52 protein-coding genes (1 of these 52 only partly in view) are annotated in these 57,215 nt (G+C 68.8%); 27 read left to right on the forward strand and 25 right to left on the reverse strand.

The features are described 5' to 3' along the window. The 3 genes from ACFKCF_RS52760 to ACFKCF_RS52770 all read right to left on the reverse strand — a co-directional run. Positions 1–391: hypothetical protein (locus ACFKCF_RS52760; protein ID WP_394503861.1), on the reverse strand; the 391-nt coding region annotated here is incomplete at its 3' end. Between the two features lie 220 nt (positions 392–611). Beyond that, positions 612–1,184, reverse strand: coding sequence for a hypothetical protein (locus ACFKCF_RS52765; RefSeq protein ID WP_394503862.1), 573 nt, complete (start codon positions 1,182–1,184; stop codon positions 612–614). A 236-nt stretch (positions 1,185–1,420) separates the two neighbouring features. Further along, the gene (locus ACFKCF_RS52770) at positions 1,421–1,564 is read right to left on the reverse strand and encodes a hypothetical protein (protein WP_349458598.1); all 144 of its coding nucleotides are present in this window, start codon (positions 1,562–1,564) and stop codon (positions 1,421–1,423) included. Positions 1,565–1,823: 259 nt separating this feature from the next. On the opposite strand from ACFKCF_RS52770, the gene ACFKCF_RS52775 reads away from it, so the two are divergent. Then, positions 1,824–2,282 carry a hypothetical protein gene (locus ACFKCF_RS52775; RefSeq protein WP_394503863.1) on the forward strand — a complete coding sequence of 153 codons (459 nt, stop codon included), beginning with the start codon at positions 1,824–1,826 and terminating at the stop codon, positions 2,280–2,282. 49 nt (positions 2,283–2,331) lie between these two features. On the opposite strand, the gene ACFKCF_RS52780 is transcribed toward ACFKCF_RS52775, so the two are convergent. The 3 genes from ACFKCF_RS52780 to ACFKCF_RS52790 form a co-directional block, all read right to left on the reverse strand. After that, complete coding sequence (locus ACFKCF_RS52780) at positions 2,332–2,505, reverse strand: endonuclease/exonuclease/phosphatase family protein (protein ID WP_394503865.1); 174 nt, start codon at positions 2,503–2,505, stop codon at positions 2,332–2,334. Positions 2,506–3,502: 997 nt separating this feature from the next. Then, the gene (locus tag ACFKCF_RS52785; protein WP_394503968.1) at positions 3,503–4,120 is read right to left on the reverse strand and encodes a TetR family transcriptional regulator; all 618 of its coding nucleotides are present in this window, start codon (positions 4,118–4,120) and stop codon (positions 3,503–3,505) included. Positions 4,121–4,370: 250 nt separating this feature from the next. Further along, on the reverse strand, positions 4,371–5,006 hold the full coding sequence (locus ACFKCF_RS52790) for a sigma-70 family RNA polymerase sigma factor (RefSeq protein WP_394503867.1): 636 nt from the start codon (positions 5,004–5,006) through the stop codon (positions 4,371–4,373). Between the two features lie 1,015 nt (positions 5,007–6,021). Between ACFKCF_RS52790 and ACFKCF_RS52795 the strand changes: the two genes are divergently transcribed. After that, entirely contained in the window at positions 6,022–7,845 is a 1,824-nt protein-coding gene (locus ACFKCF_RS52795; RefSeq protein ID WP_394503869.1) for a DUF4158 domain-containing protein, read from the forward strand. On the opposite strand, the gene ACFKCF_RS52800 is transcribed toward ACFKCF_RS52795, so the two are convergent. The 5 genes from ACFKCF_RS52800 to ACFKCF_RS52820 all read right to left on the reverse strand — a co-directional run bounded on the left by ACFKCF_RS52800 (position 7,782) and on the right by ACFKCF_RS52820 (position 11,127). After that, a complete protein-coding gene (locus tag ACFKCF_RS52800) occupies positions 7,782–9,011 on the reverse strand; it encodes a Tn3 family transposase (RefSeq protein WP_394503871.1) in 1,230 nt (409 codons plus the stop codon). The genes ACFKCF_RS52795 and ACFKCF_RS52800 overlap by 64 nt on opposite strands. Next, the gene (locus ACFKCF_RS52805) at positions 8,930–9,448 is read right to left on the reverse strand and encodes a hypothetical protein (RefSeq protein ID WP_394503873.1); all 519 of its coding nucleotides are present in this window, start codon (positions 9,446–9,448) and stop codon (positions 8,930–8,932) included. Before ACFKCF_RS52805 ends, ACFKCF_RS52800 begins: the two co-directional genes overlap by 82 nt. Next, positions 9,408–10,043, reverse strand: a complete 636-nt coding sequence (locus ACFKCF_RS52810) for a DUF4158 domain-containing protein (protein ID WP_394503875.1) — start codon at positions 10,041–10,043, stop codon at positions 9,408–9,410. Before ACFKCF_RS52810 ends, ACFKCF_RS52805 begins: the two co-directional genes overlap by 41 nt. Then, a complete protein-coding gene (locus ACFKCF_RS52815) occupies positions 9,983–10,270 on the reverse strand; it encodes a DUF4158 domain-containing protein (protein WP_394503876.1) in 288 nt (95 codons plus the stop codon). The genes ACFKCF_RS52810 and ACFKCF_RS52815 overlap by 61 nt, the downstream gene beginning before the upstream one ends. 110 nt (positions 10,271–10,380) lie before the next feature. Then, the gene (locus tag ACFKCF_RS52820; protein ID WP_394503878.1) at positions 10,381–11,127 is read right to left on the reverse strand and encodes a TetR/AcrR family transcriptional regulator; all 747 of its coding nucleotides are present in this window, start codon (positions 11,125–11,127) and stop codon (positions 10,381–10,383) included. A gap of 128 nt (positions 11,128–11,255) precedes the next feature. On the opposite strand from ACFKCF_RS52820, the gene ACFKCF_RS52825 reads away from it, so the two are divergent. The 4 genes from ACFKCF_RS52825 to ACFKCF_RS52840 all read left to right on the forward strand — a co-directional run bounded on the left by ACFKCF_RS52825 (position 11,256) and on the right by ACFKCF_RS52840 (position 15,968). Further along, positions 11,256–11,819: a dihydrofolate reductase family protein gene (locus ACFKCF_RS52825; RefSeq protein WP_394503880.1), complete on the forward strand. Its 564-nt coding sequence runs from the start codon at positions 11,256–11,258 to the stop codon at positions 11,817–11,819. A 1,347-nt stretch (positions 11,820–13,166) separates the two neighbouring features. Beyond that, positions 13,167–13,385 carry a hypothetical protein gene (locus ACFKCF_RS52830; protein WP_394503882.1) on the forward strand — a complete coding sequence of 73 codons (219 nt, stop codon included), beginning with the start codon at positions 13,167–13,169 and terminating at the stop codon, positions 13,383–13,385. A gap of 165 nt (positions 13,386–13,550) precedes the next feature. Then, positions 13,551–14,132, forward strand: a complete 582-nt coding sequence (locus ACFKCF_RS52835; protein WP_394503884.1) for a hypothetical protein — start codon at positions 13,551–13,553, stop codon at positions 14,130–14,132. Positions 14,133–15,599: 1,467 nt separating this feature from the next. Then, a complete protein-coding gene (locus tag ACFKCF_RS52840; RefSeq protein WP_394503886.1) occupies positions 15,600–15,968 on the forward strand; it encodes a hypothetical protein in 369 nt (122 codons plus the stop codon). On the opposite strand, the gene ACFKCF_RS52845 is transcribed toward ACFKCF_RS52840, so the two are convergent. Then, a complete protein-coding gene (locus ACFKCF_RS52845; protein WP_394503887.1) occupies positions 15,959–18,916 on the reverse strand; it encodes a S8 family peptidase in 2,958 nt (985 codons plus the stop codon). The two genes, ACFKCF_RS52840 and ACFKCF_RS52845, sit on opposite strands and share 10 nt — an antisense overlap. A gap of 595 nt (positions 18,917–19,511) precedes the next feature. Between ACFKCF_RS52845 and ACFKCF_RS52850 the strand changes: the two genes are divergently transcribed. The 9 genes from ACFKCF_RS52850 (at position 19,512) to ACFKCF_RS52890 (ending at position 26,585) form a co-directional block, all read left to right on the forward strand. Further along, positions 19,512–19,679 (forward strand): hypothetical protein, encoded by a 168-nt coding sequence (locus ACFKCF_RS52850; protein WP_394503889.1) that lies wholly within the window; start codon positions 19,512–19,514, stop codon positions 19,677–19,679. 63 nt (positions 19,680–19,742) lie between these two features. Then, positions 19,743–20,450 carry a hypothetical protein gene (locus ACFKCF_RS52855; protein WP_394503891.1) on the forward strand — a complete coding sequence of 236 codons (708 nt, stop codon included), beginning with the start codon at positions 19,743–19,745 and terminating at the stop codon, positions 20,448–20,450. Positions 20,451–20,588: 138 nt separating this feature from the next. After that, positions 20,589–21,479 (forward strand): nitroreductase, encoded by an 891-nt coding sequence (locus tag ACFKCF_RS52860; protein ID WP_394503893.1) that lies wholly within the window; start codon positions 20,589–20,591, stop codon positions 21,477–21,479. Next, positions 21,476–22,324 carry an aldo/keto reductase gene (locus tag ACFKCF_RS52865; protein ID WP_394503895.1) on the forward strand — a complete coding sequence of 283 codons (849 nt, stop codon included), beginning with the start codon at positions 21,476–21,478 and terminating at the stop codon, positions 22,322–22,324. Before ACFKCF_RS52860 ends, ACFKCF_RS52865 begins: the two co-directional genes overlap by 4 nt. A gap of 71 nt (positions 22,325–22,395) precedes the next feature. Further along, positions 22,396–23,382: a patatin-like phospholipase family protein gene (locus ACFKCF_RS52870; protein ID WP_394503896.1), complete on the forward strand. Its 987-nt coding sequence runs from the start codon at positions 22,396–22,398 to the stop codon at positions 23,380–23,382. Further along, a complete protein-coding gene (locus ACFKCF_RS52875; protein WP_394503898.1) occupies positions 23,379–24,602 on the forward strand; it encodes a macrolide family glycosyltransferase in 1,224 nt (407 codons plus the stop codon). Before ACFKCF_RS52870 ends, ACFKCF_RS52875 begins: the two co-directional genes overlap by 4 nt. Positions 24,603–24,605: 3 nt before the next feature. Further along, positions 24,606–25,097: a hypothetical protein gene (locus ACFKCF_RS52880; protein ID WP_394503900.1), complete on the forward strand. Its 492-nt coding sequence runs from the start codon at positions 24,606–24,608 to the stop codon at positions 25,095–25,097. Then, complete coding sequence (locus ACFKCF_RS52885) at positions 25,094–26,038, forward strand: hypothetical protein (RefSeq protein ID WP_394503901.1); 945 nt, start codon at positions 25,094–25,096, stop codon at positions 26,036–26,038. Before ACFKCF_RS52880 ends, ACFKCF_RS52885 begins: the two co-directional genes overlap by 4 nt. A 163-nt stretch (positions 26,039–26,201) precedes the next feature. Then, positions 26,202–26,585 carry a hypothetical protein gene (locus tag ACFKCF_RS52890; protein WP_394503903.1) on the forward strand — a complete coding sequence of 128 codons (384 nt, stop codon included), beginning with the start codon at positions 26,202–26,204 and terminating at the stop codon, positions 26,583–26,585. A 61-nt stretch (positions 26,586–26,646) separates the two neighbouring features. Here ACFKCF_RS52890 and ACFKCF_RS52895 read toward each other — a convergent pair whose 3' ends face one another. Then, positions 26,647–31,860 carry a DNRLRE domain-containing protein gene (locus tag ACFKCF_RS52895; protein WP_394503905.1) on the reverse strand — a complete coding sequence of 1,738 codons (5,214 nt, stop codon included), beginning with the start codon at positions 31,858–31,860 and terminating at the stop codon, positions 26,647–26,649. Between the two features lie 70 nt (positions 31,861–31,930). Continuing rightward, the gene (locus ACFKCF_RS52900; RefSeq protein WP_394503907.1) at positions 31,931–32,884 is read right to left on the reverse strand and encodes a hypothetical protein; all 954 of its coding nucleotides are present in this window, start codon (positions 32,882–32,884) and stop codon (positions 31,931–31,933) included. 216 nt (positions 32,885–33,100) lie between these two features. Between ACFKCF_RS52900 and ACFKCF_RS52905 the strand changes: the two genes are divergently transcribed. After that, the gene (locus ACFKCF_RS52905) at positions 33,101–34,342 is read left to right on the forward strand and encodes a serine hydrolase domain-containing protein (RefSeq protein WP_394503909.1); all 1,242 of its coding nucleotides are present in this window, start codon (positions 33,101–33,103) and stop codon (positions 34,340–34,342) included. Positions 34,343–34,406: 64 nt separating this feature from the next. Beyond that, positions 34,407–35,036, forward strand: coding sequence for an FAD-dependent monooxygenase (locus ACFKCF_RS52910; RefSeq protein ID WP_394503970.1), 630 nt, complete (start codon positions 34,407–34,409; stop codon positions 35,034–35,036). Between the two features lie 90 nt (positions 35,037–35,126). On the opposite strand, the gene ACFKCF_RS52915 is transcribed toward ACFKCF_RS52910, so the two are convergent. Continuing rightward, the gene (locus tag ACFKCF_RS52915) at positions 35,127–35,447 is read right to left on the reverse strand and encodes a hypothetical protein (protein ID WP_394503911.1); all 321 of its coding nucleotides are present in this window, start codon (positions 35,445–35,447) and stop codon (positions 35,127–35,129) included. A gap of 258 nt (positions 35,448–35,705) precedes the next feature. Between ACFKCF_RS52915 and ACFKCF_RS52920 the strand changes: the two genes are divergently transcribed. The 6 genes from ACFKCF_RS52920 to ACFKCF_RS52945 all read left to right on the forward strand — a co-directional run bounded on the left by ACFKCF_RS52920 (position 35,706) and on the right by ACFKCF_RS52945 (position 43,283). After that, positions 35,706–35,966 (forward strand): ankyrin repeat domain-containing protein, encoded by a 261-nt coding sequence (locus ACFKCF_RS52920; RefSeq protein WP_394503913.1) that lies wholly within the window; start codon positions 35,706–35,708, stop codon positions 35,964–35,966. 544 nt (positions 35,967–36,510) lie between these two features. Continuing rightward, positions 36,511–37,524 (forward strand): LacI family DNA-binding transcriptional regulator, encoded by a 1,014-nt coding sequence (locus tag ACFKCF_RS52925; protein ID WP_394503915.1) that lies wholly within the window; start codon positions 36,511–36,513, stop codon positions 37,522–37,524. Between the two features lie 180 nt (positions 37,525–37,704). Next, positions 37,705–39,867, forward strand: a complete 2,163-nt coding sequence (locus tag ACFKCF_RS52930) for an alpha/beta hydrolase (RefSeq protein WP_394503917.1) — start codon at positions 37,705–37,707, stop codon at positions 39,865–39,867. 147 nt (positions 39,868–40,014) lie between these two features. Then, on the forward strand, positions 40,015–41,382 hold the full coding sequence (locus ACFKCF_RS52935; protein ID WP_394503918.1) for an ABC transporter substrate-binding protein: 1,368 nt from the start codon (positions 40,015–40,017) through the stop codon (positions 41,380–41,382). A gap of 165 nt (positions 41,383–41,547) precedes the next feature. Beyond that, on the forward strand, positions 41,548–42,402 hold the full coding sequence (locus ACFKCF_RS52940) for a carbohydrate ABC transporter permease (protein ID WP_394503920.1): 855 nt from the start codon (positions 41,548–41,550) through the stop codon (positions 42,400–42,402). Next, positions 42,402–43,283 carry a carbohydrate ABC transporter permease gene (locus ACFKCF_RS52945; protein ID WP_355212539.1) on the forward strand — a complete coding sequence of 294 codons (882 nt, stop codon included), beginning with the start codon at positions 42,402–42,404 and terminating at the stop codon, positions 43,281–43,283. Before ACFKCF_RS52940 ends, ACFKCF_RS52945 begins: the two co-directional genes overlap by 1 nt. 341 nt (positions 43,284–43,624) lie before the next feature. On the opposite strand, the gene ACFKCF_RS52950 is transcribed toward ACFKCF_RS52945, so the two are convergent. Next, complete coding sequence (locus ACFKCF_RS52950; RefSeq protein ID WP_394503922.1) at positions 43,625–43,861, reverse strand: hypothetical protein; 237 nt, start codon at positions 43,859–43,861, stop codon at positions 43,625–43,627. A gap of 319 nt (positions 43,862–44,180) precedes the next feature. Further along, positions 44,181–47,084, reverse strand: a complete 2,904-nt coding sequence (locus ACFKCF_RS52955) for a BTAD domain-containing putative transcriptional regulator (RefSeq protein ID WP_394503924.1) — start codon at positions 47,082–47,084, stop codon at positions 44,181–44,183. 518 nt (positions 47,085–47,602) lie between these two features. On the opposite strand from ACFKCF_RS52955, the gene ACFKCF_RS52960 reads away from it, so the two are divergent. Next, the gene (locus ACFKCF_RS52960) at positions 47,603–47,929 is read left to right on the forward strand and encodes a hypothetical protein (RefSeq protein WP_394503926.1); all 327 of its coding nucleotides are present in this window, start codon (positions 47,603–47,605) and stop codon (positions 47,927–47,929) included. Between the two features lie 123 nt (positions 47,930–48,052). Next, complete coding sequence (locus tag ACFKCF_RS52965; RefSeq protein WP_394503928.1) at positions 48,053–48,370, forward strand: hypothetical protein; 318 nt, start codon at positions 48,053–48,055, stop codon at positions 48,368–48,370. A 121-nt stretch (positions 48,371–48,491) separates the two neighbouring features. On the opposite strand, the gene ACFKCF_RS52970 is transcribed toward ACFKCF_RS52965, so the two are convergent. Together ACFKCF_RS52970 and ACFKCF_RS52975 are read right to left on the reverse strand one after the other, a co-directional pair. Continuing rightward, positions 48,492–49,085, reverse strand: coding sequence for a hypothetical protein (locus tag ACFKCF_RS52970; RefSeq protein WP_394503930.1), 594 nt, complete (start codon positions 49,083–49,085; stop codon positions 48,492–48,494). 914 nt (positions 49,086–49,999) lie between these two features. Then, positions 50,000–50,401 carry a hypothetical protein gene (locus tag ACFKCF_RS52975; protein ID WP_394503932.1) on the reverse strand — a complete coding sequence of 134 codons (402 nt, stop codon included), beginning with the start codon at positions 50,399–50,401 and terminating at the stop codon, positions 50,000–50,002. 1,007 nt (positions 50,402–51,408) lie between these two features. On the opposite strand from ACFKCF_RS52975, the gene ACFKCF_RS52980 reads away from it, so the two are divergent. Next, positions 51,409–51,708, forward strand: a complete 300-nt coding sequence (locus ACFKCF_RS52980; protein ID WP_394503934.1) for a hypothetical protein — start codon at positions 51,409–51,411, stop codon at positions 51,706–51,708. A gap of 313 nt (positions 51,709–52,021) precedes the next feature. On the opposite strand, the gene ACFKCF_RS52985 is transcribed toward ACFKCF_RS52980, so the two are convergent. After that, positions 52,022–52,687: a response regulator gene (locus tag ACFKCF_RS52985; protein ID WP_394503936.1), complete on the reverse strand. Its 666-nt coding sequence runs from the start codon at positions 52,685–52,687 to the stop codon at positions 52,022–52,024. Further along, entirely contained in the window at positions 52,684–53,589 is a 906-nt protein-coding gene (locus ACFKCF_RS52990) for a sensor histidine kinase (protein WP_394503938.1), read from the reverse strand. The genes ACFKCF_RS52985 and ACFKCF_RS52990 overlap by 4 nt, the downstream gene beginning before the upstream one ends. Here ACFKCF_RS52990 and ACFKCF_RS52995 point away from each other — a divergent pair. Continuing rightward, positions 53,588–53,740, forward strand: a complete 153-nt coding sequence (locus ACFKCF_RS52995; protein ID WP_394503940.1) for a hypothetical protein — start codon at positions 53,588–53,590, stop codon at positions 53,738–53,740. The two genes, ACFKCF_RS52990 and ACFKCF_RS52995, sit on opposite strands and share 2 nt — an antisense overlap. Before the next feature lie 84 nt (positions 53,741–53,824). Here ACFKCF_RS52995 and ACFKCF_RS53000 read toward each other — a convergent pair whose 3' ends face one another. The 4 genes from ACFKCF_RS53000 to ACFKCF_RS53015 all read right to left on the reverse strand — a co-directional run. Beyond that, the gene (locus ACFKCF_RS53000) at positions 53,825–54,967 is read right to left on the reverse strand and encodes a serine hydrolase domain-containing protein (protein ID WP_394503942.1); all 1,143 of its coding nucleotides are present in this window, start codon (positions 54,965–54,967) and stop codon (positions 53,825–53,827) included. Between the two features lie 390 nt (positions 54,968–55,357). Next, entirely contained in the window at positions 55,358–55,900 is a 543-nt protein-coding gene (locus ACFKCF_RS53005; RefSeq protein WP_394503943.1) for a recombinase family protein, read from the reverse strand. Positions 55,901–56,177: 277 nt separating this feature from the next. Further along, positions 56,178–56,306: a hypothetical protein gene (locus ACFKCF_RS53010; RefSeq protein WP_394503945.1), complete on the reverse strand. Its 129-nt coding sequence runs from the start codon at positions 56,304–56,306 to the stop codon at positions 56,178–56,180. A gap of 131 nt (positions 56,307–56,437) precedes the next feature. Further along, a protein-coding gene (locus ACFKCF_RS53015) for an MFS transporter (RefSeq protein ID WP_394503947.1) crosses the window boundary here: on the reverse strand, positions 56,438–57,215 show its 3' portion. Its footprint extends 692 nt past the window's final position; 778 of the gene's 1,470 nt are visible here — the last part of the coding sequence; the start codon falls outside the window, past its right edge; the stop codon is at positions 56,438–56,440.

Raw genomic sequence — 57,215 nt, forward strand, 5'->3', positions numbered from 1 at the left:
CCCCCCCCCCCCCCCCCCCCCCCCCCGACTCCACGTGAAGGGTAGGGCGAACGCCATCCAACTTGTTGAGCACGTCGGCCATGATGACTGCCTCCGCGAGGGAGAACTGGGTGGAGGGGAAGGTCCCGTCCGGTGCCTGACGTGTCCCATCCAACACATCGACATGCGGCGGGTGCAGCATGTCGATGCCGTAGTCGGTTTGTAGCAGCAGCACCAAGATGCCGGTGTGGCTGCCGATCTGTCTAGCCTGGCTCCGGTGGGTGCGGACCTCGGGCGGGTCATGATCGTGACTGGAGACGCACCACGCCGGACAGGGCCACATGACGGCGGCGGCCTGTATTTGGGCGATGGCGTCGGGGCCGATCGGCGGCTGATCGGACGGGCTCGTCACCGTTCGTTTCCTGATTCGGCAAGGCCGGCCATCTCCAGCAACGCGGCAGCGAGCCGGGCGGTAGGGCCGTCTGGGCTGAGGACGGGACTGCGGTTGCCCGCCCCGGGCCTCTTGGAGGTCGAGTGCTCGCCGATGGCGCCCCGGCCCACAGGCGCACGCAAACACACAGCAGACACCCGGAGCCCACGCCACCATAGAGCGCGCGACCCGAGCGAGCACATCATCGTGCAGGTACTGAAGCGGAAACCGCAGGCATCGACCGGCGTGAGGATGTTCCACTCTCCACCGGCTCGGAATGCCCGGAATCGCGCACTTCGGCGGGGGCATGGCCTTGGCAGTACCCATTGGCGACGATCAGCCGTCCACGGGCAGCAGTGTAGGCAGCGGGGTGCGTCGCGGGGATCACGCCTTGGCACGTCCGGCAGATGTCCGGCTGGTCGGCTGTCATGAGCGCCCTTTCAAGGACGTGGAGCGAGCGGTGTGGGACACGCTGTGGATCCACGGCTTCTGTCCAAGAAACGATAGCCGGATATAGATTCACGTCGATCAGACCCACGTCATTTGGGCACCAAATTTCAAGGGTGAACAGAACACCATCGGCATTGAAGCCTGCGTATACCGAAAACGAGTCGTCGATACCCTGCGCACGAATGCTGAGGGCGCCTCCAGGAGCCGTCACATCCACTACGTTTCCGTAGGCAGACAACTCGGCTCTGACCTGCGGTTCGTCCATGCCGAAGCGCAGGCTGTCCACCCCCGAGCCGACATGGACTTCGAGCGTCCGTTCAGTCATCACTGTGTGAACTCCTCACGGACATGTGGAACCGCCTGTGACTCGCTCCGGGATCGGTGGAGCCCTCCTCCGCCCAGGACCGAGGAGCCGCGGGTCGAGGTTAAACCCATTTCCTGCTGGGATTGAGGAGTTCACGGGGTTTGAGGTGAATCCGCTTTCCCCGCTCCGGGTCGCACGTCTGGCCGCGCGGGACAAAGCTGATGTCGGCGTTCACCCCGAGGTCCTTCAGATCCTGTTCAAGCCGCTCGGACTCTCTGAGCTCCTCGAACTCCGTCGCTGACGTTCCACGAAAGCGAGCTAGCCATTGCCGGCTGTGCCAGGGCGAAACTCGATGCGATCGCGATGGCGCCGATGGCGGCGGTCTTGAGCAGCTTCTTCATGAGGCTCCTTCTGTCGGGGCGGGTTCTGGTGCCCGCCGAGAAGGAGCATGGGTCAAGGGTTGAGTCAGGCGACAGATCCCTTGGACACAGTTCGGCCGGCAGCCGTGCGGACTTTGGTCGTCGGCTGCTTGGTCGTCGAAACCTAGCGTCTGACTAGCGTCCCACCAGCGCGCTCCGAGTGGTCTGATTGGGACATACCTCCGCCATACCGCGTCTCCGTATGGTCTCACCTCGACGGGAAATCAACGGAGGGAACCATATGAAGATCATGCGTACCGCGGTCGTCGTCGGGGCCATGGGGGCCGTGGCCATGATGGGCGCGCCCGCGCCCGCGCCCGCGTCGGCGTCGGTGACCGCGTCCGCCTCGGCGTCCGCGCCGGCGGCGTCGGTGACCACGTCGGCAGCCAAGGCCCTCGTCGCGACCTGTTCGAAGGGGTCCTACAGGCTGAAGGTGACCGTCACCTACATCGACACGACGTATGGGCACCGCTTCAGCCGTGTCCACTGGACGGCCTCCGGAGGCCCCACCACGGTCAAGGTCAGCCTCGTCCAGGATCGGGGCGGCCTTCCGGACGCCGAGTTCCTGGCGACCGTGATCACGGGCAACTCCGGCAGCAGGGCGATCTCGGCGACCCGGCCGATGGCGCATCGGGTCTTCGTGAAGCTGGCCGGTAGGAACGGTGTCACGAGCTGCGTCGGGCAGAGCGGCGTCATCTGATCCGGACCGCGCGGCGCCCGCCGTCGCGAGAGACGGCGGGCGCCGGAGGTCAGGGCGAGGGGTGGGGGAGTTCGAGGTCGGCCACGATGGGGAAGTGGTCGGAGGCCTCGGTGCCGATGACGGCCACCGAGGTCGTTTTGATGTCGCGAGAGGTCATGACGTAGTCGATGCGCTGGTACGGCCTGCTCACGCTGTAGATGACGCCGTCGCCCGCACCGGCCACGTCCCGGGCGTCAAGCAGCCCCCGCCAGCCCAGAGGTCTGACCGCGTCCTCGGCCGCCGCCCTGCAAATGCCCCTCGCTCGTGGCCTGTCCGGCAAGGGTGTACCCCAACGCCACGCCTGCCACCGCAGATGAACAGCGTCAAGATGGAGTCCGCATCCGAGTTTCTTGACGCCTGTCTGCTGGCCTCTTGGAGCTCATCCTGACAATTCGGGCTGATCAACATGATCGTCCCCGGCCAAATAGCGCTGGAGGTCCCCGGCCAGATAGCGCCAGACCTGACAGGCAAGTGCCCCGCGATGGCGGGCATGCGCGGGCGGGGTCGCCACGATGGGGTCACCATGATGTGGTGCGTGGGGCCTCGCCGCTGTTCACCATGAGCCCACCAGCATGTCGTGATCCGCCCTGTGGTCGGGTCTTCGGACCGTAGCTGTTTCCCGAGGACGGGCCCAGCCGGAGCTGTTTCCCGAGGACGGGCCCAGCCGGGGGACAGCGACCTGAGGAGCTGTGTCCTGGCTGGGCCTGCCGCCACCGGCACTGGCATGGGAGTTCGACACCGCGGCGGCTGCAACTGCCAGCGGATCTTGATCGCGGTCCACTCGGCGGGGCTTGAGAACGGGTTGAGCCTACCGCCAGCTTCTGGCTCCCATGGGGTAGGTGTCCCACTGGCCGGGGGTCGAGGGTCCCGAGGTAGACGGTGCAGTTCTGGCCGGCGAAGAAGTCCCAAGACTGGTCGTCGTTGTTGAAGACCGTCCGCGCGGGCGGGTTCGTCACCGTTTCGCAGTTGTGGTGAACGCAGGCGTCCCAGGAGATGGCAAGGACCATGACGCCCAGTGGTGTGAGCGTGCCCGAAGGTCGGGAATGGAGGCGCGGGCTCAGTGACCGCCGTCGTATAGGAACCTGGCCAGCAGGTCGCCGAGCACCTGTCGCGCCCCTTCCGATGCGCCCGCCGGTCCTGTGAGATACGCGCCAACTGCTGTGGAAGGTGAGCGCCGGCGCTCACCTTGGTGTCCAGCGGAGGCTGGAACCTGACGGGTCTGATTTTCGCTGGATGCCGGAGAGGAGGTGGGAAGCGGCCGTCTCGATGCGCCGCTGGATCTGGTCGTAGGTGCGTCGGCCGCGCAACATCTCCAGAAGTTCTTGCATCCAGACACTGGCCAGCGACCCGGCAAGGTCGAGCTGCTCCTCGCTGGCCTGCTCCAGGGTGAGCCCGTCGGCGGAGACGCGCAGCAGCAGCCCGGTCATGCGCTCGCCGAACGGCGTCTGCACCTCAGCCATGATCAGCGAGCGGATGAGGGCGTCGGCCAGCTCGGGCTCGCGCATCAGCCCCCGGGTGGCCCGCATCAGGATGTCGACCGCGCGCTCGGGCGGTGTGGACGCCTCGGGCGGACGGCGCTCGATACTGTTCTCCAGCAGGTCGATTTCCTCGCTGACCACTGCCACGACCAGGTCCAGCTTGGACGGGAAGTAGCGGTAGAGGGTGCCGAGCGCCACGCCGGCGCGCTCGGCCACGGTTCGCATCTGCATGGCCTCGACGCCGCCACGCGCGGCCAGTTCGGCAGCCGCTCGGACGATGCGCTTGCGGCGTTGGTGCTGGCTGCGGCTGCGGGTTGTCACGTCAGCCGGATTGGTCAAGACGGCCTGACGGGCTGAGTCTGCCCCTCCTGGTGTGGAGGTGAGCGTTTCTGGTCCTTGCGCTGACCTGCTGGAGACGGCGCCGATGGCGCGCTTGTACTCCGCCGGTTGAACGTATGCTTCCGCGACTTGAATGTATCGGAGTTGCTCGTTGGCTTGGCGAAGCCGGCGGATCTCGACTTCGACGTTAACGAGGTCGTCGTACTCGGATCTGAGCAGGGCTTCGAGTTCGTCACTCATCGATGTCCTCCTCCCGCTCATTCTTCGTCGTGGCGAGCAGCTCGAGGGTGCGCATGCGGACGTATTTCCTGGCTGTGGCGAGGTATGGCCTGATCGTTTCGGGCTTCTTTCCAAGAATGTCTGCTATCTGCCTGGGTTCGAGGTCGGCTTCCAGCCAGATCAGGAAGGGTTGCTTGAGATGGTCGGGCAGTTCGGCGATGGCTTCATTCGCCGCCTCCAAGGCCTGTTGGCGCGTGGAGGAGTTGAGGGCATCACCGAGCTGTTGATCGCTGACGTACGCAGGAGCGGGGAGTCCCTCGAGCTGAGGTGCTCCTTGGTCGCAGGACAGCTGTGCCGGGTCGGTGGCTACCAGCCGGTCGCGGCTTTGCCCGCGGCGGTACTGGGTGACCTGCCGCTGGAGGGCCTTGGTGAAGTAGGGCAGCAGGTCCTGTACGGGCCCGGTCTCGATGAGGGTTTTGCTGACCGCCTTGCTGGTCTCGTGAATGACCTCTCGGGCGGCGCTGTCGCTGAGGCCCTGCCTGACGACCAGGCCGTAGAAGCGGCCGTATCTCTTTCGCAGTAGTTCGGCCATCAGGTCGTTGACCTCGTCGATCCGGTCACGACGCGGATCAGACCGGTTCAGGGTCATTGTGGGCTTCCGTGGCGAGGGGGGCAGCAGTGCGAGGCAAGCGCGGCCGATGCCCGTTACCGCTGGCTTGCCAACGGGCGGTGGCTGATCTGCGTGCCTGGTCGTCGAGGGCGGTCGTACTGATGCCTTGATGGTGCATGGTGCTGCGAGGGCCGGCCATGGCCTGGAGCGCCACTGATTCGGCCCCTGGTTCGGCCACGCCTGACGGGGTTCTGTGGGGAGTGTCAGCGGATTGGGGTTGGTGAGCTGCGGCGAGCGCCAGATAGGTCAGGACCAGGATGCCCAGCGTGACCGTCGCGGTGAAGGCTCCGCCGGCCGCAGTCAGCGCCACGGCTGTCGACTTTCCTTCTCCCCGTAACAAGAAGAAGATCATTAGAACTGCGGCCAGCCCGAGAGCGGCAAGCAGTAGGACCGCCATGACAGAAATGGCCAAGACGCACTCCCAAAGCAGGAAAGGTGGAGGTCTTCCTGTGGGCTTTCATGCCAGGGCGTTGGGTGCCAGGTCAGGACGGACGGCTGCGCGGCACGGCGCGGACGTCCCGCCGGTTCCGGATCCTTCAGCGCCTAACGCAACGTCTCATGCCGCGCCTGGCGAAGGCGTTCCCGGGCGGGGAAGGCGGCGGCGAAGCTGGCCAGCAGCGTGCTCGCCTCCCGGTCGGGCTGCCAGCGCGGCAGGACGAAGGGGCGAAGCGATTCTCCAGCTAGTCGTCGGAGCGGATCGCCAGGTATGCCTCCCGGGCGGCCTCGGCCCTCCGCTCCCGACCATGTCCCCAGCCGCCAGGTAGCGGAATGAGAGATCACGATTGCGGTTCGTGATCGTTTCGGAGCGGTGAACGTGGCTGGTCGGGTGGGTTTCAGCTTGATCGTGTTCGTGTCGGAGACGGTCGGGTGGAGGGCGGGTGCGGGTGCGTCGGGAGTGGGAGCCGGAAGAGCTGATCGCGGCGTGGACGCTGCTGGACGACGACTGGGAGCTGGTGGGGAACAAGACGGGGCGACCCGTCTGGGGTTCGGCCTGATGCTGAAGTTCTTCGAGCAAGAGGGCCGGTTCCCGCGGCACGTGGGCGAGCTGCCCAAGGCTGCGGTGGACTACGTGGCCGGCCAGGTGAAGGTTGAGCCGGCGCTGCTGGCGGAGTACGACTGGTCGGGCCGGTCGATCGAGCGGCACCGGGCCCAGGTGCGGGACGCGCTGGGGTTTCGGGAGTCGACCCGGCCGGATGAGGATGTGCCGGCCAAGTGGCTGGCGGACAAGATCTGCCCGATGGTGTTCACGGACGAAGGGCTGCGGGCCGCGCTGCTGAGGCGTTGCCGGACGTTGAAGATCGAGCCGCCGGGGCGGGTGGACCGGATCGTGGGCGCGGGCCGGGCTCGGTTCGAGCGGGAGTTCTGCCTGCATGTGCTGGACGGGTTGTCAGCGGACTCGGCGCGGTCGCTGTGGGAGCTGGCCACGGGTGCGGACGGGTTCCTGCTGGAGCTGAAGTCCGACCCCGGACGACTGGGGCTGGAGACGCTGCTGGAGGAGATCGTCAAGCTGCGGCGGGCCAAGGCGCTGGGTCTGTCGGCGGATCTGTTCGGCGGGCACTCCGACCGGCTGGTGGCCTCCTGGCGGGCGCGGGCGATGGCCTCGCATCCGTCGGACTTCGCGGCGAACCAGCCGCCGGTCCGGTTGACGTTGGTGGCCGCATTGGCGTGGTCACGGACGACGGAGATCACCGACGTGCTGGTCGATCTGTTCATCGGCCTGGTGTCGAAGATCAACACGCGGGCGGAGCGGAAGGTCGAGAAGGCGATCGAGGCCGAGGCCAAGAAGGTGCATCGCAAGACCGAGAAGCTGTTCTCGATCGCCGAGGCGTCGCTGCGGGCGCCGGAGGGCACGGTCCGGCAGGTGGTGTTCCCGGCGGTGCCAGGCGGGGAGGCGACGCTGCAGGCGCTGGTGGCCGAGGCAAAAGCGGACGCCAAGGCCTACAAGGCCCGGGTGCGGACGGTGGTGACCAGTTCCTACACCTCCTACTACCGGCGGATGCCGCCCAAGCTGCTGGCCGCGATCGAGTTCAAGTGCAACAACACCGCCTACCGGCCGGTGATGGACGCCTTGGACCTGCTGCAGCGCCACGCCGACTTCCCGAACACCACCCGCCACTACGACGCCTCCGAGAACGTCCCGATCCAAGGGGTGGTGCCGGACGGCTGGCTGGAAGCGGTGGTCGACGAGAACGGGGTCATCGAGCGGGCCTCCTACGAGTTGTGCGTGATCGTGTCGTTGAAGGATGCGCTGCGCCGCCGCGAGATCTACGTCGCCGGTGCCCGCCGCTGGCGCAACCCCGAGGAGGACCTGCCGGCCGACTTCGAGGACAACCGCGACGTCCACTACGAGAACCTGCGCCAACCGCTGGACAGCGGCGTGTTCATCGCCACGTTGAAGGAGGCGATGCGCGCCTCGATGGCGGCATGCGGCCGGGCGGTCAGCAGGAACAAGTCCGGCGGTGCGAAGGTGAAGACGCACCGCGGGGAGTCACGCTGGCACATCCCCGACCTGGGCAAGCTGAAGGTTCCGGAGAATCTGCGGGCGCTGCACGCCGAGGTCGCCGCTCGCTGGGGGATCATCGACCTGCTGGACTTCTTGAAGGAGTCGGACTTCGTCACCGACTTCACCGACGCGTTCAGCACGGTCGCGACCAGGGAAGCGACCCCGCGGGAAGTGATCCGCAAACGCCTGCTGCTGGTGCTGTACGCGCTGGGCACGAACATGGGGATCAAACGGGTCGCCGACGGCGGCCGTCAGTGCGCGCGGATCTTGTCCAGCCGGATGGTGTGGCGGGACATGTGCTCCAGCGGCCCGTAGACGGCGCGGGTGTTGGTCCGCCACAGCCGGGTGTCGGCCAGGTCGGCAATCCGCGGGGAGAACTGGTAACCGCAGATCGCGAACAGGCCCGAGACAATGTCGGAATAGCCGGCGGTGTCGGTGACCACCGTATTCGGCTTGGGCCCACCGTCGAGGTTGAAGATGGCGTCCAAGATGAACAGCGAGTCGCGCAGCGTGCCCGGCACCACCAGCCCGCCGATGCCCATCACCTGGTCGTTGACCACGTTCAGCCAGGTCGCGCCGCGCTGCCTCGCGAAGTAGATCGGGTTGTGGCCGGTGTGCAGGTTCTGCACCGGCACCACGAAGCGCAGCCCGTCGGCCGAGGCGATGTGCCCGCCGCCCCAGCACCGGACGATGTCGAGTTCGGCCTGGGCGGCGATCAGACGGGCGTTGGCCGCCGCGATCGTCTCACCGCGCAGGTACGCCTGATCGACCTGCAGCAGCCGGGCCCTGGTCAGCGCGGGCACGTTCGGTTTCTCGATCGGGACCAGGCCGACGTTGCACGCCTCGGCCACGATCAGGGCGGCCGGGCTGACCCCGAAGTCCTCCATCGACGGATCGGCGCCGGAGATGTGAGTGAAGTCGGCCGGCAGACCGGTGCGGTCAAAGACCTCGAGGAGCAGCTCGGGAAAGTCCAGCCGGGGCAGCATGTCATCCAGCAGGGAACGCAGCTCCCTCATCAGCGGCGGCTCCTCGGCCGCGCCGAGCTTCTCCAACTGCAGCCGGCCGCCGACGAACTGCACCGCGGTGTTGGCGCCGAGCCCGTCCAGCACCCGGGCATAAGCGCCCTCCAGCGCGCCGGCGAGCTCGGCCAGATGCCCGGCCGGTTCGACCTCCAACTCCAGCGAGGTGAGGATACGCGGCCGCACCTGCTGCCACGCATCCCCGTCCAGCAGCCGGGCCCGCGGATCACTCCAGCGCTCGGACCCTTCGGCGAACACATCGCGCCGGCGCAACGCGCCGTGCAGGTGCATGACCGCGCACAGCACGAACGCCGCCTTGTCGACCTGCCCCTCAGGCAGGTCCGGGTTGCGGAAGACCAGCGGCCGCCACGACCCGGTGATCAGCTCATCATGCGCGGCGACGTCGCCGGGTGCGTACCGGCGTCGCCGGTTCTTGGCCATCGCCGCGGCGGTACGCACCATGGCCAGCACCGGGGTACCGCAACCGCACGGAACCGGATCGCCTCCAGCAGCAACTCGATGAAGCCCTGCACGGTGCGGTAGCGCTTGACCAGCTCCGCCCGCCACTGCGCGGCCGCGTCATCGTCGGTGGCAGGCACGAACGCCGCGACCGTCTCCACCGCCGAGGCCAGCTTCTCGCGCGGCACCACCTCCTCGATCGCCTTCCACACCTCCACCAGCGACACCAGCCGATCCTCGGTCGCCTCCGGCGCCGACATCAGCACCTCCACCGCCGAGGCCATCGTGCGCGCTGCCTTGCGCAGCTTCGGGAATGTGCGCAGCTGCTCGGCCTTGCCCGCTCGCTCGGCCCGGGCCAACAGGTTGGAGGTGATCAGCAGGTCCAGCACGTCCAAGGCGTCATCGACCGAGGAGGTCTCCAGATGCCGCACGGTGGCCATCGCCTTCCAGATCCCGTAGCGTCGGCGCCTTGGAGGCCAGCCCGTACCGGGCCAGCGCCGACAGCTTCACCGCCGGCACCGGCTCGGTAGCCACCGCCCCGGCGCCCAGCCCGCCGATCTCGGCCACCCGATGCAACTCCGCCACCATCACCCGGCCCGAGGCCCGTGTCGGCGCGGTACGCAACCGCTCCAGCTCCGACACCCGCCGATCAGCAGGAACCCGCAGCAGATCGGCCAGCCGCGCCCGCAACTCCGGGCCGGCGCGCTCAGCCAGCGTGCGATACAACCGGGCGTGCTCGGCCCGGCGCACCTCGCTGATCAGCCGCGTCAGCGTGGTGATCCCCGCGGGCAGCAGAATGCCCTCGCGCAGCATGTGCACCACGGCGCGGTCGAACAACGCCTGCGGCCCCTCGATCGTCGACCACACCCGGGCGGCCAGATAGTCGCGGACCTCCTGCTCGCGTTTGGAGAACTCCGACAGCTCCAGCAGGTCCCGGATCTCCCAGGCGTGCTCATAGGCGGTCTTCGGCCGGGTCAGGTACTCCGGCGCGCACCCCGGGTCGACGCCCAGCTGCTCGGCGACGAACTCCAACACCTCCCCCGTACGTCCAGGGGATCTTCGGCCAGGAACGTGCCGAGCATCCGCACGGTGCCCCACTGCAGCGCCCACCCGAGCTTCGTCGCCGGACGGCGCTTGCTCGCCAGCGCCTCCAGCGCTCGGGAGTCCAGCCGGAAGAACTGCTCGAGTTCGGCCATCGACACCTCAGGCCTGAACCGGCGATAGCGAGCCACTTTCTCATCTGAGAGGAAATCCACAGGCATGAGCAGGCACGCTAGAGCGCTCAACCAGGGCAAACAGCCCACGTCACCGAATCGTCTTCAAGATCGCCTTTGTAGCGCCAAAATCCGGTCCGATCCTCCCCGAAGGCCGCTTACGGAGGATCTGGGCGCGAAGCCGCTTGTTCGTCGCCGTTGTTGTGGGTGCGTTGAGTGATGGTGCGTTCGAGGCCGTCGAGGAGGGCGAGGAGGCCGAATTCCCGGGTGGTGGTGGTTGAGGGGATGGCCACGGTGGTGGCAAGCAGCGGGAAGCGGCTGGCGTTGAGGAGTAGCAGGTCGCGCATGATGGGGGCGGCGCTGCCGTCCGTCCAGGTCTGAGTGCCTTGGGTGGCGGCCGGGTGGGTGGCGCGGATGTGGTGGGACACCATCATGACCGCGTCGAGCCGTTCACGTTCGGTCAGGGGGGTGTCGGTGAGGGCGCTGAGAGCTGTTTCGGTCCATGCGGTCTCACGTGGGCCCATGACGCGGTCGCCCACGGTGACCGACGGCAGCCAGGGGTGGCGCCGCCAGGCGGTGGACAGTCCGCGGGCGTACTCCTCCAGCTTGGCCCGCCAGCCGGCCGCCCCGCTCAGGTCGGGGGGTGTGCCGACCGCCGCCTCGATCATGATGGCCATCAGCTCTGTCTTGCCGTTGACGTAGCGGTACAGGGCCATCTTGGTGAGGCCGAGCTCGGCGGCGATGCGGTGCATGGAGACCGCCTCCAGGCCCTCGGTATCGGCGACCTTGACGGCGGTGTCGGCCAGCCGGGCGAGGTCGAAGGCGGGCCTGGGGCCTCTGATGCGCGGCTTTCGCAGGCCCCACAACAGTTCCGCCAGTGTCCTCGGATCCTCGTTGACCGCCACGTCGCCTCCCGCTTGCCATCCGCCAAAACTGTCTCTAGCGTACACAGTGTTCTGGGGACACAGTTAATCTCCGGACCCGAGAGCAGACGGTGGCCGAGGGGCCACGCCGTTGAAACAAGGAGTGGGCCATGTCCAAATCAGTGCTCGACATGTCGATGTCCCTCGACGGGTACATCGCCGATCCCAACGACTTCCTCGGCGGCGAAGACGGTGAGCGGCTGCACAAGTGGGCTGACTCGGACCAGCATCCCGGACCGGTCAAGCAGTTCCAAGACGAATGGAACGGGGCTGGTGCGATCCTCGCGGGACGGCGGACCGCTGAGCTCATGGACCACTGGGGCGGCTCTCACGGCGGTCTGCCGATCTTCGTCCCCAGCCACCGTCCGCCCGGCCCGGCCGCCCGGTGGGGCTATCCGCTGGTGACCTACGTGAACGACGGGATCGAAAGCGCGATGGCGCAGGCGAAGGCCGCCGCCGGGGAACGGGACGTCCAGATTCGTGGCGGCGCGTACACGGTGCAGCAGGCCCTCGAGGCCGGAGTGCTGGATGAAGTGCAGATCCACCACGTTCCAGTACTCCTGGGCGCAGGGCGCCGGTTGTTCGACGTCCTGCCGTCGGAGATCGAGTTGGAGATCATTCAAGTGCTCGACACGCCCGAGGCCACCCACATCCGCTATCGCGTCCGCCGCTGAGCTGATCGGCCACGGACCGGGCTGGGCGTTACTGCCCAGGGGACGTTGAGGTTGGTTTCGGTCATGATGGAAGAGTGACTGCTTTGCCTGGTGATCGATTCCGTGATCCGAAGGTGTGGATCACGGCATTCGCGGACGAAGTCTTGGTGCGATGCCCGCGCTGCGCTGGTTGCGCCGTGGTGCTCGCTCAACTGGGCGATCCTGTGCATCGGCGCGTACCCTGACGTGGGGGACGATTCTAAACGCTGAGGCGGTTGCGCTGCTCAGGTTGTGCGCTGGCCAAGGACGAGTTCCAGTCGTCTTCGATGTTCGGCGTGGCCACGGCGGTCGACCCGTACTTTGGGTTGCCCTTGTGGCTCCAGGCCGGGTTTCGCGGTCACCTCTTGTGGGCGTACAACCTCCGACACCTTGATCTGTTGGAGGGCTATGTGGCAGCACGCCTGAGAGAGCGTCACGAACTTCCTCTCACCACAGGCTCCATGACCATGATCACCCGGCTTCCCGTCTGGATAAAGGCGGCAAAGAACCGGGACGAGTTCTTGCGAACGATCGGCCGCATGAGGGCCTCAGCGCCCGCCACGGCCTGATCCAGGCCTGTTCGCCCCATCGCCTCTGACGCCCTCGATCATCTCTCTGGGACGCTCACCTCGCTAACCCGTGATCAACACGCGGCCCGCTTCTGCCGTATTCCGGTGGCACCCCATGAACGCCTGCACCGGGACTTCCAACCCGGCAACGTGCTGTTCGACGTGCCGCCCCCAAGGCGCCGGCAGGTCCTCGGATCACGGGCGTCGTTGACTGGGCAGCGACCTGCTGGGGCGCGGCGGATCTCGACGTGGCGCACTGCTCCACCAATCTCGCGCTCCTGTACGGACCGGCGTGGGGACTGCGGTTCGCTGAGGCGTATGAGGAGGCCGGCGGTGTGCTGGCCGCGACCGCCGGCGAGCGACTGTACTGGCAGGTGCGGGACGCGCTGGCGTCCTCAGAAGAAGTGCAGTCGGTGTCACAGCCATGGAGGGAGGCAGGGAGGGTAGAGGGACGCGAGCCGTCGAAGAGCGGCTGGATGCCTATGTCACCGCCCTGATGGACGCACGGGCCTGAGCCAGGGCGGCCCAAGGCGGCCCTCGGCCTCATCGTTCACCCCTCAAGGGAACCGACATCAAGCCGGCGTCTTCAAGATCCACCCATGGCAGGTATTGCCGGTATCTCGGCTGGACCCGAGCCAGGACCAGGATCGGGTGGCCCAAGGGGAGATCTGCTCGGGTGTTGCCCTGCGCGACCGCACCCTGCAGGAGACTTCAGTGTGAGCCCCGCTCGCGACGAACGTGAGCGCAGCCGCGCGCTGCCATGGATCTGACCGCCGTGGTCGATGGGCTGCGCGGCCGCGGCCTCGTGGACGCCGCCGGCGGGTTCACCGGCGCCGGACGGGAGACCAGGCAGCGGATCGAGGCGCTCACCGACGAGCTGGCCGCGCCGGCGTACGACGTGCTCAGTGCGGACGAGCTCGACGAGCTGGCCGCGGGACTCGAGCCGATCTCCGCCGCGGTATGGGCCGTCGACAACTGAGCAGGCGCATCAAGCTGCTGGGACGGCCACGACCCCAGCCCGGCCACCGAGGTGAGCAGGTCGTGGCGCGGGATCACCCGCCTGGCGTAACCGAAAGCGCCGCCGCCAAGCGGCGCGAAGCCGCCCGGAAGGGTAAAACATCGATAAGTCGACGAAGGGGCGGCGATGACACTGGCCATCGGCATGATCCTCACTCTCGGGGGCATCGGCCTGTTCTTCTTCATTGCCGTCGAAGGCGTGGACTCGTGGGGCTGCCTGATCCTCCTCGTCGTCCCGATCGGATTGACGGCGGCCGGGATCTACCTGATCGCCACCGATCCGCTCATCAAGAGCGACGTGGGCGGGGTGCTGAGTGAGCACAAGGGCCTCACCCTGCACGACGGCCAGGGCTACGTGGTCTCGCCGCTCGAGGACCCGGTCCGGGTCGAGAAGGGGTCGACCGTGAGCCCGTCGCTGACCCTGATCCGCGGGAGGCTGCTCGCCGGGGTGCTCGAACGACCGCGCGGCGCCGCGACCTACAAGGGTTGCGAGGCGGCCGTCACAGGAGAGAGGGCATACGAGACCATGGACCTGACGGACCTGCACCCGGGCGACGCCCTGTGCATGTACCGGTTCCCCCAGCACGGCGACGAACGGGCCATCGCGCTCATCCGGCTGACCGCCGTGGACCTCCAGAGCCGGTCGGTCACGTTCGATCTGACCTTGTGGAAGCGCGACACGTGGGCCGTGCCCGTGGTCCCCATCTAGCGATCGGCACCCCCGAGGGTCCGATGGGACCCGCCGCCGACGCTGATCGAGTGACTCAACCCGCCGGTACCCACGGCGAGCACGAGGACCTGGCAGAGTAACCGGCCCGAACCGGAAGCCCGGGGCTGGACAGTGTTCGGTCCGGCCGGAACCGCACGGAGAATCCGGACGGTGGCCGCCTATGCGGAGGTATGAACGGCTGCCGGGCGAATCCGGCGCGCGAGCGGCAGCGTGTCCTCATGCTGGACGGGCAACTGCTGGCCACCATGATCCGCGATGACGTGAGCTACTCATCCGGGGGCGGCCACCAGGTCCATTGCATACCGAGCTCGGCGTTGGGGATCTCTGCCAGATTCCCTCATCGCGGATGGGCGCTGATCCCCCAGGACGAAATCCTGTGGGACCAGTCGAAAGGCCCGGTCAAGGCAAAGTACTGGAACGTCAGAGCTCACGTGGGCAACCGGTAGCCGGTGCGCACCCGCACACCATCCGCCACCGACGCTGTCGACAGGAGCGCGGCGGGCCGGGCGGCCACCGTACGCGGGGCTTCCTCGGTGAACACCACGGCGCCAAGTCCTCGGCGGCCGTGACGCGCGCTGTCGCCGCGGTGTCGGCTTCGGTGCAGGCCCGCTGAGCCTGTTCCAGCTGCTCGCGCAGCTGCCGCTCGAGACCCTCTCGCTCGGTACGGACCCGTGCCGCCTCCTCGTGCCTGCCGGGCCACACCCTCGGCGGTCTCGGCCCTGGTCGTCAGCTCGGTGACAGCTGTGGTGACGGCACTCAGCTCGCGGTCGCGGGCGGCAAGCTGCTCCTTCAGCGTGACCAGCTCAGCGGCCTTGCATTCTGTCACGGAGTCGTCGCGCTGGGGTGCAGCGGCGGTCATGGGACGCGACTTCTTCTCACAGCACGTCCCTTGCGTAGAGCTGTTCTCGAGCGGTATCGACCTCCGTGTCCACGCATAAATCGCCACCCTTCTCTTGGCCAAGGAGTAAAGAGGCTGAAGCCGTCACGCGAAGCAATATTGACGGCGGCCCCTCACCGCATACCGCCCCTGATTCATGTGAGCGCTGCAGGAAAGCCGCAGAAGACGATCACGCCGGTCCAGCCGTCTCCGGCGACGGAGACGACCTCTCTGGTCGAATGAAAATTTCACCCATCACGCCGGCATTACGGCTCTGCAGGACCGGTCCTCGACCTGGTGGCACGCCTTGCCCTGTCCTCGCGAGAGCAGCCGGCGCAAGTTATCGCCGGGCCGAATCAGTGGCTTTCAATCGTCTCTCTGGACGCCTGGAGGGCCCAGACCATAGTCTCCGTGCGCGCTCCGCCGACAACACGAAAGAGACGAGGTTGGAATTGACACGTTCTAAAGCACGTCGTGCGGCCAGCTCTGTCGCCATCGCCATCGCAACCGTCGCGGCACTCCTGATGCCCGTCACTCCCGCGCACGCCGCCTACGGCCCAGACCAGCCCGTGTCCGTCACAGTGACCTCGAACGCCGGACCGCCGATCATGCTCGCCCAGCTGACCGGCACGCTGGCGTTCGACGACGGGAACACGAAGTTCAGGTACGCGCTCCGACTGTGCTGGGGGAGCGGGTCCTACCCCAAGCCGAACTTCTACGTCTCCGTCAACGGCAGCACCGTCTTCTATCCGACCCAGACGGGCACGGCAGCCGCTCCCCCCGGATGCCAGCTGTCCCTATTCCTCTACGACGGTGAATACACCCACTCCGCCACCATCACAAACGTCACCTTGTACGTGACGGGCGGCTGGTTCTATCCAGGCCAAACTTACAACAGCCGCACCAAATCCGTGACCTACGACAACCCCTACAACTGAGCCGTCCGAAAGCCGCGACCACACCGCCACCCGGCGTACGCGCTTGGGACACAACCCCGGCCCGCGAGGCGTTCGACTCTGACCGGAATGAGGTATGGCCGCCCGCTCGGCGCCGTGTTGTCGGGGTCAAGGGGAGGCTTGAAGCGGACGATGGACAGGGGCAGCCGCCTGGCCGTTCCGCCGATGCCGACGGATCGGAACGTCCACGCGGTCGAGGTTCGCGAGGACAGCGCGGATTGGCGATGCTCGGATTCCATCACCAATCGGTACGAGGATTTGCCCTTCGGGACGTCGAACGATGCGTGAGCCGACGGCTCCTCGCCGACGAGGACGCCGTTTCTGTGGAGCGTGGTGCGCACCGTCGTGTACGTGGCGTCGCCTATCCGACCGGCGCTGTCCCCCAGGGGAGCGCCTTGGATGGTCATCGTGTCGCCTTCGCGCCAGGCGCTTGCCGTCTCCTCGCGTTCATCCTGCGCAAGGACGGGGGCGAACACACCCCAGTTCCAGCGTTCGACGTAGTGGCGTCCTGGCTCGAATCGCGATTCACGATCTTCGAAGGAGACCTCCGCCTTTTCACCGGAGATGATCTCGGTGAAGCGCTTGCGCCACTTCATGTCGCCGTCAGAGTTCACATAGAGGGTGTGAGCCGAGGGCAGGGAAACCGGGGTGCTGATGGGATAGCCCTCGAGACGGAGGTCAGGCAGCTGCGCTTCGCCGGCCCAGATGCCGCGTGCCCCTGGGGTATGCGCCGCATAGTTGGCCCGGACGGTCGCCAGCTGGTGCTGCTCCACGTTCCGCTGGAATCCGGTGACCATGCCCCCCCGGTGTGACCAGGCGAGGCGGTAGAGACCGTTGTTTCCCGTCCACAGTCCATCGATTCTGGTCACGGTTTCGTCGGGGAAGAGGTTGGTGCCCATCTGGGCCGTGGAGATCTGATCCGGCCGCTCGGCGATCAGTTCCCCGGAAGCGGCATCGTGCTGAGTCAGTGGCCCGCCGTAGTTCACCGACACCCACTGCGGCTCGGCGGCGGCCGGAAGGACCACCTTGACTGGCCTGGTCATCCGTGCGTCCATGACCACGGCGCCCGCCTGCCTCACCTCCAACGCGGGATGGACCATGAAGGCGGTGTGCTCGCCTTCGCGTACGTGGCTCCTGACTTCCCAGACACCCTTGGCCAGCCGGACGGTGGCCTCGCTGCCCAAAGCGTCGATGTTGACGATGCGTGACCTCTGGGCGGGATCGTCGAGCCTGCGCAGTTGAGTGCTGCCCGTGCCCGGCTGTCCTGCCCGGTCCACGTACTTGATCGTCAGAGGGTACTTCTCGCTTTCCTTCTCTATGCCCAGCGGCGTGCTGACCCTTGCCTTGTCGCCGCTGGCGGACAGGTAAGCGCCCGCCGGCCGGTCCGTGGCCAACCTGGAAACGTCGGCTCTGACGACCGCCTCGGCCACGCCGCCAGGCGGGACCACGAGAGAGGAGGGGTTCACCGTGAACACCGCGTGAGCGTCGTGTTCGATCGCGAGGGCGAGCGTGACGGGTGCGGCTCCGTCGTTGCGGTAGGCGATCGGCTGCTCCACCGGCCGGTCACCATTCGGCCACAGTTGCAGGCCGAAGCTGACGGCGGCCGGATTACTGGTCAGCGACTGCGTGGTGGCTCTGGCCACGTCCAGCCGTCCCGCCCCTTGGGCGAACACCTCCGCGTCAGGGCTCGGGGTGGCAGCGGCCATCAATGCCGCCTTCAACTTCCGGCCATCCCAGTCAGGATGCTGCCCGGCGAGGATCGCGGCGGCTCCGGCGACATGAGGGGCCGCCATAGAGGTCCCCGACTTCGGTACGTACAAGCCTTCGCCGCCGGAATCTTTGCTGCGCGCGGCGACGATGTCCGTGCCTGGCGCGGTGATCTCAGGCTTCAACGCGGAGTCGCCCACCCGTGGGCCTCGGCTGGAGAACTCGGCCATGCCGTCTGATCGGTTCACCGCACCCACGGCAAGCGCGGCATCGGCACTGGCCGGCGAGCTCAATGTGCGAGCGTCGTAACCGTTGCCGGCGGCTGCCACCACCAGTACGCCATGTCGATCGCTGAGCTGCTGAACCGCCTGTTCGAGGAGATCCAATCCCTCGCGGTCCGGAGAGCCCAGGCTCAGGTTGATCACCTTGGCGCCGTTGTCCACAGACCACTGCATCCCCGCTAGAACCGCCGACGTCGGGCAGCCATCTTCGTCGCACACCTTTCCATCCAGGAGGACGGCCCCGGGAGCAACTCCTCTGGTCTGCCCATCTCCGGCGATCGTGGCGGCCACATGGGTGCCGTGCCCGGTCAGATCACGCCCGTCGGGGGCATCGGTGAAGTTCGCCTGAATGCTCACCTTGCCCTGTAGGTCGGGATGGGTCGTGTCGATGCCCGAGTCCAGAACAGCGACCTTCACCCCGGCGCCGGTGTGTCCACGCTCCCAGGCGGTAGGGGCGCCGACCTGTTTGACGCTGTTCACGAGTAACGGCTTGGTCAATCGATCCAGCCACACTCGCGGCGCCTGGCGGCCTCGTGTCAGCGCCGACAGTTCCCGCCAGAAGGCGGCGCGCTCCTCACTGTCGGCCCGTACGGCCAGGCCATTCACCATCGGTAGGTCCCGCGCCACAGTCGCGGTATCCGTCGCCGCTGACCGGACGCTCTTCTCCGCGGCTTCGTCGCGGTAGGTCACGATGAGCGGGAGCTGGCCTGTCTTGGCGTATCCGGCAGCGATCAACCCGGTCACATCGAAGAGGTCGCGATCCAACGTGCCGGCGTCCAAGCCCGGCGCGGCATCACTGGGCACCACGCGCAGTCTGCCTTCCGAACGGTCGACGGCGAAAGAGATCTTCTCCCTGCCCTCGCCACGTTGGATCATGACGCCGCGATCGCGTCCGTCGACCGTGACCTTGTCTCCGGTGATCAGCGTGACCGTGGCGGCCATACTGGTCGACGACGAAGGGGATACCGTCCTGCCGTCCTGCGCGGAGGTGAGTGGGGACGCCGGGGCTGCGTTCGCCACACCTGACGGCGCACTGACCGCCAGGAATGACGCGCATATGAGAGATAAGACTTCGCGTTTCATGTTCACCCATGCTCGACGGAACAACTCTGCCGGTTATCCGCCGAAGTCACTCATCCCCATCACACGAGATCGAGCGAATGCTGCCAGAGCCGCCGCCACATGCGGAAGCGGTGCAAGAAGCGGAGGGCTGTGGACTTTCCGCCGGTGCCACCGTGGGGGAGTCCTCACGAGGAGAGCCCCGTGTTGCCAAAGGCCCGGATGCGCGGCGCACAGGGGAGGCACATGATGGGTGACGTCGACGGCGCGACGAGCACCGAAGCGAATCGGCCGGATCGCGTCACCGCGGCGCCGACGGCCCCGACTCGCGCAAGGCGCGGAACCGACGCAAATCAAGCCATCGTTCAGCTTCCACCACCACCGTGACCCGCCCCTACCGAGATGATCAGCAACCACCTCGTCAGGCTTCACGATCACGAACTCGGCACGACGATCGACGCGCTGATCATCTCTGCACGTGCAACTACCGCTTCCGTCCGCCCAGCCGTCGGCCGGACGGCGGACGACCACCCGCAGCGTGCCGCTCTCGGCCGAGCACAGGTCGGCCACCGTGCCCGTGGCCACCATCCGCCCGGCTGCCACGATGCCGACCGAGTCGCCGCGCCGCTGGCCACGGCGTCCGTGATCGGGGTGCTGGCCTTCCCCCGCCTGCTCGACCCCGGCGTCTCCACGGGGCACGTGGCCACCCGTGCCGGCGTCCGGACAGGCGGAGCAGGTGTGGCGGCGAGCAGGGAAGCCCAAGCTGTGCGGGAACGACACCGACTGCGGGAACGACACGGCTCCGCTCGGGCGCACGAGGTTCATCTTCATGCCCGGCACCTGGCCCTACGGAGATCAAGGGCTCACGCTTCCCGCCGCTGAGCTGCTCGATCTGCCCAAGGAGCCGGACGCGCTGCGCGAACGCGCCTGCTGGCGTTTCTGGCCCGCCTACAGCGAGACCATGAAGGACTGGCCGTCACCGCCCGCGGGGAGCTCACTGCCCACGAAGGACTCCTGGCTCCTCGGCATCTCCCTGGAACTCCTCCAGCACGCCCCGATCTCGGCGGGCACCCGCGGGGCCCTCTACCGGATGGTGGCCGGCCTGCCCGGTACCCGCGCCCTCGGCCGGATCCCCGATGCCGAGGGACGCCTGGGGGTCGGCATCGGATGGACCCAGGCTGTAGGGGACGGGCAGAGCGAGCAGCAACACATCGTGGACGAATCCAGCGGCCGGTTGCTCGCGCTGCAGAACGTCGTCGTGAAGCCCTGGTCGCGGGATCCGGCGGGCGGCGAGGGGCTCGCGGGTCTGCCGGCGGGAACCGTCTACCAGCGAGCCGCCTGGACCGACACCTCCGCCCGGCTTCCCGAGGGGTGCCCTGCCCCCACCCGGAACGACCGGAAGGACCGCGTCGGCTGAGGCCGATGGTTCGACGCCGACGATGGCCTATCTCACAGCGTGTGGGACCCCGATGCCGTCAAATCGTATTGAATGATACTGTCTCACTTGATACTGTAATGAATGTAAACGCACTGAGTTGGGGAGGAGGCAAAGATCATGGATGTCTATGAGGCAGTCACGAGCCGACGGGCGGTGCGCGGATTCACCGACCAGCCCGTCCCGATGGAGGTGCTGGAGCGGGTGCTGTCGTCCGCGGCCTGGGCGCCGTCCGGATCGAATCTCCAGCCGTGGCACGTCTACGTGGTGACGGGCGAGCCGCTTGCCGAGATCAAGAAGTGTGCCGCCGAGCGCCTGGCCGCTGGTGACCCCTGGGATGAGCGTGAGTACGAGATGTACCCGCCCGCGTTGAAGTCCCCGTACCGCGAGCGCCGCTCCGACTTCGGCCGGGAGCGCTACGGTGCGCTCGGAATCGCGCGTGAGGACTGGGAGGCGCGGCAGAGGGCCGCGGCCGAGAACTGGGAGTGCTTCGGCGCGCCCGTCGCCCTGTTCTGCTACATCGACCGCGACTTGGGGCCGCCCCAATGGGCCGACGTCGGCATGTATCTGCAGACCGTCATGCTGCTACTGCGCGCCGAAGGGCTGCACAGTTGCCCGCAGATGGCGTGGTCGGTGTACCGCAGGACCGTCGCGGAGGTCCTGCACCCTCCGGACGAGCTCGTCCTCTTCTGCGGCATGTCCATCGGGTTCGAGGACGTCACGGTGGACCACGTCCGTACCGGCCGTGCACCGATCGAGGAGACGGTCACGTTCGTCGAGGACTCCGGTCCTGCGGTCGCAAGCGGTGTGACAGGAGCGGCTGCCGCGGCCCCGTGCCGGCCACACTCTCGACCCACCGGGCACTGCCCGCAAGCCGCTCCCGCAAGCCGCCGCGGGCGATCCACCCGTACGACCGCAGCCGCTCCAGCGGGCGGCACCGGACCCTTGCCCACCCGGCGGACGCCGCCACCTTCGTGCAGGCGCCGTATCACATCACTTGGAGAGACATGACCAGCCAATTCCGCCTCGGCGGCGACCTGACGATCGACCGGCTCGGCTTCGGCGCCATGCGCCTGCCCCAGGCCGCCCCGGGCGGGCCCCCCCGCGACCCGGAGACCGGCCGCACCGTCCTGCGCCGTGCCGTCGAGCTCGGCGTCGACCACATCGACACCGCCGACTTCTACCGCAGCCAGGACGGCTCCGTCCGCGCCAACACGCTGATCCGCGAGGCCCTGTCCCCGTACCCGGACAACCTGGTCATCGCCACCAAGGTCGGCCCGATCTTCGGTCCCGGCGGTCCCCGCCAGGGCGGCGCGGCCGATCTCCGGCCGCAGGTCGAAGCCAACCTCCAGAGCCTGGGCCTGGACCGCCTCGACCTGGTCTACCTGCGCATCGGCCTGATGGAGCCCCCGCACGGCGAGTCGCTCGCCGAACGCTTCGAGGCGCTCGCCGCGCTGCGCGAGGAGGGCCTGATCCGCCACCTCGGCCTCAGCAACGTCGACGCCGGCCACCTCGCCGAGGCCCGCGCGATCGCCCCTGTCGCGGCCGTCCAGAACGACTTCCACATCGCCAACCGCGACGAGAGGGCCGTCCTGGACGCCTGCACGCAGGCCGGCATCGCCTTCGTCCCCTTCTTCCCCCTCGGCGGCGGCAGGGCCGACATCGACAACCCCGCACCGGCCAAGGTCGCCGAACGGCACGGCGCCACCGCCCACCAGATCGCCCTGGCCTGGCTGCTGGCCCTGTCGCCGGTCGCCCTGGCCATCCCGGGCACCGGCTCCCTGGCCCACCTGGAGGAGAACCTGGCCGCCCGGTCGATCACCCTCACCGACGAGGACCTCGCCGACCTCGCCTGATCACCCCGGGCCAGATCGGCCGATCTTGGGACACGAATCCGCACAAGCGCCGTAGCGAGAGAGGAAGGACCATGAAGGTTACATATCGCCGGAGGTCGGCCTCCTCGGCCCTCCACGGCGCCGGCGGCGACGAGCGGGCGCGCCGCCCGGACGAGGGGCCGAGGGCGGCAGGCTTGCGCGCCCTTCCCCGTCCCGTGGCGGTCGCGGTAGGGGGCGGGGGAGTGCTCGGGGCCGCGCAGGTCGGTGTCGGGTACGCGTTGGAGCAGCGAGGATTCGTCCCGGACCTGATCGTCGGGACGTCGGTGGGCGCCCTCAACGGAGCGATCGCGGCCGCCCACCCCGGCAGGGCCGCACCATGGCTCGACCTCACCTGGACCCACGCGCGTCGCCGTGAGGTGTTCCCGCTCGGCCACCTGTCCTCGCGGGCCAGCGTCTTCGCCGATCGCGGCCTGCGCAGACTGATCGCCCGGGCCGGGCTGCCGGCGCGGATCGAACACCTGGAGATTCCCTTCACCGCGGTGGCCATGGATCTGGCCACCGGCGCTCAGGTGCTGCTCGACCATGGAGACCTCGAGTCCGCGTTGCTGGCCAGCGCGGCCATTCCGGGCATCCTGCCGCCGGTGGAGCGGGAAGGCCGGACGCTCGTCGACGGCGGAGTGATCGCCTTTGTCCCCGTACGGGCGGCTCTACAAGCAGGGGCGGCCAGCGTGGTGGTGCTGTCGACCGGGCAGACAAGCTCGCCCCCGCGCCCGGCCGGGCCGCCCCGGTGGGCCGGCGCGGTCGCGGCCAGGGCAGGGCTGCTGCTGTTGCAGCACCAGATCGAGCGTGACCTGGACGAGGTGTCCGAACGGATCCCGACGGTCGTGCTGCCGACCGGCATCGAGAGCTGGCCCGCCCCGTGGGACTTCCGCCATTCCCGGCAGCTGATCAACGCTGCCGCCCTCGCGGCGGGCCGCTTTCTCGACGGGCTGCGCATCAGCGGGCCGGGCTTGTACCGGGTCGAGAGCCCTCCGGCGGCACCGGCCATCGCAGGCAAGGTACGGGAGGCCGGCCGGTGAGCACTGTCGCGTTCCTCAACATCGCCATGCATGGGCACGTCAACCCGACGCTGCCGATCGTGGCCGAGCTCGTCCGCCGCGGCCACTCGGTCACGTATCACACCTCGCCCGCGTTCTCGGAGGAGGTCGGGGCCACCGGTGCGACCGCGTGCCTCTACCCCGGCGGCGACCAGCCACTGCCCGACCCGCCCGTACCGCTCACGATGCTGGACGAACTCGCCCGCACCGCCGTCGCGCTGCTGCCCGCCGTGCTTTCCGATCTGCGCCGTATCCGGCCTGACCTGATCGTCCACGGCTCCGCCTGCCCCTGGGGTGCGGTGGCCGCCCGGGAGTTCGGGGTGCCGGCGGCCGCGACGTTCACCACGTTCGCGTTCAACCGGTACGCGCCGAGCCCCACCCGCCTCTCGTGGGATCTGCTGGCCGCGGCGGCGGCCCGGCCCCGCAACGCCCAGGGCTACCTGCGGTCGCGGCGGGAACTGTCCCGCCTCTACGACACCCGCGGGCTGCCCCTGCTCGACCTGGCGAACGTAAGCGAGCCGCTCAACCTGGTCTTCACCTCGCGGGCGTTCCAGCTCGGCGTCGACGCCTTCGACCAGTCCTACCGGTTCGTCGGCCCGAGCCTCGGCGCCCGGCCGCCCGACCCGTCCTTCCCCGCCGATCGCCTGCAGGACCCGGTGCTGTACGCCTCGCTGGGCACGGTGGTCGACGCCGACCCGCACCTGCTGCGCAGCTTCGCCACCGCGCTCGCACCGCTGGGCGGCACGGTCGTCATCTCCACCGGACGGACCGATCCGGCCGCGCTGGGTCCGCTCCCGGCCAACGTGCTCGTCCGCCGCTTCGTACCGCAACTGCAGGTGCTGGCCCGCGCCGCGCTGTTCGTCACCCACGGCGGGATGAACAGCGTCAACGAGGCCATGCACGCCGGCGTCCCGATGCTGGTGGTCCCGCACGGCGCCGATCAGCCGCTGGTGGCCAGGCGGGTGGTCGAGCTCGGCGCCGGCCTGTCGATCCGGGCCCGGGACGCGCAGGCGGGACCCGTGAACGCCCTCGCCCGCCGACTGCTCGACGAACCCCGCTTCCGGGCCGCGGCGGCCACCTTGCAGGCCGCCCAGCACCAGGCCGGCGGGTACCCGCGGGCGGCCGACGAGCTCGAGCGCTACCGGCACCAGGCCGGTCGCGTCGGCCGGCCGGCCCCGGCGGGTTCGCGGCGGGAGCGCTGACCGATGTCACCCCTCGTCGTCGTCCTGCTGCTGATCGCCGGTCTGTCCGAGTCCGCCGGACGGATCCTGCCCCTGATCGCCCACCATCCCAACGTGTCGCGGTCCCACGCGATCCTGCTGCTCCTGACCGGCGCCGTGGTCGAGGGCGCGGTGTTCACGCTGTGGCCCCTGACCGCGTGGACCCTGGCCGATCTCATGCCGTCCGCCCCTCCGTCGAGCGCCGCCGCGCCGGAATGGACGCCCAGTCTGGCCGCGCCGCTGGTGTTCTCGGCTGTCATCGCGTTCCCGCTGCTCGGGCCCCTGCTGCACCTGCTGCTGTTCGTGGGGGTCGGGGCCGGCCTCGTCGCGCCGCTCGCCGCGACGACGGGGCTGGACTGGTGGCATGCGGCGGGCTGCGTGACCATTGCCGGAGTCGGGCTCGCCGCCGCCGTCGAAGGTGTCCGGCGCCTGGTCGTGAAGATCAGCGCCATCAGCCGGCGGGAGGTGCTCGCATGACCGATCTCCCGTTCCTCGTCCTGGCGCTCGGGCCGGTCCTCCTCGCGGAAGCTCTGCTCTCCCGCTACGAGGTGCTGGTCTACACCGCCGGCTGGCGGACTCTCACCACCGAGCTCCCCGAGGGCATGCCGTACGCCCGGGGCGCGGACCCCGATCGCCCTCCGGACGCCTACCTGGTCTATCTGGACGGCATCGGCAAGCGCCGATTCCGCGACACCCGCGACGGCGGCCAGCTGGTCAAGGCCCTGATCGCCGGAGCGCCGGAGCTGCGGGTGCTCGGCCAGGTGCAGCCGTACTCCCCGCTGGCCCACCCGCTGGTCAACCGGCCTGTGTGGGAGTGGGTCCGCCACCGCATCGGGCTCCTGCTGTTCCTGCACAACGTCATGCAGATCTTCGTCGCCGCCGACCGCCGGTACCGTCCCCTGTACAACCACGCCGTGGGCGCCCAGATCGCCGGCCACTTGCGCCTTGCCGGCTACCGGCCCGACAGCGGCACACCCGTGGTGCTGCTGAGCTACAGCGGCGGCGCGCAGGTCGCCACAGGCGCGGTCGAAGAGCTGTACACGCGCCTGCGTGCCCCGCTCCTGCTGATCACCATCGGCGGCTTCCACAATGGCGCCAACGACCTCACCCACGCCCATCACCTCCACCAGCTCACCAGCGCCGGCGACTGGATCGAGCGGGTCAGCATCTGGATCTTCCCCCAGCGCTGGCGGTCTTTCCGCCGCAGCGGATGGAACCGCACCGCCCGCGCGGGCAGGATCACCGTGCACCGGCTCGACCCGGCCACCCACATGGGGCGGCGCAGCTACATCAGCCCGGAGGCACGGCTGCCCGACGGCCGCACCCACCTCGACCGCACCGCCGACACTGTGATCGCCCTCATCCGCGCCCACCGCGGCGCGCCCCGGCGGTCAGCTGTCCGGGCGCGGGAGACATGACGTTCCATCAGCGGATCGGAGTGGGGCCGCTCGCTGCAAGCGCGCGGAAACGGCTCTTCGGGATAGTCACTGTTCGTGAGCGTGATCGTCCTCGACCCCAGCCTCCCCGAGGGGCACCGCCGGCTGATGGCCACCCGGCCGGATCGTTCTCCTGGCCGGGCTGGTGCTGCAGGCGGCCGTGCTCGGCGTCTGGATTCGGTACGGCTTCACGGCCTTCTTCCTCGCCGGACTGGCCGTGCAGGCGATGGCCTTCCTCGTGCTCCTGGCGCTGGCGGGGGAGTCACCCGTGGCGGGCTACGGCCGCCGCCACCGCGGCAGGTACGCGACCGCCTCGATGCTGGAGCCGCTGGCTGCTGGCCCGGATGATCCAGATGCCGCCGAGCCCGGACGGCCGCAAGGCCAGGCAGGAGCTGTCGGTCGCCATCGCGGTCGACACGGGACGTCCCCGGCCGCGGTCCTGTGGATCACCATTCCCGACACGCACCGGCGCCTGTGGCCGGACGTCGACACGCTGGTGAGGTCCCTCAAGATCGTTCCCCGGCGCTGAGCACCGGCCCACGCCACCCCGTCCGGGTCTCCCGGCCGGGGTGGCGTCTCGTCAAGCCGGTTCAGTACGGTCGTTGGAGGAAGCGGCCCAGCGACGGGTCGTACAAGCGGCCTGACACCAGGACCGTCCCGTCCAGGGTGGTCGGCTGGAACGCGCCGCCCAGCCAGCCGTAGCGGCGCGGCTGGGTGGCCAGGCCGAACTCGTCGTACCCGATCACGGTGGCCAGGCCGCTGTCGAGCTCCAGCTCGGTGCCCACGTGCCCGCCGACCGTGAGCAGCTGGAGGCGGACCGACCCGGTCGCGCCCGTGAGCGCGGCCAGCTCGCCGCCGACGCCGGCCACGTTGCGGACGACCGCGCCGTTCTCGGCCAGCCAGGAGGGCCGCTCGCCGTCGGAGCCGTAATGGTGGACGGTGACCGCGCCCGCCTCGGTGGTCCCCGACCTGATCCGGCCCGCCGGATCGCGCGTCCACGTCAGGCTCCGCTCGCCGGAGGTCTGCTCGGCCGGCAGGCCGTCGGCGAAGTAGCCGACGGTCCGCCCGCCCGGCAGCGAGGTGGTGCGGCCCGCCGGGTCGTAGCCGTAGCCGTCGCCGGTCAACCTGCCGTCGAAGGTGTAGGCGTACGTCGTGATGCTCGCGGCGGAGTCGTCGGCCACCGGACAGTCCTCGTCCGACGCCTGCACGGCCAGCCGGGTCCGGTTGCCCGCGCCGTCGTAGCCGTAGCGGCGCAGCGTGCACACCGGGAACACCATGTCCAGCGCCGACGCGAGCTGCCCCGCCTTGTCGTAGCCGAGCTGCCGCTCGCTCATGGTGTCGGTGCGCATGCCGAGCGCCTCCTGCCCGTGGACGTTCCGGCCGACCTGATCGATCATCACCGGACCTTCCAGACCGTCCCTGGTGTAGATCCGCGCGTAGTTCTGCCCGCGTTCGTCGTACGGCGACTGCAGGTGCAGCCCGCCCGGCAGGTCGCCCTCGACCTGGCGGCCGTCGGCGTCGTAGCGGGCGGTGAAGGTGCCCGCCGCCGAGTCGGTGACCGCGGTGGGCAGGCCGCGCGGCTCGGCCGCGTGGTCGTAGGCGTAGACCCTGGTGGACGGGGCCGAGTCCGTGACCTTGGCCGGGCGGTCGAGGTCGTCGTACTCGGTGCGGGTCTGGCCGCCGTCCGCGTCGGTGTGGGAGATGACCCGGCCCAGCCGGTCGTAGGCCGTCACGATCTTCTCCGTGCCGCGCCACCGCTCGGTGGGCCGGCCGGTGGCCGGGCTGTAGCCGATGCCGATCTCGGCCTGGCTGCCGACCTGGGCCGAGACGGGGCGGCCGGCCGGGTCGCGCTTGATCATGGTGACCGTGTTGCCCTCGGTCACGGTGTCGGGCAGGCCGGAGGCGGTGTAGGTGTAGGTCTGCCCGCCGTCCTGGCACACCAGGCCGGCCCACTCGGGCCGCCCGCCGCAGGCGCCGCCGCCGGTCGCCGTGTAGAGAAGCGGCCCTGCGGTGTCGGTGGTGACCGCCCGGCCGCCGGGGTCGCGGACGGTCCTGATCCGCCGGCCGGTCGCCCAGTCGTAGGACAGCGCGGTGGCCTTCACGTCCACGTCCGGCTTGGACTCGCGCCCGACGATCACGGCGCCGATCTTGACGGTGGTCGGCAGGTCGCGGGCTGTCGCTCCGGACGGCCTGCCCTCGTCGTAGGTGCTGACGGTGTGCGCCCTGGCGCCGATGGCGTATCCGGCGGGCAGCTCGTCCACGTCGGATTCCAGGTTCACGATGTGGACCGGGCTCAGCTCCTCCAGCTTGCGGCGGCCGGAGGCGTCGTAGATCGATCGGGTGGACAGCAGCTCGGCGCGCTCGTCCGGGCCGTAAGCGGTGATGGCCAGCTCCACGAGCCGGTAGTCGGTCTCCGGCCGCTGCGACAGCTCCCGGTTCGCGGCGGTGAGCACCCGTACCGCGTGGCCGGACCGGTCATAGTCAGTGGCGGACAGGTGGCCACCGGGGGCCAGCACGTTGACCGCCCGGCCCGACTCGTCCAGGTACGTCACGGTGGGGCGGTTCGTGGAGCCCGGCGGGTGGACCGCCGTGGCCGTCACGGGAGCCACGGCCTGGCCCCAGGCGGCCACCTGCCGGGACGTCAGGTCCGCCGGGCCGCCGCCCGCCGTGGTGAGCGGCACGCCGTAGCCGATCGTGGTCTTCGCCTCACCGGCGACCTGGTCGGCGGTGCCGGCTTTGAGGGTGGGGCGGCTGACGGACCGCAGCCGGCCGTCGCTCTCGTAGCCGAAGGTCCACGGCAGCTCGCCGGGCGGGGTGAGCGTTGTGACCCGGCCGGCGGCGTCGTAACCGTAGGTCGTCTTCAGCGGCGGGCTGATCCGCGGGTCCCACACCTCGGAGAGCCGGCCCGCGCCGTCGTAGCTGTACTGGGTGATCACCGTTCCCTTCAGGGAGACGGTGGACAGGCGGCCCGCGGTGTCGTAGCCGAGCTCCAGCGTGTGCCCGGAGCGGGTGATCGACTTGGGGCGGGTCTGGTCGTAGGTGTGGCCTGCGGGTACGTAGACGTCCCCTTGCCTCGTGAAGGAGATGGCCTCGCCGCGGGAGTCGGTGAGCGTGTACGTGCCGGTGAGGGTCAGCTCCTCGGCGCCGGGCTCCGGCCGCCAGCCGTCCTTGGCCTTGGTGAACTGCACCGGCGTGCCGTCGGCCCTGGTCAGCTCGACGGACGTCGGCGAGGTCTCCTTGAGCACGGTCAGCGCGGGCGACCACGTGAGGCCGGGGTCGCGCGAGGAGGCCGTGCGGGTCAGCGTCAGGCCGAACGGGCCGCCTGCCGTGGCTTGGAGCCGGTAGCCGCCGGTGAGCAGGTTCAGCACGCCGGGACCGACCTGGCCGGTGGCGGCCCGGGTGGCGCGGCGGTCCACCACGACCTCCGCCGGGCCGGACTCCACGGTGGCCCCGCTCGGGCCCGCCACGACCGCGCGCACCTGGACGGCGGCGTCGCCGAGCTGCGTCCCCGCGTCCCAGACCAGGCCGGACACCCCGTTGGGGGCTGCCACGGGCCAGGCGGCCAGCGGCTTGCCGTCCGTGCCCGTCACGTTCGCCACCGGCAGGTCCGCCCAGGCGTCGGTCTCGGACCGCCGGAACTGGAACGTGGCCTGGGTGAAGGCCGTGCCCGTCACCGCGAGCGGCACCCTGCCGGTGCTGCGCAGGCCGTCGGCGGGGGCGGTCAGCGTGGCCACGGCCGCGCCGGAACCCACGTTGAAGGTGTACGCGGTGACCGGTGAGGCGTTGCCGGCCTTGTCGATGGTGTGGACGCTGAGCGTGTGCGCGCCGGTCGTGGCGGGCGTCAGCTTGGCGGACACGGCCGGCCCCGTGGTGAGCACCTTCGTGGCGGCGCCGCCGTCGAGCTTGTAGGAGATCCAGCCGGTGTCGGTGTTCGCCGGGGTGAGGGTGAACGTGCCCGCCTTGCCGGCGTCGCCGTGCCAGCCGCCGTCATCGGGGTAGTCCGCCGAGCTCACCCTGGGCGCGGGCGGTTTGGCGGTGTCGATGGAGAACGTCCTCGACTGGTACGCCTTCGAGGTCAGGGAGCCGTCGTTGGCCCGCGACCTGATCGTGTACGTCTTGCCGTTCGCGAGCTTGCCCGCGGGCACGTTGGCGCCGGAGAAGCCGTTGCTGGCCACGTACGCGCCGTAGAGGTTGTCGACCAGCAGCGTCGAGCCCGCGTACAGGTCGAACAGGCCGCGTACGTTGCCGCCGTCGGGGTCGCGTACGTGGTTGCGCAGCTGCGGGGTGACCGTGTTGGTCCAGAGCGTGCCGTCGTACTCGGTGTACGGCGAGACCCAGGTCGAGACCGGGGTGCTCGGGTAGGAGCCGTACGTCACCGAGATGACCGGCACTTTCGACGAGGCGTTGCCCGAGTGGAACCTCTTCCAGGCGTACTTGTCCGACTCGTTGGCGGCCCGCAGGCCCATGCCGGACTCCTTCCAGCCCTGGTTGGCATAGTGCTGCACCAGCGAGGTGACGTTGGCGCTGACCCAGCCGTCGGCGCAGCCGCTCCCGTAGCCCTTCGTCTCGCTGGAGGAGGCGTACTTGGCGGCCATGTGCGGGCCCGGGTAGCGCGACGAGGTCGAGGCGCGGTCGGCCGACCAGACCTCCCACGAGCGGGCTTCGCACGACCACGAGTGGTGGTTCCAGAGCTTCAGCGTGGCCGAGATGATCTTCTTGCCCGCGATGCCGGGGGTCTTCCACGTGATGAACGACTTGGCGACCTGGCCGCTGCCGTTGTTGCCGATCTTGAGCTCGGTGGCGCCCGACTGGTCGGTGCCGTGGCCCTCCTGCACGAACGTGTCGAAGACCTGGCCGAGGTTGAGCGACGGGTCCACGGTGACGGGGTAGGTCGTGGCCGGGTCGTTCAGGAACGCCGGGTCGGGGGTGAGGACGAGGTCGCGGCCGGAGACCTTCATGTCCACGGGGGCGCGGCGCAGATGCTCGCCCGATACGGGGTGTTCGGTGGCGTCCCACATGACAGGGGCGGGGATGGTGACGGCGACCTTGCCCTTGGCATCCACCAGTTCCACGCCGCCGCCGGCCGATCCGCGCGGTTCGAGGCCCGGCGCCTTAAGCCCCAGCGTGTACGTCAGCGGGGCCGCCGGACGGGACTTGAGCAGCAGGAATTGCTCGGCGCCCGTCCTGGTGGCGGTGACGACCAGGTCGGCGCCCGGCATGACGTCCGGGTACGTGGCCGTCTCGCCGGACAGGCGCGGCGCGGGCAGCGCGCCCTTCCACTGCATGGTCACCTTGGCGGCACCCGCACCGATCGCGATCAGATCGGTCGAACCGGACACGCCGGCCTGCCGCGACAGCCCGGTGCGTCCGCCGGCGAGCTTGAGCGCGCGGCCGTGGCCCCGGGTCACGATCTCGCCCGACGGCGCCTTGGTGAGCGAGATGTCCACCGGGGCCCACGCGCCGTCGCGGCGGAACCTGACGGGGCCGGCGAAGGAGTCCACCGTCAGCGTGCCGTCGGGGTTGGCGAAGGTGGTGGTGGTCTCCGTACGGGCATCCGCGACCTCGACGCGCCGGCCCGTCAGGCGGGCGGACAGCCGGGCGGAGGCCTCGTCGGGGGCGCTCGGCTCGGCGGTGAGCCGGGCGGGGGCGCTCGGGTCGTCACCCGAAGCGGCGCCGGGGGCGGCTGCCGGAGATGCCGGCTCTGCGGCGGGTGGTTCTGCGGCGGCGGGTGACGCGGGCGCGGCCAGCGGGAGAAGCAGGAGAGCGAGGCCACCGGCGAGGGCCCGTGGCGTTGAGGCAGACATGGGTGCTCCGGGAGGTGCGCGTAGGGCGACGCCCCCGCCGGATCGGGCGGGGGCGTCGGAGGGTGCGGGGCTACTTGCTCTGGCAGCTCTTCTTGCGGACCTCGTACCAGGTGATGCCTGGAGCCTGGAACCGGATCGCGAAGCACTGGTTCTTCCTGGCGGCTTCCCGGACCTTGTAGATGGCCGAGGCGCCACCCGTCGTGTAGGCGACCTTGCAGATCAGCTTGGCCTTGCCCTTGAGCTTGTCGCAGGAGCCCTTCAACGCCTCGATGGCGCCGGCGACCCCGGCGACGAACCAGGCGTTGTAGATCTTCTTGGTGAGCTTCTTCGAGAAGATCAGCCGGCACATGGCCTTCCACCACTCGCACTGCAGCTTGAGCGCGGGGTCGGCGACCACGGGGTAGGCGGCGCCCGCGTGGTAGACCGTCTGGATGAGCGTCATGCCCTCCACCCGGTACGAAGTCGGCACCGGGTTGCCGTTGGCGTCTTTGGCCCAGGGCAGGTCGATCTCGGCGAGGTAGAAGTCGTTGTTGTAGATCAGGACGGTGCCGTCGTCCTCCTCGACCTCCAGCATGCTGCCCTCGGGGGCGTTGATCGGGAAGCGGTACTCGGTCGGCGCCGAGGAGTCCTTGATGATGGTCAGCGCGCGGGCGATCTGGCCGGTGCGCTGGTGGGCATAGGCCACGCTGGGCTGCTTGGCGGCGTAGGTGACCAGGCCGGGCAGCGGCTGGCTGCCGGCGCCGTCGGCCTCCGGCAGGCCGATGCCGATGTCGGTCTCGCTGACGGTCGCGACCAGCGTGCGGTCGGGGTCCGTCGCGATGGCGAAGGGCCGCTGGACGTCGCCGTCCGGGATCTCGGTCGGCGGGGTCGTCCTCGCCTCCTCGATGATCTCGGGCACCACCTGGGTGAGGGCCGCCAGGGCGGGGTCTTCCCGCGCGATGGCCGGGGTGCCGGCCACGGTCGCGCTGCTGAGTGCCAGGGCCGTCGCTAAGGTGACGACGAATGCCCGAGCGGAGATGCGCATGGATGTCCTTCCACGTAGGTGGGGAGATGCACAAACGCCGCAAACGTAAAGATCATCGGCGGCCAACTGGATGATCTTGGATGGCCGGACCGTAAACGTTTGCTGTCTTCCGGGCGAGACGGTGGCAGAGCCCGCCCGATCGGGCGACGGAAACGCCGGGGAAACGACCTGCGTGCTTGCATCCCCTCGCACATCGTTCCTCGTGAAAGGATGGCCATGGCGTCGTCGAAAAGCTCGCGCCGCTCCGCTCTCGGATTGCTGGGCGCGGTCCCGCTGGCGGCCGCTGGCCTGCCGGCCGCGCAAGAAACCGCCGGCCTCTCCTCAGGCTCGGGCCGGATTCCCAAGGACCTGCGTCCTGGAGGCGCCTTCGACCGGCACATCAAAGAACTGGCGGACAAGGATCAGTTTTCTGGCACCGTGATGCTCGCACACCGCGGCCGCCAGGTCCTGGCCCGCGCCTACGGCTGGGCGGACAGGGACGGCAAGATCCCGAACGAGATCGACACCGTCTACGCTCTGGCCTCGTCCTCCAAGCCGTTCACCGGGCTGGCGGTCGTGCAGCTGGCCCAGCAGGGCAAGCTCAGGTTCTACGACCTGGTGAGCAAGCATCTGGACGGCCTGCCGGCGGCGATGGCCGAACGCATCACCGTGCATCACCTCCTCACCCACACCAGTGGACTGGGCGACGCCCGGCGTCCGGGCGAGCAGCCGCCGCCGGAGAAGATCCACAACAGCTATGAAGAACAGATGGAGGACTTCTGGGCGGATCTGAGGACCTTCGAGCTGGAGTTCGCCCCAGGGACGAAGAAGGCCTACAGCAGCATGGGCTACACCCTGCTCGGCGAGCTCGTGGCGAAGGTCTCCGGCCAATCGTTCCAGGACCACGTCCGCCAGAACATCTTCATCCCGGCCGGCATGAAGGACTCCGCCTACTACGACCGCCGGCAGTGGCTGGCCGACAGGCGCATAGCCCATCCGTACATGTACCAGAAGGACGGCACGCGGGTCGACGCCGTCCGCAACCTCGACAAGGGCTCCGTCTACGGCGACGCCGGCCAAGGCAGCAACTCCGCCCGGGGATGGATGGGAACAGGCGGTGGCAACGGCTTCTCCACCGCCCCCGACCTCGTGCGCTTCGCGGTCGCGCTGCAGAGCGGCAAGCTCGCCGCCCGGCCCTACACCGAGCTGTACGTGAACGGGAAGATCTCCGCCAAGCCGCTGAGGGAGGACACCTCCGGCGGCTCCGTTCGAGGGGAGAGCTTCCAGGCATACGGGCCTGTGGCCGCCACCTACAACAACCGGCGCATCATCACCCACGGAGGCGGTGCGGGCGGCATATCGACGAGCTGGTCGGTCTACCTCGACCTGGACTGGACGGCCGTCATCCTGAGCAACTACGACCTGCAGAGCATCGAGCCGATCATCGACCTGGAACGACGCCTGATCACCGGCATATAGCCGCCCCCTTACGGCGGAAGGATGCTCATCGCCCCGGGGTGGCGAGCAGGGGCGTGAGGATGGCATCGACGATTTCATGCAGGCCGAGGCGGCCGGCCTCCTGCGGGAGGGCGGCCGCGTCACCGGGGTGCGCTTCCGCGGCCCGGACGGCGACCGGCAGGTGCGGGCCCACCTGACGGTGGCCGCCGACGGCCGGCACTCGGCGGTGCGGCCGGCGGCCGGCCTGCGTCCCCGCGAGTACGGCGCGCCGATGGACGTGCTGCAGTTCCGGATCTCCCGCCGCGACAGCGATCCGGACGAGGGCTACCACCTGCGCATGGCCGGCGGCAGGTCCGTCGCGGTGATCAACCGGGGCACGTACCGGAACATCGCCTACATGATCCGCAAGGGCGGCCGCGAGGAACTGCGCAGGGCCGGGATCCAGCCGCTGCGCGACGACATCGCCGACCTCGTCGGCTTCCTCGCCGCCGTACGACGGCGCAGGTGGGCCCCCACCGTGGCGACCCAGGCGCTGCAGCGCACCGCCCAGCGGTTCGGCATCGACCGCGCACTACGCGGCCAGGCCGGCCCGGACTACCGGATGATCGCCCGGCTCCCCTTCATGCGGGCGCTGACGAGCCGGCTGCTCGGCGTGGGCGTCCGCCCCGAGCACGTACGCCCGGCGACCGCCGCGCCGCAGGACCGGAACCGATGAAGGCGGAGGCGACACCCGGCACCCCGTCCCCGGCCTTGGTGAGGGCCGGTGAAGGACGCGATCCCGGCCCGAACGTCTGCGGCCAGGGTCTCAGCCCCGGAGGTATCGGGTGGACATCGAGACGAGTTCGTCCTCCAGGCGCTTCGGGTCGACGGGCTCGTGCTCCGCGATGACCTGGTGGACGACCAGCTCGATCGTGGCGTTGATGATCCGGGCGGCGGTGTCGACGTCGGGGACCCGCACCTCGGGGTGGCGGCACAGGAGCTCGCGGGTGTAGGCGGTCCACGCGTCCTTGTACCGGTAGATCTTCTTCATCAGTTCCTGGGAGCGCGGCGCCTGCTCCAATATGATGCGCAGCGACCGCGGGTCATCCAGGTGGTTGGCGATGGCGGCCTGTACGAAGACGCGCATGACGCCTTCGTGCATCTCCCCGATGGGGCACGCCATCTACCACGACACCACGGAGGTCGTCGACCTGCTCGCCGAGCACGGGATCGTCCCGCAGGCGCTCTGGACGTACGCCGCCTGCGGCCGACTGGATCTGGTGCGGGCCTGTTTCGACGCGGACGGCAGCCTCCGGCCGGACGCGGCGTCGGCGCGCCCGACCTCGCCGACACCGGCGCAGGCTTTCCGTCTCGGCTGCCGGCGACCGGTGATCCGGAGGAGATCGTGGGAGAGGCGTTCGTCCATGCCTGCCAGCACGGCCGGACCGAGGTCGTGCGCTGGTTCCTCGACCGCGGCGTCCACCCCGACGTCGCGCCCTACCTCGGGCGGACCGGCCTGCACTGGGCAATCCCGGGCGGTCGTCTCCCAGTGATCCGCCTGCTCCTGGAGCGCGGTGCCGACCCGTCCATTCGCGACGATCTCCTCCGAACCGACGCCGACGGTGGCTGCACATCTCCCACGCCGCTCACCCGCACGATCCCGTGACTCAGCAGCTCCACGATCTGATCGAGGCTCGATCGCGCTGACGCTCCTCTTGCAGGATCCGCCCCGACATCTCTTGTCGGAACCACGGAGGGCGCTGGGAACTTCTGCGCCCATGCGGGCATACCAGCCGAAGCCAGCGGTATTCCGGCCGCCCCTACTTTGCGACCCATCACTCGAAGGCTTTCAGGGGCCGAGGCGCCGTGGGTGCCGGGACGTGTGGTTGCTCGCGGGCGAGGAGCGCGCCGAGGGCCCCGGTGGACCACGCCCCGGCGCACGTCCGTCCGGCAGCCTCTCGTCGGCATGGGCCGGATGGCCGTGCTCGGCATGGCGGACAGCGTCCAGCCCGCCTCGCGGCACCTGCACCTGGCGAGGATCCTCAGCGTCAGCGTGACGGGGCCCGCCCCGTCACGCTGATACGCCTACCGTTCCAGCATGTCTAATTCGTGACGTTCGGTCGGCCGAAAAGGCCTTGTGTCGGCAAACGTTATCGCTTACGTTGACGCTGCAAACGTAACCGATAACGATTGCAACTAGTGAGGGCTGCATGGCCGAGGGCGGCGCGCCGGTGACGATGAGCGATGTCGCGCGATTAGCGGGCGTCTCGACCGCGACCGTGTCGCGGGTGGTCAACGGCCGTTACGGCGTCAGCGCGAGCACCATCGCACAGGTCCGCTCGGCCATCGAGCACCTCGGCTACGAGTCGAGCCTGGTGGCCACCAGCCTGCGGCGCAGCCGCACCAACGTCCTCGGCCTGGTGAGCCACAGCTTCCAGTCCTACACCGCCGAAGTGCTCAAGGGCGTGATGGAGGCGCTGACCCAGTCGGGCTTCGACCTGATCATCTACGCCGACAGCGACCTCTACGGAACGTACTCCGAGGGCTGGGAGCGGCGGCATCTTGCCCGCCTGTCGGGCACGCTCACCGACGGCTGTATCGTGATCACGCCCTCGGGCGACGTGCGGAGCAACACCCCGGTCGTGGCCATCGATCCGGCGCGGGACTCGACGGTGCCGTCGGTGACGGCGGACAACCTCGCGGGCGGCACCACGGTCGTCGAGCATCTGCTCGGCCTGGGGCATCGGCGGATCGCATTCATCGCGGGCAGGTCCGACCTGGAGGCCGCATGGTTGCGCGAAGAGGGATACCGCAGGGCACTGGCCGCAGCCGGAGTGCCGGTCGACCCCACGTTGATCGCCAGGGGCGACTTCAACCCCGAGTCCGCGGTCCCGCTCGCACGGGCGCTGATGGACAGGGAGAACCGTCCGACGGCGATCTTCGCGGCGAGCGACGGGATGGCCCTGAAGGCCCTGGAGGTCGCGAAGGAGCTGGGGCTCAGCGTTCCCGGCGACCTGTCGCTGGCCGGGTTCGACAACATACCGGAGTCGGCGCTGAGCGATCCGGGGTTGACCACGGTGGACCAGTCGATGTACCGGCTCGGGTTCGAGGCCGCCCGCATGCTGAGGTCGCTGGTGAACGGTAACTGGGAGGGCCCACACCAAATAGTGCTTCCCGTCCGCTTGGTGGTACGCGGCTCCACCGCGGCACCGAGAACCCCCTGAAAGTGGGGGCGTCACACATAGTGTGGCGCCCCCGCACCTGAACGCTCGAGCCACCGAACGTTCAGGTGCAAATCCCTTACCCATGGAGGTACGTGCACACAGAAACCCGCCGCACATTCACCAATGAATCAGGTCGGCCAGGCGGGTACCATCCGCGGCCAACCATCAAGGGAGTCAAACATGCATTCCTTAGGCTATCACGGCAGCTCGCGGCCTATGGGCGTACGCCGATTCGCGGTGGCGATCGCCGCCGGAGCCATGCTGATCGCGGCGGTGCTGCTCGCACCGCGACCGGCGGCGGCGGACACGCCATGGCTCAGCGTCTCCGAGGACGGCTACGCGTCGTTCACCGTTCCGGTGGCCTCCGTCGAGGCCGCCGTGGGCCAGGTGTCCGGGGTCGTCATCGAGGGGAACTTCGGGCCTTCCTTCACCTGGGCGGAGTTCGGCCTGACCCGCCGCGGCACCGCCTTTTCCGGCGTCCTCGGCCCGCTCAAGCCGGGGCTGTACACCTACCAGGTCACGGGCGATGACACCAAGGGTCTCAAGGACCCGACGAATGGTACGAGCGTTGCGTCCAAGCCGCTCTTGAGCACCTTCTTCGTGGCGGGCGACTCGGTGCGCCTGCTCGCGGACGTGCCTCAGGGGCAGGGCGGCAAGGTCGAGACCCTCACCTACCGGACCAAGGGTCAGGAGCGGTCGGCGCTGGTGTGGACGCCGCCGGCGTACTCGGGCAAGGGCCCCAAGGCCTACCCGGTGCTGTTCCTGCAGTCCGCCCCCGGTGTGAACGCCACCGACTGGCTCGACCTCGGTCGAGCCAAGCAGATCCTCGACAACCTGTCGGCTCAGCGGTCCATGGAGCCGATGGTGGTCGTGATCAGCGACGGTGCCGCGGCGGCCGGCGACAAGGAGCTCCAGAAGGCCGTCACGGAGCGCTACCGCGTGCGCCGCGGCGCGGCACACCGGGCGATCGCCGGGGTGGCCGAGGGTGGGACACAGGCGCTACGTGCCGCACTGGCCCACCCGGCCGAGTTCGCCTACGCCGGCTCGTTCTCGGGTCTCCTGACGGACGGCGTCGGCCGGCCGGACGCGCACGCGATCAAGCTGCTGCGTCTGTACACCGGGAACGTGACGGATCCCGCGTACAACGCGACCAACCGGCTGACGAAGGCGCTGGACCGCGCCCGGATCAAGTACGAGTTCGACGGGGTCAACCCCGACGCCGGGGCGAACTGGAACGCCTGGCAGGAGAACCTCGTCGACTTCGTGCCGCGGCTGTTCCGCAAGGTGCCAGACCACGGCCCGAGCGCCGGTCACGGGCGGCTGAAGGGCGAGTTCAACCCGCCGGCCCCCGGCACCACGCCGACGCCGTTCGTGAGCGAGGACGGCTTCGTCACCTTCGAGACCACGACCGACTTCAAGGACGCCCAACGCGTCAAGGTGTGGGCGAACTGGGCTCCCAACGGCAGCTGGCTGCGCGTCCGGCTGTCGCGCGAGGGCGACCGGTGGCGGGCGACCGTGGGTCCGCTCGACCCGTGGTTCTACTACTACCGGCTGATGGTGGACGGCGTCTCGGTCAAGGACGTCTCGAACCCGACGAAGGTGACCTCCGAGCCGACCTGGAGCACCTTCCTCGTCAACGGCGAGAGGTCGCGGCTGCTCTCCGACGTGCCCGCCGGCCAGGGCGGAAGGGTCGAGAGCCTGACGTACCGGAGCACCGTCGCGAACCAGGACCGGACCGCGCTGGTCTGGACCCCGCCGGGGTACGATCCGAACCGCGCAGAGCCGTACCCCGTCTTCTACCTCCAGCACGGTAGCGGCCAGAGCTACACCGACTGGGTGGAGATGGGCCGCGCCAAGCAGATCCTCGACCACCGGTTCCTCGACGGGGACCTGGTGCCGATGGTGGTGGTGATGGGCAACGGCAACGTGTCCGACTTCACCAAGGAACTGCTGGAGAACATCGTTCCGGCGGCCCGTGCCCGGTACCACATCTCCAGCGACCCGTCGCGGCAGGCCCTCGCCGGCCTCTCGATGGGAGGTGGGCAGACGCTCACGCTGCTCAAGGCGCGCCCGGGTCAGTTCGCGTACGTCGCGGCGTTCTCGGCCGGATTCGGCAGCGGCGCCGGCGTCGACGCGCAGGCGATCAACAACGGGACCAAGCTGTTGCGCCTGTACGTCGGCGACCAGACCGACTTCGTCTACCCGTCGTTCATGACGTCCCTGACCACGTTGAACAACCTCGGTATCCGCTACGAGTTCGACGGGGTCACCCCGGGGCCGCACGGCTGGGACGTGTGGCAGAAGAACCTTATCGACCTGGCACCGCGCCTGTTCAAGCGCTGACGGAAGCCCGGCCCGGGCGACATGCCGCACCCGGGTGATGTTAGCGCTCACAAGAGAATCGACACGGGGGCGGGGTACGGGTGGCGTCACCTGTTCCCCGTCCCGTTCGATCGCTCACTTACAGCGATCCCCAAGGGAAACAAGTCAATGAAGAAAAACAGGATCATCGCCGCGACGGCCCTGCTCGCCGCCACCTCCGCGCTCGCCGCCTGCTCCTCCGGCCAGCAGGCCGGCAGCGCGAGCAACCCGAGCGGAAACGCCGCCGCCAGCAACTGCACGAACACGATCCCCAAGAAGAACCTGCCGGTCGTGACGATGTGGGGCTGGTACCCCAACACGCAGCTCGTCGTCGACAACTTCAACAAGCAGAACAGTGAGGTGCAGGTCTGCTGGACCAACGTCGGCCAGGGCGGCGACGAGTACGACAAGTTCCAGACGGCCATCTCGGCGGGCACCGGGGCGCCCGACGTCATCATGATCGAGATGGACCGGATCCCGACCTTCCAGATCCAGAAGTCGCTCGTCGACATCAAGCAGTACGGCTACGACCGCGTCAAGGCCGACTACAGCGAGGGCGCGTGGAAAGACGTCTCCGTCGGTCAGGCGGTCTACGGAGTGCCGGTCGACGGCGGTCCGATGGCGATGATCTACCGGAAGGACCTCTTCAAGAAGTACGACATCAAGCCGCCGAAGACCTGGGACGAGTACGAGCAGGCCGCGCAGAAGATGAAGGACGCGGGCGGCCCGCACTTCGGCGACTTCGCCGCGAACGTCTCGGCCCTCACGATGGCGCTGCAGATCCAGAAGGGCGCGTCCCCGTTCGCCTACGACCCGGCGCAGCCGGAAACGGTCGGCGTCAAGCTGAACGACCAGGGCTCCAAGGACGTGCTCGACTACTGGGCGCGCCTGGCGAAGAAGGGGCTGGTCGGGACGCAGGACCAGTTCACCCCCGAGTACATCTCCGGCGTCATCAACGGTAAGTACGCCACCTACATCTCGGCGGCGTGGGCGCCCGGCTACCTCACCGGTGCCGGTGTCGGCAAGGGTGAGGACACCGGCAAGTTCGCGGTGGCACCGCTCCCGCAGTGGGATCCCGCCAACCCGGTGCAGGTGAACTGGGGCGGGTCTGCCTTCTCCGTAACGAGCCAGGCGAAGAACCCCGAACTCGCGGCGAAGGTGGCGTACGGCCTGTACGCCGACAAGGAGTCGCTCACCGACGGCTGGACCAACCAGATCATCTTCCCGCTGAACCTCAAGGCGCTCAACTCACCCGAGTTCGTGGACCTGAAGGTGGCGTTCTTCGACGGCCAGCAGGCGAACAAGGAGGTCTACGTGCCCGCGGCGAACGCCTACAAGGGCATGACCTACAGCCCGTTCGGCCAGTACTACTTCGACGCCTTGACGAAGCAGGTCAGCGCGCTCATCGAGGGCTCCGTCACCGGTGCGCAGGCCGCCGACCGGCTGCAGGAAGACGTGGTGAAGTACGCCAAAGAGCAAGGTTTCACCGTTCAGTGACGAGCAGGGCCGGGCCGCGCCGTCTGAGGCCGGCGGGCCCGCCCGCTGTTTCCCCGCATCGATTTCCCGGAGCCCAAGATGTCCCTCCTGATAGAAGAGGGTGCCTCCAGCACCCAAGAGAAGACGCACAAGATCCGCGCTAAGGTGCGCCTCCGTGAGCATCTGATGGGGTGGCTCTTCGTCGGGCCATTCGGGATCGTCTTCCTGGCGTTGCTCATCGCGCCGCTCGGGTACGCGCTGTATCTGAGTCTTTTCCAGAAGAAGCTGATCGGCGGCACCAGCTTCGTCTTTCTCGACAACTACGTGAAGGCGTTCACCGATCCCAGCTTCCTCTCGGGGTCGTGGTTCGTCATCCGCTTCTCGCTGGTGTCCATCCCGCTGCAGATCATCGTCGCGCTCGCGATGGCGTTGATCCTGGACGCCGTGACCTCCCTGTTCACCCGCTTCTCGCGCCTCATGATCTTCCTTCCCTACGCGATTCCCACGGTCATCGGGGCGGTCATGTGGGGATTCCTGTACAGCAAGAGCTTCGGGCCGCTCACCGACATCTTCGGCTGGTTCGGCACCACGCCGCCTGATTTCCTGAGCACCAACCTGATCTTCTACGGCCTGGTCAACGTCGTCACCTGGCAGTGGGCCGGCTACTACATGATCATCCTGTACGCGGCGCTCCAGGGCATCGACCCGGCGCTCTACGAGGCCGCCCGCATGGACGGCGCCGGCAAGTGGCAGATCGCGCTGCGGATCAAGGTCCCGCTGATCACCCCCGCGCTGGTCCTGATCCTGGTCTTCTCGCTCATCGGCACCCTGCAGTTCTTCAACGAACCGCAAATCCTGCGCTCCCTCGCGGCCGGCACGATCGGTCCGGACTTCACCCCCAACATGTACGCGTACCAGCAGGCGTTCGCACTCGCGAACTTCAACTACGGATCGGCGATCTCCTTCGCTCTCGGCGGGATCGTGTTCGTCGGCGTCTACGCCTTCCTGTTCTTCACCCGCAAGCGGAGGAGCTTTCTGTGATGAGTGACCGCTCCCTGGCCGGCGCCCGCCGCCGGCCGTCACGCCACCTCCCGCTGCAGGTGCTCCTCGGCTTTCTGGTCGTGTATTTCCTGGTGCCGTTCTGGTGGGTCATCGTGAACAGCTCCAAGGACGCCCCCGGACTGTTCGGGGGCGGCAACACCTTGTGGTTCGCCGACCACATCGACTATCTCGGCAACCTGCGGCAGTTGTTCACCTACGACAATGGCATCTACGGCAGGTGGATCCTCAACTCCACCCTGTACGCGATCGCGGGCGGGGTCGGGGCCACGGTTTTGTCCGTCATGGCCGGCTACGGATTCGCCAAATACCGCTTCGCCGCCAGGCGTTTCTCCTTCGCCCTCGTGCTCGGCGCGTTGATGGTGCCCGCGACGGCCTTGGTGATTCCCACCTTCATGATGTTCTCGCAGCTGGGGTTGACCAACACGATCTGGGCGGTGATCCTGCCCTCACTGCTCAACCCGTTCGGCGTTTACCTGATGCACGTATATGCGCGTGACGCGGTCCCCGACGAGATCCTGGACGCGGCGCGGGCCGACGGGGCGGGGGAGATCCGGACGTTCGTCCAGGTCGCCTTTCCGCTGATGCGGCCGGCGGTGGTCACCGTGCTGCTCCTGTCCGCCGTGGCCTCCTGGAACAACTACTTCCTGCCCCTCGCCATGCTCTCCGACAACCGCCTCTTCCCCGTCACCGTCGGGCTCGGCATGTGGCAGGGCATCGCCTCGGCTAACAACGCGGGCAGCACGTCCCTCTGGAGCCTCATCATCCTGGGCGCGCTCGTGTCGGTCATCCCGCTCGTCATCGCCTTCTTCACGCTTCAGCGACACTGGCGCGGCGGCCTGTCCGTCGGCGGCCTGAGATAGGGCCTCAAAACAGGGGTGACTCGTAGACCAGGCGGTCGGTGACCTGGTGCGGCACGAGTTCGGGCGGATCCCGGGCAGCCCGTCAGCGCGCAGCGGGCGGGGCCCTGGATGAGGACGTTCCAGCCGTGCAGCCGGTGCGGGTCGATGCGGTCCACCTGAAGGACGACGGCCGCCCCTGAGGCGAAGGACGTCCCGTCGGCGAGGTCGGCGTGCAGTGACCTAAGGGTCACCGTGTGGGGGCGCACCGCGTAGCCGACGGGGAGCAGCGTGTCGTCGAAGGCGATCCGCCCCGAGTCGCGCTGCCCGACCAGGCGCTGGCCTTCCGCGCGCGGTAGGGCGGCTCATGCGCCCATCGCGGCCCGGGATCCGCCTCGCCCGGGAGCGTCCGGCGCCTGATGGCGGCGATGTCGTCGCGCATCGGCCGTGCCCGAGCGGAGTTTGGCGATCCCCGCCTTCAGCACGTCGGTCAGCACGTTGCCGCCGACGGGGGCGAGCACGCCGACGCCAGCCAGCGCCGCCGCCCCGCTCACGCCCGCGGCGGTGGCCAGCAGCGGCCCGAACGCTCCGGCGCACAACACCCCGAGCAACGTCGGCCCCGACCAGCGTCGCGCCGCCGCCAGCAGTGCCCACCAGCCTGCCCAGGCGATGCCGGATGCCCTCCTGCATCTATCTGATTCGCGGTTCTGGCGGAGGGCCCACGACTTCCACGATGTCGAATATGACTGATGAGCTCGAAATGAGCGATAGCCGACGCCTACTATGCGGAGGAGCGTACGAGCGCTTCAGCTTGGAGCGGCACCGTAGATAACGATCGGTCTTGCCTCACGAGTGACTTCGGGGGTCTTCCGGCATGTCAGGTGCACTGCCTCGGCGATGGTCAACGTCGCCGCGGAGCTTCTACCGGTGCGGCCAATACAACCGTGCTCCAGTGGGACCCGCGGCCGTGGTCGAGTGCAGCTCAGTCTCGGCGAGCTGGGCGCGGACATATCTGGCGTCGGGGTGAGCGAGCTCATCGAGAATGATGAGGGCTTTCCGCCAGGCGTCGCGGGCGGCGTCGAGATCGCCGCTGGAGTGGTGGGCGTTGCCGAGCCGGATCAGCGCCTCGACCTCGCCGATGCGATAGCCCAGGGTCAGGTACAGGTCGAGCGCCTGCCGGTGGCAGCGGAGGGCATGGTCGTACTGGCCGAGGTGATGGTGGGCGTAGCCGAGGCCGTCGAGGGACGCGGCCTGGCCGTTGAGGTCGCCGAGCTCCTGGAACAGGGTGAGGGCGCGGCGGCAGTACACGAGCGCCCGGTCGTGCCGGCCGAGCAGGGCGTGGCAGTAGCCGACCCCGTTGAGGGCCTTGGCGTGCCCGGGGCGGTGGCCGGCGGCCCGGAACAGGTCGAGCGCCTGCTCGGCGTGCCGGAGGGCGTCCGCGTAGCGGCCTTGCCGGGACAGGGCCCAGGTGAGCTCGTGATGGGCGTGCGCCTGGCCGGGCCGATCGGCGAGGCCGACGGCCAGGTCGAGGGCCTGCGCGGCGTGGCCGTGGGCGCGGTCGAAGCGGGCGAGCAGGGTGAAGGCGCGGCCGAGGTGGCGGTGGGCGTGGGCCTGTCCGCAAGGGTCGGCCAGGCGGCGCGAGGCGTCCAGGGCGGCCTGCTCGGCGGTGACCCAGTCGAGCAGCAGGCCGCGCCATCGCAGGAAGTCGCTCAGCGCCCAGGCCAGGTGCCGCACCTCCTCGTCGTGTCCCTGGGTGGCGGCCTCCTGCACGGCGGCGAGCAGCGCGGGGCGCTCGGCGGTGAACCAGTCCAGCGCCTGCTCGGCCCCGTCGATCGCCTCGGCGCTCACCCCCGGCGCGGGTGGAGGGAGTGCGATCGGGCGCCGGCGCGGGGCCAGCAGCAGCGTGGAGGCGTGCGCGGTGTGCAGGTAGTGGTCGAGCAACCGGCGCGACGCCTGCCGCCGGTCGTCCTCGGTGCCGAGGGCGTGGACGAGCTCGGCCGCGTAGGCGCGGAGCAGGTCGTGCAGGGCATATCGGCCGGGCTGGTGCTCGGCGACCAGGTGCGCGCCGGCCAGCTCGGCCAGCAGCGGCCGGGCCTCGGGCACGGCCACGCCGGCCAGACTGGCCGCGGCGGGCAGGGCGATGTCCGGGCCGGTGAGAACCCCCAGCAACCGGAACAACCGCGCGGCCGCCGGGCTCAGCGCCTGGTAGGACCAGGAGAACACGGCACGCGGGTCGGTGGCCGGGTCCTGGCCGGCCAGGGCGTCGAGCTGGTTGCGCGCGTCGCGCAGTTCGCCGGCCGGCGCGCTGAGGGGGAACTCCGGGTGGGTGGCGGCTCGGGCGGCCACGATGGCGAGGGCGAGAGGCAGCCCCGCACACCGGGCGATGATCTCAGCCACCGCGTCGGGCTCGGCTGCTACCCGCGCCGGGCCGAGGCGGTGGACCAGCAGCTCCCGCGCCTCGGCGGCGGGCAGCGGATCCAGCCGCAGCGGGTGGGCGCCTTCCGCGGCGACCAGGCCGGACAGCTGGCTGCGGCTGGTCACCACCACCAGGCAGCCCGGCGCGCCGGGCAGCAGCGGACGGACCTGCTCGGCGTCGCGGGCGTTGTCCAGCACCACCAGCATCCGCCGCTCCGCCAGCAGGCTGCGGTACAGGCCGGCCTGCCCGTCCGGGTCGGGCGGGACACGGTCCGGCGCTACCCCCAGCGCATCTAGGAATCCAGTCAACGCCTCCGCCGCGCTCACGCAGGACCCGCTCGGGTCGAAGCCCCTCAGGTTCACGTATAACTGCCCGTCACCGAATCGGTGGCGCACCCGATGCGCCCAATGCAGGGCCAGTGCGGTCTTGCCCACCCCGGCGATACCGGCGATCACCGAGACCCGTACCCGGACCGGGTCGTCGGAGCCGAGCATGTCGTCCAGCCGCTTGAGGTATCCGGTGCGGCCGGCGAACGCCGGCGCCTGCGCCGGGAGCTGCGCCGGCTGCGGGCGCACCGACCTCTCAACATCCCGCGGCTGGTGTACGGGCCTGCGCACGGAGAGAACCGTCGGTGCGGGGTCCCGCGCGTCGGCTGCGAGAGTGACCGCTTCTCCGCGGAGGATGGCCGTGTGCAGTGAACGCAGCTCGGGACCGGGCTGGGCGCCGAGCTCGTCGTCGATTCGCCGGCACGCCCTTGAGTAGACCTCCAGAGCTTCGGCACCACGGCCGGCCAGGCTCAGCGCCTGGATCAACCGGGCCACCAAGGACTCCGCCAGCGGGTAGTGGACGATCAGCTCTTCGAGGCGTTCGATCACCGGCGAGTGCCGGCCCAGTTCCAGCTCGGCCTCGGCCCAGTCGGTCAACGCGCCCAGCCGCTGCTGCCGGAGCCCCTCGCGGACCCGCGCCGCCCACCCCCCAGCCATTCCGTCCAGCGGGGATGCCCGCCATAGGCCGACGGCCTCGCCCAGCAGGGCAGCGCGCTCCGGCCGGTGGCGGTGAGGGGCGCGGGCCTGCTCGACCAGCCGGCGGAACCGGTGAAGGTCGATGCGATCGATGTCCATGATCAGCTGGTAGCCGTCCGCCCGGCGTTCCAGCGCGGTCTGTTCATTATCGATATGTCGTGCCTGCTCCAGCACGCGGCGGGAGCGTGCGACATAGGTGTGCAGCACCTTGCGGGGTTCGCGCGGTGGGGCGTCGTCCCATATCCGGTCGATGAGTGTCTCTGTGGGCACCGGGTGCCCGGCATCGACGGCCAAGGACGCGAACAGGATCCGTTGCTTGGCCGGCCCAAGATCGAGACTGCGGCCCCCGGCCACCAACTCGAACGCGCCCAGCAGCCGAAACTCCACTGTGCTTCCCCCCATCGGCGCGAAACCCGGCAAGTTCAGCGGCAAAAACCATCGAACCACAATTACCGATGGCCATTCAAGAAAGGCGAAAGATTTCTGAAGGCGATCCCATTTACCTTTGTCACATCCGCGCTCATGGCGAAACCGGCGAGGCGCGATGTGACGAAAGACTCACATAGCGTACATGGCCGGTGAGTGGTCGATCGTCTACACGGGAGGAGATGGGATGCGCCTCCGGGAGGTGATTGGTGTTCTAATTGTGCCCGCCGACGAGGAAAGAATCGCGGACGTGGGATCGCAGGTTCGCGCGTCTCACGCAATCATCCCTTGTCGATTCCGTCGCGACTTCTCGCAACCAAGTCAAACGAAGAAGAAACTCCGATGAACCTCGGAGAAAAGCGTCCTGTCTCGAACGCCCACTAACGACGTCCGCCGTTCTGTAGGGGGTGTTCCTCTTAGAGGGGTGTCTGATGAGGCAGCGCCCACCGACTCCATCCAGATAAAGGAAGTGAATCGGAATGCACAAAGTGGTGAAGTCCTGCTCGACGGTGCTCGTGCTCTTGGCGGCGGCCACGGGCACACTCATCGCCGCTCCCGCCACGGCCAGCGCCGAGACCCTCTGCCAAGGTTTCACAACGAGCACCTCGTTCCAGACGCGATGCGAAAGCGACTGGGTCTGGGAAGGGTTCTACTATCGCGCCTGGATCAGGTGCATCGACAGCGGCGGGCTCGTCAGCGCCAAGCTCGTCGGCCCGACCCGCCATTCGTTCAACAACCCGGCCTGGTCCGGGAGGGAGTGCCCTGCGGGCCAGCGCCGTTACCAGTCGGGGCGCGACCAGAGCTAATCAGCGACGTACGGGCTCGCGCCCGGCTATGCCGGAATGCGCGCCAGCGTCAGGTCGGTCGCATCGAGCACACGGTTGATCGGAGCCGTGTTGCCGGCAAGAGGCTTTTATGAGAGGAGTTTCTTGAAGAGTCACGCAGCGAAGCTGTCGGTTTTCTTCACTACTGCCGCCACCGCATCCGTCCTTCTGGGATCGAGTCCCGCGCAGGCTGCACCGACGAACTGCCGCTTCGACTTCTACAACACTGATCTATCGAGCTACGCGACGTGCAGCTCAGGTACCGGACAGTTCCGGGCCAAATTGCGGTGCGATATCCCCTGGCGGCCGGACACGACTGCGTACGGCAACTGGCTGGGCGTCACTTCCCCGCCCAGCAACAGTATCGCCATCTGCCCGTCGAACGCACGGCGCGGCTTCGATCCGGGCATCGAAACGCGGTAACAGACCTCCGACAGATGCTCCGACCTGGCCAAGGTCAGGTCGGAGCGTATCCATCCCTAGTCTGTTGTGATCGTTGATCGTCGCTGACGATCTCGCGGTGGGTGCGGGGTCGATGCAGGCCCTACCCCCGTCTGCCTGGGAGATCGCCATGGCGGACTGCGGTCGGGTCCAGCCGCTGCCCCCGGCAGTCCCGCGCGGCCAGCGCGAACAGCACCTCGGAGCGGACCAGCGGCACCGGCGGAGCAAGCGAGAACTGGTTGACGATCAGGAACGGGGCCCGACGGTCCAGCCAGGCCGCGTCCGCCTTCTCCAGGCCGGCGGCCTTCAGCCGCCGGGTGTGCAGGTCAAAGATCCCCGAGCCCGGCCGCCCATCACGCGGGCAGCCGGCCACCAGACAGGCCGGCAGCGGATCGTAGGGGGCCGCGGCCCACGCCTCCAGGTCGTCGGCGCCGGGGCGTTTGCGCATCATGTCCGCGTGCCGCCGCAGCGACCCGTGCGCGGCGCACAACCCCCACACCTCCCCGTCCCGCGGACAGCCTGCCACGATGCAGGGCCTGGCCCGGCCGTCGATCACCCGGTTGCGGTCCGGGACGAAGCCGGCCCGGAACTCCTCGGGCGCCAGCCCCGACTTGCGGAACGCCTTCTCACACAGATCACACATGACCTGGGTGCGCGAAATCCGGTCGCAGGCCGCCACCGTGCAGCGGTAGGCCACCGTGGAGCGGTTGCCGACGTCGCCGGTGAACAGCCTCTGGGCTGCGCTGTGCGCGGCGGTGCGATGTGTTCGGAGCGTCGCTGAGGGGGCATCCGCATCGGCCTGGGCGTCGGTGGATAGATAGGGGAAGGCCTGCCGGAGCAGCGCGTAAACCGGTGAGCGGGACGGGCCTCGCTTGCCTGCCTTGGGCCCTGGGATGAGTTGGGGAGAGCGCGAGTCGGGCATGGCCGCGGGGGCGGCCTCGATGCGGTCGACGATGGCCTTGGGGACGATCAGGACCGCGGCATAGGTAGGGGAGGGGCGCAGCCGTATCGGCCGACCGCACCGTGGCCCGGGCTGTAGCCGTGGGGGACCAGGGGGCCGGTGCGCTCGAAGGCTGCCAGATGAGCATGGGGCGCGCCGCGCCCATGCGTGAACGGCCAGCCGGTGGTCAGCAGCAGCCGCTGTTCGGCAGGGCCGCTCGCGTGGGGCATGGCGGCCTCGAGTTCCTGGCATAGCGCGCTCACCACCTGGACGCCGGCGGCGTCAGGCGTACGCCAATGACCTGGACGAGCCGCGCGCCCTGGTCGCGGTGACGGCTCGCACGAACCGGAGCAGGGCAGACCAGGACCCGTCCACGTGGATGCCGCCGGACGAGGGCGCACACTGCCGGTATGTGGCGGACTGGGTCACGGTGAAACTGCGCTGGGAACTGACGGCCGACCCTGCCGAGAAGGACGCGCTCGTCGCAGCCGCGGCTGGCTGCCCTAACGAACCGATCACGATGCCGCCCCAGCCCTAACGGTGCCGGCATCCTTCGTGCGAGCCCGCATCGGGGGCGGGCTCGCGCTGCCCCGCGTAGAGCGCGAGGGACGCTGTATGCGCTTCCTCGCGCAGGAACTCTGGAGTCAGGGGTCCGTCCCAGGACGGCAAGTTCAGGAGTGGGCGGCGCGGATCTCCGTCACGGTGAACTCGTCGACGATGTGCCGGTTCTGCACCAGGAACCCCACCACTCCCGCCACCGCCTCCGCGCCCAGGGCTGCTCTCACACGTGCGCTCAGAAGGTAGACGAGGGGCGTCGACGGCTGGGTGAGAGTGAGACCGCGGTCGTGGCGGTGCACGTCCTGCAGCGCCCTGATGGGGATCGGCCGCTCGGTGGTGAACCACGCCGCGACCTCCCAAAGCGGCTGTGCAGGATCGACGTCGGCACAGGCGTGATAGCAGGCGACGCAGCCGCGCCCGGCATGCTGACCATGCCGGCACGTCCACTGGGCGACGTCGGCCGCGCTCTGGGCATGGGCGCTCAGGACGGCTGCTTCGGTGACTCGGCGGCGCACCGGTCTTGACCGGTCCTCACGCGGAGAGACAGAGTCGCTGCTGATGATCGGATCCCTTCGCGGATACATCGCAATACGTCGGAGCCTAGTCTCGTTACCCGGTCGGAGCCCGGCCAGTGGTGACGGTACGCGGCAGAGGGTCCCGCCGCATCAAGATGGCCGGCGTCTTGGCCTACCGGGACGGCGAACGGCCGCACCTGTTCTATAAGCTGCACATCTACCACGGCTGCACGAGCGAGCCGAAGACCTGCCGCCACGCCAAAGCAGCCGTCGCCTGGGCCAAGCTGATCGCGAACTCATCCTGCCAGCACCAGCCGCTCTGCTGTCTGCACCGCAATGGACCGGCTGACCTCCCACCACCCACTCCACAGCCACACCACACGTCCTGAGTAGTCCAGCGGCGCATGTCGCAACAGTTCGGTGGGAGCTGGGCGCAGCCTGATCCGGGAGACGCCGGGAAGGGTGGGGCTTCTAAGGCGCCAGCAGCGTGCGATGCCGGGGACGTCCACGCAGCTGGCAGCCCGCCGACAGGCGGCCGCGCGCAGCGCGGCGTCGGCCTTCCGGAGCGAAGGCTGCGTGGCAGGGTCCAAGAGGACGGCGGGGGCGCTTTCGACGTCCGTCCCTCACGAACCCGGCCGGGTTGCGCGTGCGCAGCGATGATGGCGGTCAGGTCGATGGCACCGATCAGGGTGGTGAGGTCGAGTCCCCCTGCCTGGTTACGCGGGACGATGGCGGGCCGGCGGCAATCCTCCACGTGAGCAGGGCCTTCGAAGGACTCGGCAATCGGCGGATCCGTGTCGGTTTGTGCAGGTTGCATCGTCACCCCGTCGGGCAGTGCAGCGATGATCGCTTCCTGGTAGGCGCAGGTGACTGCCTTCAGCGCCGCGGGGTCCTCGGCAAGATGCCGATGGGCGCGTGGACCGATGCGCATGCGATGCGCCACAGTGACGGCGATGCTGTCGTCCCCGTGGGTTCCACCGACATCGGGCGCTAGAAGATCCCAGGAGGTGTGGAAGATTCGCGGCAGCGTGCAGCGACCGGTGGCCGGGCGCGGGGTGGTCGACGACGCCGTGGGCAGCCCGCGGGTCTTCGGCCGCGCCTACCTGGACGACCTGGTTGCACATGTATCCATGGCGGTTGACTACTTCCTGCTCGACGATGACGACGACACCGCCTGGCGCATCCTGGTGTGGGACGTCCCGGCCACCGGGTATGACCAGCGCAGCACCGTTCCCCGGCCGGTGACAGCACCCGCCTGCAGTACGCGCTCGCTCTGGCCGTCGAAGGCGGCGAGCCCCACCACATGAGCACCTGGCCCGGCGCCGAAGTCCGCAAGAACCTCCACACCCAGGCCGCTGCGCAGGCCGGCGAGGCACCACGCGTGACGCAGGCCGCGCCCCTCACGGGGTGTCGGTAAGACTCGTGTCACCAGGTACAGGCGTTGAGGTTTTGCCTGGTCAGAGGACGGCCGGAATACGGCGCGACCGAGCCGCGGCCGGGTGGTTTCGGGCTCGAAGATGGCGTGGGATAAGTCCGGCGCGATAACGCGATCATAGGTGTTTTCCCAGGCAGCGGTGCGCAAATGTGCCTTTATGTCAACCTCCGGTTGCCGGAGAGCAGTCAGACCAGACCCGATTCATGCGCCAGGACGGCGGCCTGCACGCGGTTGCGGAGGCCGAGTTTGTTGAGGAGGCGGTTGATCCGGCTCTTGGTGTTCGCCTCGGTCAGGCTCAGTTCGCCTGCGATCTGTGCGTTGGACAGCCCTCGGGCGATCAGGACGAGAACTTCCCGTTCCCGGGTCGTGAGAGCGAGGACGGGTGGTGCGGGTCGCCGCTCCGTCAGCAGGCTGGGTGGCAGGACGGTGACGGTCTGGATGAGGCGAGCGGTGACGCTCGGGGCCAGCATCGCGTCGCCGTCGGCCACAGCTCGGATCGCGGTCGCGAGTTGGTCCGGGGTGCTGTTCTTCAGCAGGAATCCGCTCGCCCCCGCGCGGAGGGCGGCGTGCACATATTCGTCCACGTCGAAGGTGGTGAGCACCAGGATCCGCGGAGGCGGGGTGGGATGCGGCCACCGGCCGAGAACGCGCTGGATGGCGTGCACGCCGGTCATGCCGGGCATCCGCACGTCCATGATGATGACATCTGGACGCATTTCGATGGCTTTGGCGACGGCCTGGCCGCCGTCCATTGCGGTGCCGATGACGCGCATGTCGTCGCGCCGCTCGATGATCGAGGACAACGCCGCGAGCATGAGCTCGTGATCATCGGCCAGCAGGATGCGAATCATCGGTGTTGTTCTCCCGTTACGGGCAGGACTGCCTGGACGAACCAGCCTCCATCGGGGCGTTCCCGGACCGTGAGCCGGCCCGCGAAAGCGGCCACTCGTTCGCGCATCCCGATCAACCCGAACCCTCCAGGGCCGATCGGCGTTCTGAGGCCTGCCGCGGGACCGTTGCTGATCTCCACGGTGAAGAAGCGCGGGTCGGCGTCCAGGGTCACGCTGATGTCGGTGCCGGGGGCGTGTTTGGCGGCGTTGGTCAGGGCCTCCTGGATGATGCGGTACGCGCAGGTCTGGACGGACATCGATACGTGGTCGAGTCGATCGGTCACGGTGAAGGCGACGCGGCAACCGGCGGCCTCGGCGGTTCGGGCGAGCGGTTCCAGATGGGCGAGTGAGGGCTTGGCCGCCAGTTCGTCGCCGGTGGCCAGCAGGCCGAGCAGCCTGTGCATTTCGGTCAACGCGGTGTCGGCGGTCACGGAGATGCTGTCCAGACTCTGCCGTAGGGGAAGGAGATCGTCCTGCACGGTCTCCATCGCCGCGCGGGTCTGCAGAGCGATGGCCCCGACGTGATGGGCCACGAGGTCGTGCACGTCGCGGGCGATGCGAGCGCGTTCGGCGACGACGGCCCGCTCCTCGCTGATCTGCTTCTCGGCCTTGAGCTGATCGGCCATCAAACGCGTACGGGCGGCATGGCGCTCGATGCGCTGTCGGCTTTCACCGAGTGACCAGACCACCAGCACGAGTCCGGACACCGTCAGCAGATCGCCCCATCGCCAGTCAGCGCGCACCCACTCGGGCATCAGGATCGCCAAGAGCGCGGACCCTGACGCCAGAAGGCTCCACGGTGCGGGCCGGTGCCGCGCCACCGCATACATCGCCCCGGCGACGAAGACGGCGCTGATGGACATGTCTGACTCCAGGAACCGGGACGCCGTCACCGCGACGGCGACTGTCACCAACACCAACCACGGCGCGGTCCTGCGCCAGATCAACGGGATCGTCTGGGCGAACTGCAGGAGGAACGCCAACGTCGCGTATGGCGGAGTCACCGGCGTGTAGGTCGCCAGGGCCAGCGCGAGTGCGCCCGCGCCGACGGTTACGTCTGCGACCACCTTGGTGTTCACGATTTAGTTGCCGGCACCCCTATCGGCGAGGTGCTTTCGCCGCGCACAGTGCGTGGTCGATCAGCCGCTGATCGGCGCGTTCATGGCGTTGTGTCGCCGTATTGTCGAGGATCATGCTCTGCGTGAACACGACCACACTGTGACGCCCGTCATCCAGGATGCCCTCCCGGGATTTGTGGCCAGCCCCGTCGCCCCCGTGTCCCCAATATCCTCCGCCGCACGTCAGTGGGGTCCAGAAGAGTCCCAGTCCGTAGCGCTGCCCGGGTATGTCGGGGACGTCCGCGGGGACGGTCTTTTTCATCTCGGCCAGCTGAGCCGCGGGTAGCACCTGTCCGCCGATCAGGGCCCGGAAGAACCGGTTGAGGTCGGTGATCGTGCTCACTAGCCCGCCGTCGGCGAAATTGTCCCTGCTCACGGTGGTGTCGGTCCACGACTCGGCCGGGCGGAACTTGACGTAGGCCCTGGCGTGCGGCTTCGGTAGATACGGCGTCGTGGGGTTGAACGTATGGCGCAGCCCGAGCGGTTTCGCGATCCGCTCCCGGACCTCACGATCCCAGGATTTCCCGGTCACCTTCTTGATGATCATCCCGGCCAGGAGGTAGTTAGTGTTGCTGTAGGCCCACCGCGTGCCAGGCTTGAACTGGGGCTTGTGCCGCAGGGCCATTTTGACGAGCTCTTCGGCGGAATGCCGGTCTAGCCGGTGCTTTCGCCAGCTCTTACGATCCACCAGGTCAGCGAAGAGATCGTTGGCGTAGTCGTGCAGGCCGCTCGTGTGCTGCAGCAGCTGTCGTACGGTGATGGTGCGGCCGTCGTTGCCGCGACCGCGGACCAGCCCCGGTAAATACTTCTCGATGCCGGCATCGAGGCTCACTTTGCGCTCGGCCGCCAGTTGCAGGACAACGGTGGCGACGAAGGACTTGGTGGTGCTTGCGATACGGAAATATCCGTCGACCGGCATCGAACGGTTGCCACGAATGTCGGCGACACCCGCCCGCGCGGACATTCGCCGGGAAGGCGTCCACACCTGGGCCTCCACGCCGGTCACGCCAGCCTTGTGTATCGCGGCCACATCCTGTCGAAGTCGCGTCGAGTCGTATCCGGGCGAGGCAACGGGTACGGCTGCCACGGCCATGGTCAGCGAAGCGATCCAAGCAAGCGTCATCTTTGCTCCCGAGAGTGTGAAGTGGGATCAACGCTAGGGAAATCGCCTCGTCACCACCTCGACCGTTTGGGTGGTCCTCACGCCCTCCTCAAGGAGTAGCGGGCCGAAGCGTGCGCATCGATAGATTCACTACAGCGCCGCCTGCCAGGCGATCGGGGTCTGATGAGGGCATTCGCTAAGAACCAGGCGGATACCGGCCTGCCGCGCTGTTGGAACCATCTCTATCCGTGAGCGAGCCCTGACTGGGCCTTGCGCTGGTGCATCGTCTCACAGACGTGCAGTTCGATGATGCCGCCGTGCGCCTACTCCCGATCGACCATGCTCTGCGGAATCACCCCGATCACCTCGCCGCCGACGTAGGAGGTGACCGGGGGCAACACCGTGCTCCTCCTACGCCGGGACCGGCTTGTCGGGATCGAGGTGGCGGTAGATCGTGGCGCGGCTGACGCCGAGCCGGTCGGCGATCTGCTGGACGGTGTAGCGGCGCTTGCCGTCATCGCCCTTCATCTCATACAGCACACGGGCCATCTCCACCCCGTGGGTGTCCACGGCCGCCGGCCGCCCGCCGACGCGGCCGCGTGCGCGGGCCGAGGTCAGTCCTTCGAGGGTGCCCTCGACGATGAGTTCGCGGAGGAACTCGTCGAAGGCGCCGAACATGTGGAACTGCAGGCGTCCACCCGGCGTGGAGGTGTCGATGCCTTGCTTGAGCACCAAGAGATCGACCTCGCGCTCGCGGAGCTGCGCCGCTGTGGATTTCAGAGGGCATGTGATTTGAGTAGATTGCGGCTTATGTCCAAGTAGGTGCCTCGCCAGGGTGGGGTGGTCTCGTCCGTTATGCGCTTGGTGAGGTTTTTCCGCTTCCCGGACGCCGGCCGCCTTGATCGGGGAGATCATGCTGGCCCACAGGTGGGCGTCGTTGCGGGTCTTGGCCACGAGCTGCTCCGTTATGTGACAGAGAACGTGTCGGCTTCGACCCCTAGGGTCGCGCACGTGCGTCCCTGATGGGAATGTAAGTTCCGGCGGTAGATGACCGGGATCTCCAGCGCTGGGCCCAGGCGGTGAAGGAGGCGAGCGCGGATAGGTGCCGGTTCCAGGTGGCGGCCGCCGCGGTGTGCCAGCGGTCCATGACGGCAGCGTAGTGCTCGGGGGTCAGTGCGGCGGCCGGATGGTCGGGGCCGGTGACGGCGGTCAGGCGGGTGAGGGTCTCGGTCTAGCCGGCGCGGGTGGTAGCCGCGGCCGAGGAGTCGAGGAAGCGCTCGACGGCGGCCGCGGTCGTCGGGCCAGCCGTGCCTGGGGTGGTGGCCGAGTCGGGCTCGCCGGGGAAGGCCACGACGGACACGAACAGCCTCTTTCGTCGATGTGACACGTAACGCTGCCGAGTCGCCCCGGCGGTCGGGAGCGTCGAGCTGGGCGTCCGCGCCCCCGGCAGGGCTGCGTGACAGGTCATTGAAGTTCTGTGTCACATCGCGGTCACGAGCCTGCTTCTGCCTCGCGTGCCTTCCTGGGCAGCAGGAAGCTGGCCAGGAAGGTCAGCGCGATCATTCCGGCGACGATCCACAACGTGTCGGCGACTGCGGTGGGTCCGGCGCTCAGCCCGCTGAAGAACACAGTCCCGAGTACGGCTGTTCCCAGCGCGCCGCCGACCTGCTGCAAGGTGGTGAGTGTGCCGGAGGCCGAGCCGGTCTCGTGCGGTTCGACACTGGCCAGCACGATGTCGAAGTAGGGTCCCATGATCAGCCCAGATCCCAGCCCGGTGACGAGCAGGGCGGGAGCGAGCTGCCAGAATCCGGCTTCCGAGCCGAGCACCGGCACAAGGGCCAGAACACCGGCCGTCATCGTCACGGCTCCGGCATGCAGGACCCTTCGGCCATGGCGCATGACCGCCTGGACCACGCCCATGCCGACGACCATGCCGACCGACAATGGTATGCCCGCCACGGCGGCCCGCAGCGGGCTGAAGCCGAGGCCGAGCTGCAGATGCAGGTTGAAGACCAGGCCGAACCCGGAGAAGGCGGCAAAGTAGACCGTTCCGGTGGCCATACCGCCGAGGAAGGCTCGCTTGCGGAACAGGCCGGGCAGGATCAGCGGGTCGCCGCCGCTGCGGCTCTTGCGGACCTCGTGCCATCCGAAGGCGGCGAATACCGCGACGGAGGCCGCCATCATCGCGAAGGTCCAGGCGGGCCAGCCGTACTCGCGGCCTTGAACCAGCGGGAAGATCAGCAGCAATGCTCCGCACGAGGCGAGGAGC

This window comes from Nonomuraea sp. JJY05, assembly GCF_043496855.1.
In the GTDB taxonomy this organism is placed as follows: Bacteria; Actinomycetota; Actinomycetes; order Streptosporangiales; family Streptosporangiaceae; genus Nonomuraea.

Excerpts from the sequence above, each read along its gene's own strand:
- ACFKCF_RS52815 (WP_394503876.1), bottom strand. The coding sequence starts at position 10,270 with ATGCCTGTGGATTTCCTCTCAGATGAGAAAGTGGCTCGCTATCGCCGG.
- ACFKCF_RS52845 (WP_394503887.1), bottom strand. The coding sequence starts at position 18,916 with ATGGCCGCCACGGTCACGCTGATCACCGGAGACAAGGTCACGGTCGAC.
- ACFKCF_RS52985 (WP_394503936.1), bottom strand. The coding sequence starts at position 52,687 with ATGATTCGCATCCTGCTGGCCGATGATCACGAGCTCATGCTCGCGGCG.
- ACFKCF_RS52995 (WP_394503940.1), top strand. The coding sequence starts at position 53,588 with ATGTCTGACTCCAGGAACCGGGACGCCGTCACCGCGACGGCGACTGTC.
- ACFKCF_RS52880 (WP_394503900.1), top strand. The coding sequence starts at position 24,606 with ATGTCACCCCTCGTCGTCGTCCTGCTGCTGATCGCCGGTCTGTCCGAG.
- ACFKCF_RS52885 (WP_394503901.1), top strand. The coding sequence starts at position 25,094 with ATGACCGATCTCCCGTTCCTCGTCCTGGCGCTCGGGCCGGTCCTCCTC.
- ACFKCF_RS52895 (WP_394503905.1), bottom strand. The coding sequence starts at position 31,860 with ATGTCTGCCTCAACGCCACGGGCCCTCGCCGGTGGCCTCGCTCTCCTG.
- ACFKCF_RS52865 (WP_394503895.1), top strand. The coding sequence starts at position 21,476 with ATGACCAGCCAATTCCGCCTCGGCGGCGACCTGACGATCGACCGGCTC.
- ACFKCF_RS52765 (WP_394503862.1), bottom strand. The coding sequence starts at position 1,184 with ATGACTGAACGGACGCTCGAAGTCCATGTCGGCTCGGGGGTGGACAGC.
- ACFKCF_RS52835 (WP_394503884.1), top strand. The coding sequence starts at position 13,551 with ATGACACTGGCCATCGGCATGATCCTCACTCTCGGGGGCATCGGCCTG.
- ACFKCF_RS52940 (WP_394503920.1), top strand. The coding sequence starts at position 41,548 with ATGGGGTGGCTCTTCGTCGGGCCATTCGGGATCGTCTTCCTGGCGTTG.
- ACFKCF_RS52935 (WP_394503918.1), top strand. The coding sequence starts at position 40,015 with ATGAAGAAAAACAGGATCATCGCCGCGACGGCCCTGCTCGCCGCCACC.
- ACFKCF_RS52860 (WP_394503893.1), top strand. The coding sequence starts at position 20,589 with ATGGATGTCTATGAGGCAGTCACGAGCCGACGGGCGGTGCGCGGATTC.
- ACFKCF_RS52795 (WP_394503869.1), top strand. The coding sequence starts at position 6,022 with ATGCTGAAGTTCTTCGAGCAAGAGGGCCGGTTCCCGCGGCACGTGGGC.
- ACFKCF_RS52990 (WP_394503938.1), bottom strand. The coding sequence starts at position 53,589 with ATGTCCATCAGCGCCGTCTTCGTCGCCGGGGCGATGTATGCGGTGGCG.
- ACFKCF_RS52825 (WP_394503880.1), top strand. The coding sequence starts at position 11,256 with ATGTCCAAATCAGTGCTCGACATGTCGATGTCCCTCGACGGGTACATC.
- ACFKCF_RS52945 (WP_355212539.1), top strand. The coding sequence starts at position 42,402 with ATGAGTGACCGCTCCCTGGCCGGCGCCCGCCGCCGGCCGTCACGCCAC.
- ACFKCF_RS52800 (WP_394503871.1), bottom strand. The coding sequence starts at position 9,011 with ATGGTGCGTACCGCCGCGGCGATGGCCAAGAACCGGCGACGCCGGTAC.
- ACFKCF_RS52900 (WP_394503907.1), bottom strand. The coding sequence starts at position 32,884 with ATGCGCATCTCCGCTCGGGCATTCGTCGTCACCTTAGCGACGGCCCTG.
- ACFKCF_RS52925 (WP_394503915.1), top strand. The coding sequence starts at position 36,511 with ATGGCCGAGGGCGGCGCGCCGGTGACGATGAGCGATGTCGCGCGATTA.
- ACFKCF_RS53000 (WP_394503942.1), bottom strand. The coding sequence starts at position 54,967 with ATGACGCTTGCTTGGATCGCTTCGCTGACCATGGCCGTGGCAGCCGTA.
- ACFKCF_RS52915 (WP_394503911.1), bottom strand. The coding sequence starts at position 35,447 with ATGCGCGTCTTCGTACAGGCCGCCATCGCCAACCACCTGGATGACCCG.
- ACFKCF_RS52960 (WP_394503926.1), top strand. The coding sequence starts at position 47,603 with ATGCACAAAGTGGTGAAGTCCTGCTCGACGGTGCTCGTGCTCTTGGCG.
- ACFKCF_RS52830 (WP_394503882.1), top strand. The coding sequence starts at position 13,167 with ATGGATCTGACCGCCGTGGTCGATGGGCTGCGCGGCCGCGGCCTCGTG.
- ACFKCF_RS52905 (WP_394503909.1), top strand. The coding sequence starts at position 33,101 with ATGGCGTCGTCGAAAAGCTCGCGCCGCTCCGCTCTCGGATTGCTGGGC.
- ACFKCF_RS52870 (WP_394503896.1), top strand. The coding sequence starts at position 22,396 with ATGAAGGTTACATATCGCCGGAGGTCGGCCTCCTCGGCCCTCCACGGC.
- ACFKCF_RS52775 (WP_394503863.1), top strand. The coding sequence starts at position 1,824 with ATGAAGATCATGCGTACCGCGGTCGTCGTCGGGGCCATGGGGGCCGTG.
- ACFKCF_RS52770 (WP_349458598.1), bottom strand. The coding sequence starts at position 1,564 with ATGAAGAAGCTGCTCAAGACCGCCGCCATCGGCGCCATCGCGATCGCA.
- ACFKCF_RS52805 (WP_394503873.1), bottom strand. The coding sequence starts at position 9,448 with ATGGCCACCGTGCGGCATCTGGAGACCTCCTCGGTCGATGACGCCTTG.
- ACFKCF_RS52790 (WP_394503867.1), bottom strand. The coding sequence starts at position 5,006 with ATGACCCTGAACCGGTCTGATCCGCGTCGTGACCGGATCGACGAGGTC.
- ACFKCF_RS52930 (WP_394503917.1), top strand. The coding sequence starts at position 37,705 with ATGCATTCCTTAGGCTATCACGGCAGCTCGCGGCCTATGGGCGTACGC.